Raw genomic sequence first — 41,830 nt, forward strand, 5'->3', positions numbered from 1 at the left:
TTCAACCGCCCCAACCTCGCGCAACAAAAACGCCCGCCCGCCAAGCCCCAGACTTTCTGGGTCAAGCGGCTTGTCAGACAGCAGTTTGCTGGCCGCCTGCATTTGCCAGCACAGCCTGTAGGCATCCAGCAGCGCCGTCTGATCCGAATGCGACAGTTTACCAAGCGTTCCGCCAGTGATCTGGCCACCCGCCGCGATCTGGCGCTCCACTCCGCGCGCGGGGCTGGCAGCTTGCAGGGCCACGGTTTGCGCCAGCAGTTCAATGTCCATCATCCGACCGGGGCCGAATTTGGCATCCCAACCGCCCGCGCCCGGTTTCGCCTCGGCCAGCCGTGCGCGCATGTCGGCCACGTCTTTGAGCACCGTTGCGCCCTGCCCCTTGATCGCAATGGTTTCGCGACGGAACGCCTCAACCTCGGCGGCCAGCGTGGCCTCTCCGGCCAGCACCCGCGCGCGGGTCAGCGCAAGATGTTCCCATGTCCAGGCCTCATGGGTCTGATAATTGCGGAACGATTCAATCGAGGTCGCCACCGGCCCCTGCCGCCCCGAAGGCCGCAGCCGCACGTCGACCTCGTAAAGCCGCCCTTCCGACATCTGCGCCGACAGTGCCGTCACCATCGCTTGCGTCAGGCGCGCGTAGTAGGGCCGCGCGGCCAAGGGGCGCTTACCGTCAGAATTCTCTACCCCGGCGGCATCGTAGATCATGATCAGGTCAAGGTCAGAGCTCGCATTCAGCCGCCCTGCCCCCATGCTGCCCATGCCCAGCACCACCGCCCCCCGGCCCGGCGCAGCGCCATGTTTCGCGGCAAAATCCGTGCAAACCACCGGCCACAGCGCCGCAATCACCGCCTCGGCCAGATCGGCGTATTGCTTGCCCGCTTCAAAGCCATCAATCAGCCCGCGCAGATGATGCACGCCGATGCGGAAGTGCCATTCCTTCATCCAGCGCCGTGCGGCGTCGAGTTTGCGTTCATAATCAGGGATATCTTCCAAGCGTCTGGAAAGCTCTGCCCGCAGCGCCGCCACCCCCGGCCAAGCCGCAAAGAACGAACCGCCAATCACGCCATCGAGCACAGAGGCATTGCGCGCAAGATAGCGTGCCAAGGCGGGCGAGGTGCCTGCAATGTCAATGATCAGATCCACCAGCGAGGGATTGGCCTCGAACAGCGAAAAGATCTGCACCCCCGAAGGCAGCCCCGCCAGAAATCCATCCAGCGCCACCAACGCCTCATCCGGGTTGGCCGCGCGCGACAAACGTTTAAGCAAAACCGGACGCAGTCGCAGGAATATCGCCTGCGCGCGGTCAGAGCGCAGCGCGGCATAGCTGCTCCAGCCTTTGACGATGGCTGCGGCGTGGCTGGACAACTCGGGGCCGTCTTCGACAGCACTCGGCGCGAAAAACCCCTCGGTCAACCGATCGGTGCGCCCCAAACGGTCCAGCAGACCCGCGCGGAACGCGGCTTCATCCTGCCCACAGAAGGCGGCGATGCGCGCCACGCCTTCCGGGGTGCCGGGCATGGTGTGGGTCTGCTCGTCGTTCACCATCTGGATGCGGTGTTCCAAGTCGCGGTGCTGAATGTAAAGCTGCGACAATTCCTGAGCCACCTCTGGCGGCAGCCAGTCTTTGCTGGCCAGCGCCGCAAGACCGCCCAACGTGCCACGGTCGCGCAACGTCACATCGCGGCCGCCGGCGATCAGTTGTCGGGTCTGGGTGAAAAATTCGATCTCACGGATGCCGCCCTGCCCCAGCTTCATGTTATGGCCTTCAACCGTCACTGCCCCATTCAACCCGCGATGCTCGCGGATACGCAGGCGCATGTCGTGGGCGTCCTGGATCGCGGCGAAGTCGAGGTGTTTGCGCCAGACAAAGGGGATCAGGGCCTTCAGGAAGCGGTTTCCGGCGGTAATATCACCACCACAGGGCCGGGCTTTGATATAGGCGGCGCGCTCCCATGTGCGGCCTTGCGCTTCATAGTAAGCCTCTGCAGCGGCCATCGACAAGCAGACTGGCATGACAGAGGCATCCGGGCGCAGGCGCAGATCGGTGCGGAACACATAGCCTTCCGCCGTGACTTCCGACAGCATCGCCGCCATCTTGCGGGTGACTCGGATAAAGGCCGCACGGGCGTCTTGCCAATCATCACCGTAGCGGTCTTGATCGAACAGACAGATCAGGTCGATGTCAGAGGAGTAGTTCAGCTCTCCTGCGCCCATCTTGCCCATCGCAAGGCTGACCATGCCGCCCGCCGTGGCCGCATCATCGGGGGTGGCACCGGGCAGCTTGCCGCGACGGATTTCGTCAGCCACCAGCCGCTTCATCGCCAGATCAACCGCCCGGTCGGCCAGATCGGTCAAAGCCCCCGTCACCTGCATCAGCGACCACACCCCGCCCAGATCGGCCAAAGCCGTCAGCAAAGCCGCGCGGCGTTTGGCTTGGCGCAAGGCGTTGGGCAGCGCATCAAGATTGACCTCATTCAGCGCCACCATCACCCCGGCAAAGGCGGTCTCTGGCGCAAGCGTTAACGCCACCCGCAGCCAATCGGCCTCACGCTGCATCAGGGCTTTGAGATAGGGGCTACACCCGGCGGTGTTGGCCAAAAGGCCGCGCAGATCGGGCGCGATGTCCGTAAAACTGGTGGCAACATCGGCGGCCTGATCGCGATCATAGGCGATGGGCTGGCGGGTCATTCGGGCGGCGAAATTCTGGCTCATGCCCGCAATTTGCGGTGCCGCGCGCGCCGGGTCAACGGCAAGACTTGCTTGGCACCGGGGCTTTGTCGATAAAGCCGGAAAACGGAGGCGATGATGAGCAAGAGTTTGGCGCGGGTCGTGGCGGCCATGCAGGCACATGGGGTCGCAGGTGCGCCGCTGGAAATGCCGGGAGAAACCCGCACCGCCGCGCAAGCTGCTGCGGCTGCGGGCTGCGCGCTGGATCAGATCGTGAAGTCGATCCTGTTTGGCGGTCCGCGCGGGCTGTATCTGTTTCTGACTGCAGGCGGCAATCAGGTGGATGCCGCCCGCGCCAGCGCGCTGGCGGGTGAGCCCTTGGGCCGTGCTGATGCCGCGCAAGTGCGCGCGGTGACAGGCTTTGCGATCGGCGGCGTTTCACCCTTGGGCCATCTGACCGCATCGCCGCTGTGGATGGACCCGACGCTGCTGACCTATCCCACCGTTTGGGCCGCAGCCGGAACGCCCCGGCATATCTTTGCGATCCCCCCGGCGCAGTTGCAGCGGATCACCGGGGCCATGCTGGCAGATTTCACAGTCTAGGCAGGTTTTCGCGCGTTTCCGCCGCCGGGCACGCGTTGATGTAAATATCTTTCACATAGCTCTTGAAAGCTGAGGCAACACAGCGCATCTTGGCTCATGTGAAAGACATTCACATACACCGAAACACGGGAGTCCGCCGATGAATACCAGTTCGACCACCGCCCCCTCTTCCGGCGGAATCTTCTCCTTCCTGCGCCGCGCCGAGGCTTGGCTGGATGATCGGGGCAGATTTGCCTGGATCGCCGCCATGGTGCTTGGTTTCATTTTCGTCTGGCCGGTTGGCCTAGCCCTGCTGGGCTATATGATCTGGAGCAAACGTATGTTCAGCCGTTCGTCCTGCGCGGAGCGCCGCGCCCGTCACTTTGACCGTCACACACATTGGGGTGGCCACTCGGCGATGCGCCCCTCGGGCAATGCCGCGTTTGATGCCTACAAGACCGACATGCTGCGCCGTCTGGAAGATGAGCAGACTGCGTTTGAATCCTTCCTGCAACGCCTGCGCGAAGCTAAGGACAAGTCGGAATTCGACAGCTTCATGGAAGACCGCGCCCGTGCCGCCTCTGCCCCTGCTGCGCCGACTGAAGTGGCACGTCCCGGCGAATACTGATCCTCGGGTGATCGTCTGACCCCAAAGCCCCCCGGTTTGCGCCGGGGGGCTTTTGTTTGCTCAAGCTTTGCATCGGGTTGCGCGCGCCGTTGGACGTTTCGGATTGCGCTTGGCGGCAGCGCTTGGCCTTGCTAGGGTGTTGCATCCCTAACTTTGCAGCCCGAGATAATGCGCCACACCCTTCCGATTGCGCCCCAATTCTATGTGACGGCACCGCAGCCCTGCCCGTATCTTGACGGGCGGATGGAGCGTAAACTGTTCACAGCGTTGCAGGGCGATCAGGCGCAACGTCTGAATGACTCGCTGTCGAAACAAGGGTTTCGGCGCTCGCAGAACGTGCTCTATCGTCCGTCCTGTGCGGAATGTTCGGCTTGTTTGTCGGCGCGGATCCGGGTGGCTGATTTCAAACCCAGCCGCACCCAGCGCAAGATCATGAAGAACGCAAGCCATCTGCGCCGCAATGCGACCAGCCCTTGGGCGACCGAGGATCAGTTCAGCCTGTTCCGCCGCTACTTGGATGCCCGCCATGCCGATGGTGGCATGGCGGATATGGATGTGTTCGAATTTGCCGCGATGATCGAGGAAACCCCGATCAAAAGCCGGGTGATCGAATATACCCGCGCGGCTGGGCCGGGAGAGCGCGGGCGGCCTTTGGCATGTGTTGCCTTGACCGACGTGTTCGATGACGGGCTGTCAATGGTTTACAGCTTTTATGACCCGGATATGATTGATCTGTCTTTGGGGACGTTTGCCATTCTGGATCATATCGCCATCGCGCGCGAAGCCGGGCTGCCTTATGTTTACTTGGGCTATTGGGTGCCGGGCAGCCGCAAGATGGGCTACAAGGCGGGCTTCAACGCGCTGGAGATTTTCAAGCACGGCGCGTGGCAGGATATTGGCGACCCTGCCGATCATCGCGCCGAATTGCATCCGCTGTCGGTCGATCCGATTGCCGAGCAAGTCGCCCGCATCAGCCTGCCCGAAGCCCGCAGCGTGCCGCGGGAGTGATCGGGGCGTTTGCGCTTTTGGTGCCGGACTATGATCAGGCGATCCGGTTCTTCTGTGACGGGCTGGGATTCAAGCTGACAGCCGATATTGATCAGGGTCACAAAAGATGGGTGACGGTGCAGCCTGCGGCGGGTGGGGTGCAGCTGGTGTTGGCGCAGGCCAAGGATGCGCGCGAGATGGCGGCGGTGGGGGATCAGGCGGGTGGGCGGGTCTGGCTGTTCCTGCACACCGATGATTTCGCCCGCGATGCCGCGCGGATTGTCGCGGCGGGTGGGGTGTTTGAGGAGACCCCGCGCATTGAGGACTATGGCACGGTGGCGGTCTGGCGCGATGTTTGGGGCAATCGCTGGGATCTGCTGCAACCTATCTAGCGCGCCACGCGTGGACAGATTTCGGCCCCAGCAAAATCAACGGCTTGCCTACCCCGATTCAGACATTGTTCATCTTTGCGCGGTTTGAAACCTCGACCACGATTTTTCCGCCAAAAATCGGCTTCTTGGCACAGGTGGCGCCGACTCAGGGGCGTGAACGGGCGGTGGGCGGAGTAAAAGTTGCGAAAATTACCGATTGATCCGGTAATTTGTAATTAAAGTTCAAAAAACCCACCTCTGGCGACATATTTCTTGTCGATTTGCAGTTGACGCCCCTGCCCCGCCGCCATAGTTTCGCCGTCGAAGCTCAAGGGGTCTGCAATGCTTAGCATTCTAGTCGTCGTAAGGATAAAGCGCATGGGCCGGTAACGGTTGACCATCAGGTTTCCCATGCGCCCCCGAGACACCTCCGGGGGCTTTTTGTTGACCAAAAGGGCCTGTGGCCCAAACGTAGGAAAAGATCATGACGCGTCAGATGACCGGAGCACGAATGGTGGTTCAAGCCCTGAAGGATCAGGGTGTTGAAGTCGTATTTGGCTATCCGGGTGGCGCTGTCCTACCAATTTACGATGAGATTTTCCAGCAAAACGACATCCGCCACATTCTGGTGCGCCACGAACAGGGTGCCATTCATATGGCCGAAGGTTATGCGCGCTCCACCGGCAAGGTGGGCGTGGCTTTGGTGACCTCGGGTCCGGGGGCCACCAATGCGGTGACTGGGCTGACTGATGCGCTGTTGGACAGCATTCCGCTGGTGGTGTTGTCGGGCCAAGTGCCGACCTTCATGATCGGCACCGATGCGTTCCAAGAGGCGGATACCATTGGCATCACCCGGCCCTGCACCAAGCATAACTGGCTGGTGAAGGACACCGAGAAGCTGTCGGAAACCATCCATCAGGCGTTTCATGTGGCTTCGCATGGCCGCCCCGGCCCGGTGCTGATCGACATTCCGAAAGACGTGCAGTTCGCCACCGGCACCTATACGCCGATGGAGAAAACCCGCGTGTCGCATTACCAGCCGCGGGTGAAGGGCGATATCGACGCTATCACCGCGATGGTCGAGATGATGGAAACCGCCGCGCGTCCGGTGTTCTATACCGGCGGCGGCGTGGTGAACTCGGGCCCTGCGGCAAGCCAGCTTTTGCGCGAGTTTGTGGAGGCCACCGGCTTTCCGATCACCTCGACCCTGATGGGTCTGGGGGCCTATCCGGCCTCTGGTCCGGCGTGGCTGGGGATGCTGGGGATGCACGGGCTGTATGAAGCCAACTTGGCGATGCATGGCTGCGATCTGATGATCAACATCGGCGCGCGGTTTGACGACCGTATCACCGGACGGATCCCCGATTTCAGCCCGCATTCGAAGAAGGTCCATGTCGATATTGACCCGTCCTCGATCAACAAGGTGATCCGGGTCGATGTGGGCATCGTGGGTGACGTCGGCCATGTGCTGGAAGACGCGCTGAAGATCTGGAAAGCCCGTGGCCGCAAGGTGAATAAAGACGGGCTGGCGAAGTGGTGGAAGCAGATTGCCGAGTGGCGGGCAGTGAAATGCCTTGGCTACAAGGGATCTAGCAAAGTCATCAAGCCGCAATATGCGTTGGAACGGCTGGAAGCGCTGACGAAGGGCATGGACCGCTATATCACCACCGAAGTCGGCCAGCATCAGATGTGGGCGGCGCAGTATCTGGGTTTTGAGGCTCCGAACCGTTGGATGACTTCCGGTGGCTTGGGCACGATGGGTTACGGCCTGCCCGCGAGCATTGGCGTGCAGATCGCGCATCCTGACAGTCTGGTGATCAACGTCGCTGGCGAGGCGTCGTGGCTGATGAATATGCAGGAAATGGGCACCGCGATGCAGTTCCGCGCGCCGGTGAAGCAGTTCATCCTGAACAACGAGCGTTTGGGCATGGTGCGGCAGTGGCAGGAATTGCTGCATGGCGAGCGCTATTCGCAAAGCTGGTCGGAAAGCCTGCCCGATTTCGTCAAGCTGGCGGAGGCGTTCGGCTGCAAGGGGATTCAGGTGTCGGACCCGAAAGACCTCGACGATGCGATCATGGAAATGATCCGCTATGACGGGCCGTTCATCTTCGATTGCCGGGTGGAGAAGCACGAGAATTGCTTCCCGATGATCCCCTCAGGCAAGCCGCATAACGAGATGCTGTTGGGGGATGCGGATACCCAAGGTGTGATCGGTGCCAAGGGCGCGGTTTTGGTTTGAGATGTCGAACCGGGGGGCTCGCCCCCCGGACCCCTGAGGATATTTTTACACAGAGGATGACCAAAGATGTCTCCGCTAAACATCAAGAAAAGCGCGTCCAGCCATTCGGCTTATGAGTTGCGCGACCCGAATGCGCCGGTGATTGAGACGCATACTCTGGCGGTGATCGTCGAGAATGAGCCGGGGGTTTTGGCACGGGTGATCGGCTTGTTCACCGCGCGCGGCTATAACATCGACAGTCTGACGGTGGCCGAAGTGGATCATACCAGCCACCGCAGCCGGATTACCGTGGTGACGACGGGCACGCCCGAAGTGATCGTGCAGATCAAAGCGCAACTGGCGCGCATGGTGCCGGTCTATGAGGTGCATGATCTGACGGTGGAAGGCCCCGCTGTGCAACGTGAACTCGCGTTGCTGAAAGTGGCGGGCAAGGGCGAGGCGCGGATTGAGGCGCTGCGGTTGGCCGAGATTTTCCGCGCGCATGTGGTGGATTCGACGCTGGAGTCCTTCGTGTTCGAGATGACCGGCACACCGGAAAAGATTGACAGCTTTGCCGAGCTGATGCGGCCTTTGGGCCTGCGCGAGATGGCGCGGACCGGGGTGGCGGCGCTGTCGCGCGGGGTGTGAGGGTAACGCCTGCGCGACACGTTCGCGCAGGCCATTTCCGACCAGCCCGATCTGGCCTATACCGAAAGCAATCGGGAGGCCGCGATGATCATTGAATTCGGACATTTCACCTTGGTGCTGGCCTTCATGGTGGCGCTGGTGCAATCCAGTCTGCCGCTCTGGGGCGCGTATCGGCGCGATGCGCGGTTGATGGCGGTGGGCGATCCGGCGGCGGTTATCCAGTTTCTGCTGGTGGCAACCAGCTTTGCGGCGCTGACCTATGGCTTTGTCACGTCAGACTTTTCGCTGAAACTGGTGGTCGAGAATTCGCATACCGACAAGCCGATGCTGTATAAAGTGGCGGGGGTTTGGGGCAACCATGAGGGCAGCCTGTTGCTCTGGGTGCTGATTTTGGCGGGGTTTGGCGCCTGCGCTGCGTGGTTTGGCGGTAATCTGCCCAGCAGCCTGAAGGCGCGGGTGTTGGCGGTGCAGGGCGCGATTGGCGTGGCGTTCATGGCGTTCATGCTGCTGACCTCAAACCCCTTTGTGCGGCTGGCCAGCCCGCCGATGAACGGCAATGATCTTAACCCGCTGCTGCAAGACCCCGGTTTGGCGTTTCATCCGCCGTTTTTGTATCTGGGCTATGTCGGGCTTTCGATGAGCTTTTCTTTCGCCATCGCCGCCCTGCTGGAAGGCCGGGTGGATGCGGCTTGGGGGCGCTGGGTGCGGCCCTGGACGCTGGCGGCGTGGATTTTCCTGACCATTGGCATCGCGATGGGCTCGTGGTGGGCCTATTATGAACTTGGCTGGGGCGGGTTCTGGTTTTGGGATCCGGTGGAGAACGCCAGCTTCATGCCGTGGCTGATCGCGGCGGCGCTGTTGCACTCGGCCATCGTGGTGGAAAAGCGCGAGAGCCTGAAAGCCTGGACGATCTTGCTGGCGATCCTGGCGTTTGGATTCAGCCTGACGGGGACGTTTATTGTCCGATCGGGCGTGATCACCTCGGTGCATGCCTTTGCCAATGATCCGGCGCGGGGGGTGTTCATCCTTGGCATTCTGGGCTTCTTCATGGGCGGGGCGCTGACGCTGTTTGCGTTTCGCGCCAGCGTGTTAGAGGCGAAGGGCGTGTTTGGGGTGATCAGCCGGGAAACCGCGCTGGTGGCCAACAACCTGCTGCTGGCGGTTTCGGCTTTGGTGGTGTTTGTCGGCACGATCTGGCCCTTGATTGCGGAACTGGTGTTCGCGCGCAAACTATCCGTCGGCCCGCCGTTCTTTGACGCGGCATTTTCCCCCTTCATGGTGATCCTTGCCATCATCCTTCCAGTAGGGGCGATGCTGCCGTGGAAACGGGCTGAAATTCGGCGGACATTGCGGCCATTGCGCGGGGCTTTGGCGCTGGCTTTGGCGCTGGGGCTGCTGATTTATGCCATGCAATCGGGCAAAAGCGCGCTGGGTCCGGTGGGGGCCTCGCTTGGGGCCTGGGTGGTGCTGGGCGCGCTGGTGGATCTGGGACAGCGGCTGGGGCGCGGCAGCCTTGGCGCGCGACTGGGGCGGCTGACCCGCCTGCCCCGCGCCGATCTGGGCAAGATGCTGGCACATGCGGGCATGGGTGTCACGATCTTTGCGGTGGCGGCAATGACGGCCTGGACCACCGAGGATATCCGCACCGTGAAGATCGGCGAAAGCTTTGCTTTGGGCGAATATGAGGTGACATTGCAGGCGGTCAATGATGTGGCGGGGCCGAATTACACGTCGATTATGGCGGATTTGCTGGTGCGCAAGGCCGGGGTCACCGTGGCAAGCTTGCATCCTGAAAAGCGGGTCTATCCGGTGGCCGGGATGCCCACGACCGAGGCCGCGATTGATCTGGGGGTGTTCCGTGACCTGTATCTGGTGATCGGGGACGCGCAAAATGATGGTGGCTATGCGGTGCGCAGCTATATCAAACCCTTCGCCAACTGGATTTGGGGCGGCGCTTTGCTGATGGCGCTGGGTGGGTTCTTCAGCCTGTCAGACCGGCGCTTCCGGGTGGCGGCGGGTGCGCGGGCCCCCGTGGCCGTGGCGGCGGAGTAGGTGATGCGCAGCTGGATCCTTGCTTTGGTGCTGATCGCTTCCCCGGCTTTCGCGGTGCAACCCGATGAAATCCTGCCCGATGTGGCGCTGGAAGCGCGGGCGCGGGCGATCTCCGAAAACCTGCGCTGCCCGGTCTGTCAGGGCGAAACCATCGACGATTCCAACGCACCGATCAGCCGCGATCTGCGGCTGGCGGTGCGCGAGCGTCTGGTGGCGGGCGACAGCGATGATCAGGTGGTCGATTACATCGTGGCGCGGTTTGGCGAATTTGTGCTGTATAAGCCGCGCGCCCAAGGATCGAGCCTGATCCTGTGGCTGGCGGGTCCGGCCATGCTGCTGGCGGGCGCGGGGATCGCTTTGGCGATGTCGCGCAAACGCGCGGCGGCCCCCGAGGCGGAAAGCCTGAGCGAAGCCGATAAGGCACGACTGGCCGAACTGCTGAAAAAGTGACGCTGGGTTTCACTGGCCCGGCTTCCCTGCCCTGATAAGCTAGTGCGGATCAGGGGGGCTTTAATGTTTCAGACCATTACATATCAGCTGAGCGCGGGCGTGGCGGTGATCACGCTCAATCGACCCGAGGTGATGAACGCGCTTTCGACCGTGCTGCGGACGGAAATGCGCGAGGCGGTGCTGCGCGCCAGCGATGCGGGGCGCGTGCTGGTGATCACCGGGGCGGGCCGCGCGTTCTGCTCGGGTCAGGATCTGGGTGATGCGGCGGCGATTGGCGCGCTGGATCTGGAGCGGATTCTGAATGAAGAATATGTGCCGCTGCTGAAGGCGATCACCGATTGCCCGATACCTACGATTTCAGCGGTGCAAGGGGCTGCGGCGGGGGCTGGGGCCAATCTGGCGCTGGCGGCGGATGTGGTGATCGCTTGCGAAAGTGCCAGCTTTATTCAGGCCTTCACCCGGATTGGTTTGGTGCCGGATGCTGGCGGCAGCTATTGGTTGCCGCGCCAGATCGGGCTTGCACGGGCGATGGGCTCGATCCTGTTTGCCGACAAGGTGACGGCGCGGCAGGCGGCGGATTGGGGCATGATCTATGAATGCGTGCCAGATCAAGGCTTTGCCGCACATTGGCAGGCGCGCGCCCTTGCCCTGGCGAACGGGCCGACCCTGGCCTATCGCGGTGTGAAAACCGCGCTGCGGGCGTCGTTTGGCAATGATCTGGATCAGCAACTGGCGCTGGAGGCGCGGTTGCAGGGGGAATGCGGCGCTACGGAAGATTTCCGTGAAGGTGTCGCGGCATTTCTGGAAAAGCGCGCCGCAAAATTTCGCGGCGTGTGAGGGCGGCTTAACGCCGCCCGGCCTTGCGGGTTGACAGCAGCAGGTTGGTTTCCGAGGTCAGCACGCCATCAATATTGCGGATGCGGTTGATCACCTCATCCAGTTCGATCAGGGTCTGGGCGGAAATCTCGGCGATCAGGCTCCATTTGCCGTTGGTTGAATGCACCGCCATCACCGCAGGAATCCCTGCCAGCCGCGCCATCACCTTCTCGCCGCCCTTGCCCTCGATGATGATCATCATCAGCCCGCGCACCGGGGCTTCGGCGACATCTGACCGCGTCAGCACAGTAAAACCCGCGATTTCGCCCTTGGCAGTCAACCGCTCCATCCGCGTGCGGACGGTGGCGCGGGACAGGCCAAGGCGTTCGGAAAGGTCGGACAAAGCCGCACGACCGTCGCGGCGCAACTCGGCAATCAGGCGCGTATCGGTTTCGTCCAACATGGTCAACTTTCCTGCCATTATGCGAGGTGGATTATGCAGATCGCCATAAATATCTGTATGATTCGACGCAAGATGGAAAGAGTATCGCGCCAAAGGAGAATCCCATGCCCAACACCATTCTGATCGGTGCGCCGATTGACGAAGGCCAGCGCCGCCCCGGTTGCGTGATGGGGCCAACCGCCTATCGCGTGGCAGGGTTGGCGCAAGCCATCCGCGAATTGGGGCATGGGGTTGAAGATTGGGGCGATATGGCGCTGCCCGCGTTGCAGGTGGTGAACTGCCCGAATCCGGCGGTGCATAGCTTGGCGGAAGTGCTGGGCTGGACCGAAGTGTTGGCCGACAAGGTGGATGATGCCTTAAGCCAAGGCGGTTTGCCGATTGTTCTGGGCGGCGATCATTCGCTGGCTTTGGGCTCGGTTGCCGGGGCCGCAAGCTATGCCGCGCGGGTGGATCGCCCGCTGTTCCTGTTGTGGCTGGATGCGCATTCGGATTTCCACACTCCGATGACCACCCAAAGCGGCAATCTGCACGGAACACCGGTGGCCTATATTGCGGGCCGTGAGGGATTTGAGGCTTTTCCTCCCTTCCCCAAACCGATCCCGGCGGCGCGGATTTGTCTTTATGGTATCCGTTCGGTGGACCCTGCCGAACATGCGGCGCTGTTGAAACATGACATTGCGATCAATGACATGCGGGTGCTGGATGAGCGTGGCATCGTCGCCCCGTTGCGGGAGTTTCTGGATATGGTGCGGGATGCGGGCGGCATGCTGCATGTGTCGTTGGATGTGGATTTTCTGGATCCGTCGATTGCGCCGGCGGTCGGCACCACGGTTCCGGGCGGCACGACCTTCCGTGAGGCGCATCTGGTGATGGAACTGCTGCACGAATCCGCTCTGGTGACCTCGCTGGATTTGGTCGAGTTGAACCCGTTTCTCGATGAGCGCGGCCGCACCGCCAAACTGATGGTCGAATTGGTAGGCTCGCTGATGGGCCGCAAGGTCTTCGACCGCCCCACCCGCAGCTTCTAACCTTTCACCCAAGGAAACCCGATGAACACGCCGTCGCGTCAGGCCTATGTGCCCTTCGTCTCTGTCGATCACATGCTGAAACTGGTGCTGCATCTGGGGGTGGAGCAGGTGTTGATTGACCTTGCCGCCGAGATTGAGGCGGATTTTCACCGCTGGCCCTTGTTCGACAAAACGCCTCGGGTGGCTTCGCATTCCGATGTTGGCGTGATCGAGTTGATGCCGACTTCGGACGGTGAGACCTATGGTTTCAAATACGTCAACGGCCACCCCAGCAACATGAAGAAAGGCTTGCAAACCGTTACAGCCTTTGGACTTTTGGCAGATGTGGCGACGGGTTATCCGGTGCTGCTCTCAGAGATGACCATCCTGACCGCGCTGCGGACGGCGGCTACGTCAGCGATGGCGGCGAAGTGGTTGGCGCCTGCGGGATCGACCACGATGGCGCTGATCGGCAATGGTGCGCAGGCGGAATTTCAGGCGCTTGGCTTCAAGGCGATCTGCGGGATTTCCGACGTGCGGCTTTACGATATTGACCCTGCGGCGACGGCGAAATGTGCGGCGAACTTGGCGGGCCGGGGCCTGAAGGTGGTGTCTTGTGACACGCCTGAAGAAGCCATTCTGGGCGCGCAGATCATCACCACCGTCACGGCGGACAAGCAGTATGCCACGATCCTGACCGATAACATGGTCGGCTCTGGCGTGCATATCAACGCGGTCGGCGGCGATTGCCCCGGCAAGACCGAGCTGCATAAGGACATCCTGCTGCGGTCGTCGATCTTCGTTGAATACCCCGAGCAGACCCGGATTGAGGGCGAAATTCAACAGTTAGACGCCGATCATCCGGTGATCGAATTGTGGCAAGTTATCAACGGCCAAGCCAAGGGCCGGACGGATCTGCGCGAGATCACCTTGTTTGATTCTGTGGGTTTTGCCGTCGAGGATTTCAGCGCCTTGCGCTATGTGCGCAGCAAGCTGGAGGAAACCGGGCTGTTCACCCAGTTGGATATGATCGCCGATCCCGATGATCCGCGCGATTTGTTCGGGATGATCTTGCGGGCAGGTTAAGCCGGATCGCGGTAGCTGTGCCGCCTGCCCTGCCAGTCGGTGATTTGATAGGCATCGCCTTGGGCTTCGACATAGCCCGGCCCAATTGGCACTTTGCCAAATCCACCTGGAATATCCAGCACATAGGTGGGAACGCCGATACCTGACAGCCTGCCCCGCAACTGCGCCATGATCGCCTGACCCGCGGCGATTGTGGTGCGAAAATGGCTGGTGCCGCGGGCAAGGTCGCAATGGTGCAGGTAATACGGCGTCACGCGGTGGCGCAGCAGGGTGCGGAACAGGGTTTCCAACGTGGCGGCATCGTCGTTGATGCCGCGCAGCAAAACGGTTTGCGACAGCAGCGGAATACCGGCATCGGCGAGGCGTTTCAGCGCAGCCTGTGCGGCGGGGGTGATTTCCTGCGCATGGTTGGTGTGCAGCACAAGGTAAGTGGTGGGCCGCGCGCGCAACGCTGCGATCATTTCATCGGTGATCCGCGCCGGGGCGACCACGGGGACGCGGGTGTGAAAGCGCACGATCTCGACATGCGGGATCGCCGACAACCGCTGCATCAGCGCGGACAGACGGCGCGGTGACAGCACCAAGGGATCGCCGCCGGTCAGGATCACCTCCCATATCGCGGGGGTCGCGGCGATATAGGCAAGGGCCGCCTCCAGATCCGCTTCGGGCAAAGCGCCGTCTTCGCCCACCGCCTCACGCCGGAAGCAGAAGCGGCAATAGACCTCGCAGGTGTGGGTGGCGGCAAGGATGACGCGGTCGGGGTAGCGGTGGGTCACGCCGGGGGTGGGGCTGTAGGTGGTGTCACCGATGGGGTCGTGCAGTTCTTCCGGGCGGATGGTGAGCTCGGCGGCATCAGGCAGGAACTGGCGAGCAATCGGATCATCACGATCGGTCAGCGCCGCCTGCATCTCGGGCGAAAGCCGGATGCGGAAGGCTTCGGCCACCTGCTGCAATGCATTGGCTTGCTCGGCGGGGGCCAACCCCGCCGCAACCAGATCCTCAACCCGCGTCAGCGCGCGCTGTGGCAGAATTGTCATATCGACCGCCTTCAAAACTCCAGCGGTGCTTATCCGCGCGCCGGGTTGAAATGGCAAGCGGCCCTAATGCAGCCGAAATTCGCCCACTACGTTGCGCCATTCCCCCGGCGCGATCAGCTTGCGATGGGTGAATCGCACCGAATGCAACGGGCCTTCGATCTGGCTTTGCCAAAACTCGATAAAGCCGAAAAGCTGCGGATAATCCGGGGCAAGATCATAGTCTTGCCAGGTGAAGCTATTGAGAACATTGCGATAATCCGGCATCCGGTAGTATAGCTCTGCCGTTGTCAGCCCGTAGCCTTTCAGCATCAGTTCGGTCTCGGATGTGCGCATGGGTTGCCTGCCTTTCCAAAGCCCACAAGTACATCCTGCGCTTCGCATATTAATTTTCAATAAAAACAGTGTGTTATCACTCACATGCGCCTGCTGCCAAAGCCATTTGCGCACCTGCCTTGCACCCCAAATGCGGGATAGTGTAAGGTGCCGCTAACAATATCTAGACCCTATACAGGAAGGCGCGGCCCCAGTGACCGACACTCCGGAAACCCCTGAAACGGCTGACGAAAAACCGATCCGCATGCACCATGACGGGCCGCAGATCGACATCGCCGCCGAGATGAAGACCGCCTATCTCGATTACGCGATGAGCGTGATCGTTTCGCGGGCGATCCCCGACCTGCGCGACGGTTTGAAGCCGGTGCATCGGCGCATCCTGTTTGCGATGCACGAGACCAACAACAGCCACGACAAACCTTACCGCAAATCGGCGCGCCCGGTGGGCGATACGATGGGGAAATACCACCCGCATGGCGATAGCGCGATCTATGACGCGCTGGTGCGGATGGCGCAGCCGTTCTCGATGAGCCTGCCTTTGCTGGACGGCCAAGGCAATTTCGGCTCGATGGACGGCGATGCGGCGGCGGCGATGCGCTATACCGAAGTGCGGATGGACAAGCCTGCGGCGTTCCTGCTGGCGGATATCGACAAGGAAACCGTTGATTTCCAAGACAACTATGACGGAAAAGACCGCGAGCCCACCGTGTTGCCCGCGCGTTTTCCGAACATGCTGGTCAATGGTGCGGGCGGTATTGCCGTGGGCATGGCCACCAACATCCCGCCGCATAACCTGGGCGAAGTGATCGACGGCACATTGGCGATGATCGACAATCCCGACATCAGCATTGAAGCGTTGATGGAGATTATCCCTGCCCCGGATTTCCCGACCGGGGCGACCATTCTGGGCCGTGCGGGCGCGCGCAAGGCTTATCTTGAGGGCCGAGGTTCGGTGATCATCCGTGCCAAGACCCGTATCGAGGAAATCCGTAAAGACCGCTGGGCGATCATCATTGATGAGGTGCCGTATCAGGTCAACAAAGCCCGGATGATCGAAATTATCGCCGAACAAGTGCGCGAGAAAAAGATCGAAGGCATCGCCCATGTGCAGGACGAATCCGACCGGATCGGCGTGCGGGTGGTGATCGAGTTGAAGCGCGATGCCACGGCGGATGTGGTTCTGAACCAGCTTTATCGCTTCACACCGATGCAAACCTCGTTCGGCTGCAACATGCTGGCGCTGAATGGTGGGCGGCCAGAGCAGTTGACGCTTGCCGATTTTCTGCGTCATTTCATCACCTTCCGCGAAGAAGTTGTCGCTCGCCGCACCGCTTACGAGCTGCGCCGCGCGCGGGAACGCAGCCATATCCTGTGCGGTCTGGCGGTGGCGGTTTCCAATGTCGATGAGGTGGTGGCAACCATCCGCTCCTCGGCCGATCCGGCCGAAGCGCGCGAACGGCTGATGACGCGGCGCTGGCCTGCTGGCGAAATCATCCCCTATATCAGGCTGATCGACGATCCGACCCATCCGGTCAACGAGGATGGCACCTATAACCTGTCGGAACTGCAAGCCCGCGCGATCTTGGATCTGCGGCTGCAACGCCTGACCGCGATGGGTGTGAAGGAAATCACCGACGAGCTGCAAGAGCTGGCCGGCAAGATCAAGGATTACCTTGAGATTCTGGGCTCGCGCGATCGCATCATGGCGATCATCTCGGACGAGCTGCGCGAAGTGAAAACCGCATTCGCCGTGCCGCGCCGCACCGAGATCGTCGACTGGGCCGGCGATATGGAAGACGAAGACCTGATCGAGCGCGAGGATATGGTCGTCACCATCACCTCGGGCGGTTATATCAAACGCACGCCTTTGATCGAATTCCGCAGCCAGAACCGCGGCGGCAAGGGATTGTCGTCGATGGCGACGAAAGAAGATGATGTGGTGACGACGTTGTTTGTCGCCAACACCCACACTAACCTCTTGTTCTTCACCACCGATGGCATGGTCTACAAGCTGAAAACCTGGCGGCTGCCCTTGGCGGGGCGGACGGCGAAGGGCAAGGCGATGGTGAACATTCTGCCGATTACGCAAGGGGTTAGCATTGCAGCGCTGATGCCGGTGGATGCACCCGAGGCTGAATGGGAAGACCTGCAAATCGTCTTCGCCACCTCGGACGGCGATGTGCGGCAGAACGATCTGTCGGATTTCACCAATGTGATGCGCAACGGCAAGATCGCGATGAAGCTGCCGGAAGGCGTGTTCCTGGTGAACGCCGCAATTGCCGATGAGAACGACGATATCATGCTGGTCACGGCAGGCGGGCGGGCTATTCGCTTCTCGACGCAGGAAATCCGGGTGTTCAAATCGCGCGGCTCGACTGGCGTGCGGGGCGTGCGTCTGGGCAAAGACGACAAAGTGGTGTCGATGTCGATCATCCGGCATTTTGAGGCCGAACCCGATGAACGCGCGGCATACCTCAAACAGCGTCGCCTGATGGCGGGGGCGGTTGAGGACGAAGCGGAAGCCGATGACGATGAAGAAGCCGTCAGCGTGGGTCAGCTTTCCACCGAACGCTATGCCGAAATGTCGGCGGCCGAGGATCTGATCTTGACCATCACCACCTCGGGTTCCGGCAAGCTTAGCTCCAGCCACGATTATCCGGTGCGTGGACGTGGCGGCATGGGCGTGAAGGCGATGGACGGCGCGATGCGCGGCGGTCCGCTTGTGGCGTCTTTCCCGGTCGATATGAGCGATCAGATCATGCTGGCAACCTCCACAGGGCAATCCATCCGGGTGCCCGTTGAACAAATTTCCTTCCGCTCGCGCTCGGCAGGCGGGGTAAAGGTATTCAACACCGGAAAAGGTGAAGAAGTGGTTTCCGTCGCCCGTGTGGCTGAACAGGGCGATGAATGAACTTGAGGCGCGGCTGGCCCAACTGGCCGCGCTTCAGCAGACGATCACCTATGGCCAACTGGCGCGCGATTTGGCCATTCCCGGACCCGGCGCTATTGCAAGACTGACGCAAGCGCTTGAAACTCTGATGGAAATCGATGCTTTGGCGGCCCAACCCCTGCGGGCCGCCTTGTGCGCGGGCCGGTTGGCGCAGGGCCTGCCTGCCCCCGGCTTCTTCACAAAAGCAGCGCATTTGGGTTACATTTTAGGCGATAACCCCGAAGAATTTGTGCTGCACCACCGCCAAGCGCTTTGGGCCGCCGCAAAATCGTAACCGATTTATGTGCGCCTGTGCAGATTACACGCGCGCTGACACCTATTTCATGCATATCTGATGCAAGTTAAACAGAGTCTGATGCCAACCCGTCTTGGTGCTGGGCACTCTCACACCGCTAACAGGATTAATCATGGATAAACTCTCTCCCTACGCCCCGCTGGTCGCCCGGATCTTTATCGGCGCGCTGTTCTTGATCGCGGGCTTCGGCAAACTTGGCGATGTGGCTGGTTTTGCGGGCTATATGGCTTCGGCTGGCCTGCCGACCTTCCTGGCTTGGCCTGCGGTAATCTTTGAGCTGGCCTTGGGTGCGTCGATGATTCTCGGCTTCCAGACCCGGATCATGGCGCTGCTGGGCGCGGGCTTCTGCATCGTGGCCGCTGTGCTGTACCACAACCCGTCTGATCCGGCGCAGATGACCAACTTCCTGAAAAACTTCGCGATTGCAGGCGGTTTCCTGATGTTGTTCGCACATGGCGCGGGCAAACCGGCGCTCGACAAGCGCTGAATTCAGCGCAAATTTCGAATCGGGCCGGGGGAAACTCCGGCCCTTTTTCATGCCCGGTTAACAGCTTGGCAAGATATTGCTGCTTTCCTGATACCGATCGGAGGCGGCATGAACATCTATCATTGCATGATTGAGCTGAAAGACGGCGCACGGGCATTGGCCTTTGCCGCTGCGGTAGAGGCTTGGATGAGCTATCTCAAAGCCCAGGGTCTGATCGTCGATTGGCGGCTGATGCGACGGAAGTTTCGTCTCGCCTCGGGCGCGCATACCGATTTTCTGCTGGAAATCGACATCGGCGGGCTGGCCGATCTGGATGCTGCCTTTTCGGCACTTTCTACCCCGGATGAGGCGGCAGAGCGACGATATGATCAGATGCACCAGATGATCGGGCAGATGGAGGTGGGCCTTTACCGCCGGTTCCCGGACGCGGCATTGCGTGAACGCATTGCCTTGATCTAAGCCGCGTGCAGGGCTACATCGCCCCCATGACACAAGAATTGCACATCATCGGCGGCGGTATGGCCGGATCGGAAGCGGCTTGGCAGGCGGCGGAACAAGGCGTGCGCGTGGTGATCCACGAGATGCGGCCCAAGATCGGCACCTTCGCGCATCGCACCGGCAATTTTGCCGAAATGGTCTGCTCCAACTCGTTCCGCTCGGACGATGACGAGCGCAATGCGGTGGGGTTGCTGCACTGGGAGATGCGCGCCGCGAATGGCTTGATCATGGCGATGGCCGAGGGGCATCGCTTGCCCGCAGGCGGTGCACTTGCGGTTGACCGAGATCCATTCTCTGAGGCGGTGACGGCAAAGCTGAACGCACATCCGCTAATTTCTGCCTCTTTTGAGGAAGTGACCGAACTGCCCGATCAGGGCAACTGGATCATCGCCACCGGGCCGCTGACCTCGGGTGCCTTGGCGACCAGCATCCGCGCGGCCACCGGGGCAGATGCCTTGGCATTTTTCGACGCCATAGCGCCGATTGTATATGCGGAATCGGTGGATATGTCGCTGGCCTGGATGCAAAGCCGCTACGACAAGGGTGAGACTGTTGAGGAACAAACCGCCTATATGAACTGCCCGATGACCAAGGACGAATACTATGCCTTCATCGACGCGCTGCTGGCGGCTGAGAAAACCGAGTTCCACGAAGGCGAAACTGCGGGCTATTTTGACGGGTGTTTGCCGATTGAAGTGATGGCAGAACGCGGGCGCGAGACCTTGCGCTTTGGCCCGATGAAGCCTGTGGGGTTGACGAACCCGCATAATCCGATGAAACCCTATGCCGTCGTGCAATTGCGCCGCGACAACAAACTTGGCACGCTCTATAATATCGTCGGCTTTCAGACCAAGATGAAGTATGGCGCGCAAACCGCTGTTTTCAAAATGATTCCCGCGCTGCACAATGCCAATTTTGCCCGGTTGGGTGGCATTCATCGCAACACCTTCATCAACTCACCCACCTTGCTGGATGAGCAGATGCGGCTGAAATCGCGCCCGAATATCCGCTTTGCCGGTCAGATCACCGGGGTGGAAGGCTATGTCGAATCCTCGGCGATGGGCCTGCTGGCAGGCCGGATGGCCGCTGCCGAACTGCAGGGCCGCACATTGCCGCCACCACCGCCCGACACCGCTATGGGTGCGCTGATCACCCATATCACTGGTGGGGCCGAGGCAAAAACCTTCCAGCCGATGAACGTGAACTTCGGTCTGTTCCCCCCGATTGATGCCCGCGGCGGGCGCAAGGGGCGCAAAGACCGCTACAAGGCTTATACCGACCGGGCGAAGGAATCGTTCACGGAATGGCTTTCGTAACCCGCTTCGCCCCCTCACCCACAGGCCCCTTGCATCTGGGCCATGCCTATTCGGCGCTTCTAGCGCATGACATGGCGGTGACTGAGGACGGCAGCTTTCTGTTGCGGATTGAAGATATTGACACTCAGCGCTGCCGCCCAGAGTGGGAGGCGCAGATTTATCAGGATCTGCAATGGCTTGGCCTTGACTGGCCAGCACCGGTCCTGCGGCAATCCAGCCGACTGCCGCACTATCAAGCCGCACTGGATGATTTGTGGGCGCGCGGATTGCTCTACCGCTGCACCTGCACACGGCGCGATATTGAGCAGGCACTGAGTGCTCCGCAGGAAGGCGTGCCCACGGCTTTCGGCCCGGATGGTCTGATTTATCCCGGCAGCTGTCGCGGTCTGGCGCAACCTTCCCAGCGTACGCGCGATGCGGTGTTGCGGCTGAACATGCGTCTGGCGGTGCAGGATATTCCCCAACTGCCCTTTGTTGAGACCGGGGCTGCGCATCGCGGCCCCGTCGTCACCTCAGCCGAAGCCTATGAAACCGAGATCGGCGATATTGTTCTGGCCCGCCAAGGCATGGGCACATCTTATCACCTGTCGGTGGTGCTAGATGATGCTGCGCAAGGGGTGACGCAGGTGGTGCGCGGCGCCGATTTGTTCGACGCCACGCGCATTCATGTTCTTTTACAACGGCTTCTGGGCCTGCCCACCCCGATCTATCACCACCACCGCCTGATCCGGGATGATCAGGGCAAGCGGTTGGCCAAGCGCGACGATGCTCGTGCCTTGTCGAAATTCCGTGCTGAGGGTGCCACGCCCGCCGATATTCGCCGCATGGTGGGGCTATAGCGGCTCGGAAATCACCACTTCGACGCCACCCTGCACCGCCGTATAGAAGCAGCTGCGCCGGTTGGTGTGGCAGGCCGGCCCCTCTTGCGTAACCAGTGCCAGCAGGCAATCCCTGTCGCAATCGACGCGCAGTTCGACCAGCCGCTGCACATGCCCCGAGCTTTCGCCCTTCGCCCAAAAGCTGGCACGCGAGCGCGACCAATAGGTCATCGACCCGGTTTCCAGCGTGCGCGCAAGGCTTTCGGCGCTCATCCAGGCCATCATCAGCACTTCGCCCGAGGCATGATCCTGCGCGATACAGGGAATCAGGCCATTGGCATCATAAGTCAGGCGCGCGGGGTCGAATTGCATCGGCTACTCCTTGGCGACGGCGTTTGGTCGGCTTATCTTGCAGAAAAGAAAAGGGGAAGTCATGAGCGACAGCGATCTTGTCAAACTCTACTCGGGTCGGATTCTGGCGCTGGCCGCAGATATTCCGCATCTGGGCCGCCTGCCCGCCCCCACCGGTACGTCGCGCAAACGCTCTCCGCTTTGCGGCTCAACGGTGACGGTGGATCTGGTGTTGAAAGACGGTCGTGTTGCCGAATTCGCGCAAGATGTGAAGGCCTGCGCCTTGGGTCAAGCCTCGGCCGCGATCTTGGGTGGGGTGATTCTGGGCCGCAGCCCTGCCGAGCTGGAGGCCGCGCGTGAGAAGCTGCGGGCCATGCTGAAAGACAACGGCCCGGTGCCCACCGCACCGTTTGAGGGTTACGAAGTTCTCATTCCGGCGCGCGCGTACAAGAATCGGCATGCGTCGATTTTGCTGGCGCTGGATGCCGCCTGCGAAGCCGCGTCGCTCTCAGCATAAAAAAACCGCCGCACATCCACAGGGATGGCGGCGGAAAGTGGCGTTCTTGAACCGAGGTGAGTGGCAGGGCAGCCACGCGGCGCATCCCTTGGGGACAGATGCGCGAGCCCGGTTCGACAAGACCGCAGGCAGAACCTTCAAAGCGTGCCAGATATTCCCAATCCGGCGAAAAGCAGAGCAAACAGCGACACGACGCCCGCGGCATCAGCGACAAGGCTGGTGTTTGAGCGTTTCAGGATCTCGGTAATCTCAGTGAACATTGCGACCTCCGTTTGCTTGTTGCCCTATTGTTCTCATATTCCTAACCACCTGTAAAGAACTTTATGAGAACATTTGAGAACAAAGAAGAACGTCAGCCGACAGAGATCAGTTTAATCGCCCGATCCTGATCAAGCAGCCACAGCAACACCCGGCTTGCTTTGCCACGCGGCGAGGTGAGATCGGGGTCCAGCACCAGCAAAGCACGGGCATCCGATTGCGCGACGGCCATCAACCCGGCCTGACGTTCCAGATCAGCCACCCGAAAGCGTGGCAAGCCAGATTGCGCGGTGCCGATCAGATCCCCTGCGCCGCGCATGGACAGATCTTCTTCGGAAATCCGAAAGCCATCCTCGGTATCGCGGATCACTTTCAGCCGCCGTTCGCCACTTTCAGAAAGCGGCGCTTGATAGACCAGCAAGCAGGTAGACTCGACGCTGCCACGCCCGACCCTGCCCCGCAACTGGTGCAACTGCGCGAGGCCAAAGATCTCTGCCCGCTCGATCACCATGATCGAGGCGTTCGGCACGTTCACACCGACTTCGATCACCGTGGTCGCCACCAGAACCTTGGTCACGCCCGCCACAAACCGCGCCATCGCCGCGTCTTTCTCGGCGGCAGGCATCTGGCCATGCACCATTCCCACCACATCACCCAAAGCCGCCCGCAGGCTGGCGAAGCGTTCTTCGGCGCTGGCATAATCGACAAGCTCGGACTCATCGACCAAAGGGCACACCCAATAGGCTTGCCGCCCCTCGGCCACCGCGCGGGCAAGATGGCCGACCACCTCATCCATCCGCGCGCCCGAGATCATGACGGTCTTGATCGGCTTGCGGCCCGCAGGTTTTTCATCCAGCACCGAGATATCCATATCGCCATAGCTGGCCAGTGCCAGACTGCGCGGAATTGGCGTCGCCGTCATCACCAGCACATCCGCCGCTTGGCCTTTTGCACCAAGCTCCATGCGTTGCGAGACGCCAAAGCGGTGTTGTTCATCAACAACGGCAAGGCGAAGATCTTGAAACTGCACATCTTTCTGAAACACCGCATGGGTGCCCAGCAGGATGTGAATCCGCCCCTCTCGCAAGGCGGTCAGTTTCGCTTCACGCTCGGCGCCCTTGTCACGCCCGGTCAAAATCTCCAGTCTGATGCCTGCCGCCTCGGCCAAGGGGATCAGGCCTTCGCGATGCTGGCGGGCGAGAATCTCTGTCGGGGCCATCATCACCCCCTGCCCGTCGGCCTCCACCGCAATCAGCAGTGCAAGGAACGCCACCAAAGTCTTGCCCGAGCCCACATCGCCTTGCAGCAATCGGTTCATCCGCAGCGGCTGCGCCATATCCTGCGCAATCTCGGCCACCGCGCGAATTTGTGCGGAGGTAGGCGCATAGGGCAGCGAGGCCAAAACCTTGGTCTGAAGCAGACCCGTCGTCTGGCTTGCGACGCCTTTGCCCCGGCGCAAGCTGGCGCGCGCCAGGGAAAGCGTCAGCTGATGCGCAAAAAGTTCATCATAAGCAAGGCGTTGGCGGGCGGGATGCGTAAAGCTCAGCGCCGCTTGATCCGCTGGCGTATGCACGGATTGCAAAGCGGTCAGCCAATCTGGCCAGCCCTCCCGCGCCTTCAAACCGGGATCAATCCATTCCGGCACCTGCGGCGCACGGGCCAAAGCCGAGGCCGCAGCCTTGGCCACCTGGCGTTGCGTGACCCCAGCGGTCAACGGATAAACCGGCTCAAACTGCGGCAAGCTGCCCGCCTCTTCGGGGCGCAGCACATGGTCTGGGTGCACCATTTGTGCGATGCTATCAAACAGTTCCACCTTCCCGGACACCAGACGGCGCTGACCGGTCGGAAGCAGGCCCTGCAAATAGTCGCCGCGTGCATGGAAGAACACCAGCTGAAACTCCAGCCCGGCATCGCGCACCATCACCCGATAGGGGCGACCCTTCTGACGCGGCGGAAAATGCGCACCGACCTCAACCTCGACCGTCACGGTGCAGGGCGGCACCACATCGCGGATAGAGGCCTTACGGCTGCGGTCCACCCCGGAATGCGGCAACAAAAACAGCAGGTCCTTCGGCTTTTCAACACCAAGTGCCTCGAACGCCTTGGCGGTTTTCGGGCCGATACCGTCCAGCGTTTCCAACCCGGCAAACAACGGAAACAGAATTTCCGGGCGGCTCATGCCTGACCTATCAGGGCAAGCCAGCCGTCTTCATCGATTACCGTAACCCCATGCTTTTCCGCATCTTTCGCCTTGGATCCCGCCCCCGGCCCGGCAACCAGCAGATCGGTTTTCGCCGAGACCGAGCCTGCAACCTTGGCCCCCAGCGCCTCGGCGCGGGCTTTGGCTTCCGCGCGGGTCATCTTCTCCAGCGTCCCGGTGAAGACCACGGTCTTACCCGCAACCGGGCTGTTCACCGGGGCGCGCGCCAACACCGGCTGCACCGACAGCTCTGCCACCAGCGCATCTATCGCCGCGCGTTCCGAGCCATTCTGAAACGCCGCCACCAGCGAACCCGCGAGAACTGCGCCGACGCCGTCAATCGAGATCAGCTCTGCCCATTCCGGCGTCTCGGGCAGGGCATGGGTGATGGCGGCCTCAAACGCCTGCCATGTCGAGTAATGCCGCGCAAGCAGGCTGGCTGCCGCCTCGCCGACATGACGGATGCCAAGGCCGAAAATCAACCTATCCAGCGGGATGCTGCGTTTCGCTTCAATTGCAGCGAACAGTTTCTTTGCCGAGGTTTCGCCAAATCCATCACGATTCTTTAGCCTTTTCAGACCATTGGCTTCGTCGCGCGCGGCCAGTGTGAAAATATCCGCCGGGGTTTTTACCGGCAGATCGGCATCATGAAAAAACATTTCAACCTGTTTTGCACCCAGACCTTCGATGTCAAACGCCCCGCGCGAGACGAAATGTTTCAGCCGCTCTACTGCCTGTGCCGGACAGATCAGCCCGCCGGTGCAGCGGCGCACCGCATCGCCCGGTTCGCGATGCGCAACCGAGCCACATTCCGGGCAAATCTGTGGAAAAACAAAAGGCTGCGCAAATTCTGGCCGCCGCTGCAGGTCAACATCGGCAATTTTCGGGATCACGTCGCCAGCGCGGTAAATCTGCACCCAATCGCCGATGCGAATATCGCGACCTTCGCGGATCGGATTGCCCTTGGCGCCGCGGCCCGCGATGTAATCTTCATTGTGCAGCGTCGCGTTCGACACCACCACCCCGCCCACCGTCACCGGGATCAGCCGCGCAACAGGCGACAGTGCGCCGGTGCGGCCAACCTGAATGTCGATCGCCTCCAGCCGGGTCCAGGCCAGCTCGGCGGGGAATTTATGCGCAATCGCCCAGCGGGGGGTGGCCGAGCGAAACCCCAGACGGGCTTGCAGGGCCAGATCATTCACCTTGTAGACCACACCGTCGATGTCATAGCCCAGATTGGCGCGGTCTGCTTCGATATCGGCGTAATGGCTCAGCATTTCAGCCGGACCGGTGCAGAGCACGGTCAGAGGATTTGTCTGAAACCCCATATGCTTAAGCCGCGCAATCGCGTCAAACTGCGTGGCGGCCAAAGGTGCCGACAAAGCCCCCCAGGCATAGGCGAAGAATCGCAGCGGACGTGCGGCAGTGATGCCGGCATCCAGTTGGCGCAGGCTGCCCGCAGCGGCGTTGCGCGGATTGGCGAAGACTTTTTCGCCTTTTGCCGCCTGCCGTTGGTTCAATGCGGCAAAATCGGCGTGGCTCATGTAGACTTCACCCCGCACCTCCAGAAGATCTGGCGCATCGGTCAACAGCTGCGGAATATCGCCAATGGTGCGGGCATTTTCGGTGACATTTTCGCCCACCTCGCCGTCGCCGCGCGTCGCCGCCTGCACCAGAACGCCGCGCTCATAGCGCAAAGACAGCGACAACCCGTCAATCTTGGGCTCTGCCGTAAAGGCCACCCCGGCTTTCAGACCCAGATATTTGCGCACCCTTTCTTCAAAATCAGTGATATCGCTGTCGTCAAACGCGTTTTCCAGGGACAGCATCCGCACGGCATGCGCCACCTTGCCAAAGCCATCTGCCAGCGCCGCGCCGACGTGATCCGAGGGGCTGTCCGCCAGCTTTAGCGCTGGAAACCGCGTCTCAATCGCCAGATTCCGCCGTTTTAACGCGTCAAATTCGGCATCCGATATCTCTGGCGTATCCAGCGTGTGATAGGCGCGATTGGCCGCCGCAATCAGCTCGGCCAGTCGGGCGAGTTCTGCTCGGGCCTCGGCCTCGGTCAATTGCTCTAGCTCCGCCGTCATTGCCGCCCCCATTCCCGTTTGCCACAAGTTAAGCGGCGCACCGGGAATGGGCAAGCACGGCCAAGCAGCGGATCAAGCGCTGGCGGCCAGCCGGGGCGTGACCGTAGCGATGCCGGGTTCGCGCAACACATAGCCACGGCCCCAGACGGTTTCGATATAGTTTTGCCCGCCCGTCGCCTCAGCCAGTTTCTTGCGCAACTTGCAGATGAACACATCGATGATTTTCAGCTCTGGTTCATCCATGCCGCCGTAGAGGTGATTGAGAAACATCTCTTTGGTCAGGGTTGTGCCTTTGCGCAACGATAGCAGCTCCAGCATCTGATATTCCTTGCCGGTCAGATGCACCATGTTGCCGCCGACATCGACCGTCTTGGCATCAAGGTTCACATTGACGCTGCCGGTCTTGATCATCGACTGGCTGTGCCCCTTCGAGCGACGGATGATGGCATGGATCCGCGCCACCAGTTCTTCGCGGTGGAACGGCTTGGTCAGATAGTCATCTGCGCCAAAGCCAAAACCTTTGATCTTGTTCTCGGCATCGTCCGAGCCCGAGAGAATCAGAATCGGCGTTTCGATCCGGGCGAGGCGCAACTGCCGCAACACCTCGTGCCCCGACATATCCGGCAGATTGAGATCCAGCAGAATCAGATCGTAATCATAAAGTTTCGCCAAATCGATGCCATCCTCACCAAGATCGGTGCAATAGACATTCAAATTCGCGTGGGTCAGCATCAATTCGATACTACGGGAAGTGGTAGGATCGTCCTCAACCAGTAAAATTCGCATTCCGGGGCTCCGTCACAGGCTCTTGTTCGTTAATGACTTTGGCTGGCAATGGTTAACTACACGTTACTGTGACGGAAGGATTTGCGAAAACAATCTAAAGTTGTCGGTACTTTTGAAGTGTTGTGACTCGTAGGGCTTTTTCGCCATGGGTTTCAACCGCTTGTCGCCAGAGCACGAACTCTTCCTCTGACAAAGCATAGCGCTCCAAAGCTTCCACCTCGGAAATCAGACCGTAAAGCACCGCTTTGACCACCACAGCCTTGCGGCTGGCCACCCAGCGGCGGGTGTCTACTGGCGGCAGATCGGCGCGCGACAGGATCGAGCCATCTGGCAGAGTGACCTGCCTTGGGCCATCAACTTTCTTGAGATACATGCTAAGCTCCTCGCTCATACCGAAGGCAGCTTGGCGGAACGAGCTTAAACAAGCGTAAAGCCGGGGGTTGAGACTATACTGCATTTTCCTATATTGCGAACGAATGGCCTTGCTGCCGCCCTATCCCCGGAATTTTCGATGTTTGATCAGCCGCTGAACTCGCTTGGTTTTGCCAAGCCCCCCTCTGAAACCCGCGTGGTCGTCGCCATGTCGGGCGGTGTTGACAGCTCGGTCGTGGCCGCACAGCTGGCCGAGGAAGGCTATGATGTGGTGGGCGTCACCTTGCAGCTGTATGATCATGGTGCTGCGCTGGCGAAAAAGGGCGCGTGCTGCGCGGGGCGCGACATTCACGATGCGGCGCGGGTGGCGGAAGTGATGGGGTTTCCGCATTACGTGCTGGATTATGAAAACACCTTTCGCGAGGCGGTGATTGAGGAATTTGCCGATGCGTATCTCGCGGGGGCTACTCCGGTGCCGTGTATTCGCTGCAATGAGCGGGTGAAGTTCAAGGATTTGCTGGCGACAGCCAAGGATCTGAATGCGGATTGTATGGCGACCGGGCATTATATACAGCGCAAGGTCGGTGATGGGCCAGAGCTGCATATGGCGACGGATGCGAACCGGGATCAGAGTTATTTCCTATTCTCGACCACAGCAGAGCAACTGGCTTACCTGCGGTTTCCATTGGGGCATCTGGGATCGAAAGCCGAGACGCGGGCTTTGGCTGCGAAATACGGGCTGTCGGTGGCGGATAAGCCGGACAGTCAGGATATTTGCTTCGTTCCGAACGGCAATTATGCGGCGGTGATTGAAAAGCTGCGACCGGGGTCTGCTGATCCGGGGGATATTGTCGATCAGGCCGGGAATGTGCTGGGGCAGCATCGCGGGGTCATTCATTACACGATCGGGCAGCGCAAGGGGCTGGGGATCGGGGGGTTGGGTGATCCGCTTTATGTGGTGAAGCTGGACCCGGCTTTGCGGCAGGTGATTGTCGGGCCGAAGGAGGCTTTGTCGACCCGGACGATTCCGCTCCGCGAGATCAACTGGTTGGGCGATGAGGCGTTTGAGAGCCGCGCGGAGTGGCATTTGAATGTGAAGGTCCGCTCGACCCGGCCACCGCGGCCTGCGGTGGTGCGGCCGATTTCCAGCACCGAGGCTATGGTGGAACTGTTGGACCCTGAGGATGGGGTGTCGCCGGGGCAGGCTTGTGTTTTCTATGCCCCTGAAGGCAGCCGGGTGTTTGGTGGCGGCTGGATTTGGCGGGGAAAGTGACGGTCCCAACTCGGGACCATTGATAATATTGGGTTATTTTGAGCGTGTCGCGTCTTGGTTAACCAGATGTGTCGTTTGGGGCTGGCCTTAACCGGGGGTTTCACACCCCCGGACCCCTGTGGGATATTTGAGCGCAGAGGATGACAATTTTAGATAAAGTTTAGCGAGTTTGGCCCGGCAGGGCGGCGAGGACGGATTTGGCCGCGCGCAGGCCGGGGGGCTCGAAGCCTTGCCCCAATCGTTGCATGGTGAGGTGCATGGCTTGGTCTTGGCTATGCGGGTTTTCCAGCAGGTTTAGCAGTGCCGCGGCGATCAGGTCAGGCTTGCAGCGCTCTCCGATAAATTCCGGCACCACGCGGGTTTCCGAGACGAGGTTGACCAAGGTTACGGTGTCAATCAGCGCGGCGCGGCGCATCAGCCAGAGGGTGAGTGGGTGCATGTCATAGGCGATCACCATCGGGCAGTTGTTCGCGGCGAGTTCCAAGGACACGGTGCCAGAGGCGGCAAGCGCCACGTCAGCCGCAGCGAAGGCGGCGCGTTTCAGGACGGGATCGGTGATGATTTGCGGTTGGATTGGCCATGTGGCGGAGAGATCGCGCACCAGTGCCTCGACGCCGCGCACGGTGGGCAGGGCGACGCGGGCGCTGGGGTGTTGGGCTTTGATCAGGGCAAGCGTTTCACTGATCACTGGGGCGAGGCGGCTGACTTCGCCTTTGCGCGATCCGGGAAGCGTCAGGATCAGTGGGCCCTGCCCTGCGAATTGCGCGGCCTCTTCGGGGGTCGCAAGCGGTTCTGACACCACCGGATGGCCGACGAAATCGCAGGTCATTCCGGCGGCGGTCATGTAGGGCGGCTCGAACGGCAACAGGGCGAGGACGTGGTCGATGACTTTCGCCATTTTGGCGGCACGACCGGGTCGCCATGCCCAGACCGAGGGCGCGACGTAGTGGATGGTGCGCAGGTCCGGGTTGGCGGCTTTGACAATTTTGGCAACGCGCAGGCAGAAGTCGGGGGAGTCTATGGTGATCATCGCGGCAGGGCTGGCGGCAAGGGCTGCGGCGGCGGTTTCGCGGATGCGGCGTTTCAGGTGGAAGTATTTCGGCAGCACTTCCGCAATGCCCATGATCGAGAGTTCTTCCATCGGGAACAGGCTGTTCAGCCCTTCGGCCTGCATCATGGGGCCGCCGACGCCCTGAAAGCTTACCTCGGGGTGCAGGGTTTTCAGACCCGCCATCAGGGCAGCACCAAGGCGATCACCAGAGGGTTCTCCGGCGATCAGGAACAGGCTTAGCGCGCCCATAGCAGCAGGCCGTTCGCCTGCGCCGCCGTGATCATTTGCGGCACATCAAGGCAGATCACCGAGCCTGCTTGGAAGGCAATGCCGGACAGACCCGCCTCGGCGGCAAGACGGATGGTCTCAACCCCGATGGTGGGCAGGTCGATGCGGCGGTCTTGGCCGGGTTTGGCGGCTTTGTAGTAGAGGCCGCCTTTCGGGCGCAGGCTGGCGGGGATTTGGCTCAGGCTGGTGAGCATGGCGTCGGTGCCGGGCAGAGCCTCAACCGCGAGGCAGAGGCCTTGGGCCACGACGCAGCCTTGGCCGACATCGACCGCGCCGAGCGCGGCGGTGATGGTTTCGGCGCGGGCGGCGTCGGATTCGTGCTGGGGGGTGAGGGTTCCAGTCAGCACGGCTGCGGCGGGCAGCAGATCGGGGGCGACGGATTCGACGCCGACCACCTCAAAGCCCGCTTCCTCGAAGATTGCGATGACGGCGCGCAGGGTGGCGTCATCGCCCGCCTGCATCGCGGCGAGCAGGCGCGGCACCATTTGCGCGGTTTGAGGATCGAACAGCGAGGGGTCAAGGCGGGGACGTTGCGCAGCACCTGCAAAGATCACTTGGCTGATGCCTTGGTCTTCGAGCAGGCGCAGGAACAGGGCAAGCCGTTCAACGCGGAAGATTTGATCGACGTCCAGCCCTTCGGGCGCAAAGCCATCAAGCGCGCAGATCATCGGGCGATCCGGCAGCGCTGCGACCAAGGCCGCAGGCAGAGCGCCCCGCCCTGCAATGATCGCAAGCTTGCTCATTTTGGCGTCAGGAACGAGCGGTCGGTGGCGGACAGGATGAAATCGGTCATCTCACGCACATAATCGCTGTCGGTATCCTCGGCCAGACGGCGGGCGCGATCCTGGAAGCTGCCGTCACCTTGCGCCAACGCCTGATAGGCCGCGCGCATGGCGGAGATGTCGCTACGCTCGACGCCTTTGCGTTTCAGGCCGACGAGGTTCAAGCCATCCAAAACGCCACGCGGGCCTTGCACAAGGCCGTAGGGCAGCACGTCATTGGTGACCATCGTCACAGCGCCGATGATGGCACCACGGCCGATACGCACCCATTGGTGGATGCCCGAGAGGCCGCCAATGATCACGTCGTCCCCGATATGGCAGTGGCCGGCAATGGCGACCTGATTGGCGAGAACGATGCGGTTTCCGAGCTGCGCGTCGTGGCCGATATGCGCGCCCGTCATCAGCAGGCAATCATCGCCGATGCGGGTGACACCGCCGCCGCCTTCCGTGCCAGTATTCAGCGTGGCACCCTCGCGGATTTTGCAGCGTTGGCCTACGATCAGCCGGGTGCGTTCGCCCTTGAATTTCAGGTCTTGCGGCACCTCCCCGACGCAGGCGAAGGGGAAGATTGTGGTGTCTTCACCGATCTCGGTCCAGCCCGTCACCACGGCATGCGATTTCACGGTGACGCCTTTGGCCAGTGTCACCTCGGCTCCGATCAGCGCGAACGGGCCGATGAAGCAATCCGGGCCAATCGTGGCACCTTCCTCGACAAAGGCCGACGGGTGGACAAGGGCGGTTCCGTGGATGGACATGCTCAGGCTTTCTTCGGCACGTCGAACATCGCCATGAATTCGGCTTCGCAGGCGAGTTCACCGTCAACCATGGCGCGACCGGCAAATTTCCAGACCCGACCACCACCGCGCAGGGCGGTGACGTGAAGTTCCAGCACATCGCCGGGCACGACTTTGCGGCGGAACTTCACCGCATCGACGCCCATGAAGAACACGGTGGCGTTTTTATCGACGAGATCCATCGACAGGCCGACGAGGATGCCAGAGGTCTGCGCCATCGCCTCGATGATCATCACCCCCGGAAAGATCGGCATGCCGGGAAAATGGCCCTGAAACTGCGGCTCGTTGAAGGTGATGTTCTTGATGCCAACGCAGGATTTGTTGATGTAGATGTCGCGCACCTTATCGACCAGCAGGAAGGGATAGCGGTGCGGAATGATGCGCTGGATCAGCGACAGGTCGGCAGACAGCGGGGCTGCGGGTTGGTCGGTCATGGGTTCTCCGAGTGTGCAGCCCTCTTGGCGGGGCATATGATCTGACTAGCGAAAACCGCCGCCTGAGACAAGTCATTGGCGGTGGGCGGGTTTATGGCGCCGGTGCCGGGGGGGTAGTGCCGTCGCCAAGCCGCGCGTCGATGCGGGCGATCACCTCTTTGGTGATGTCGATGGAGCCAAGGCTGACCACGATGGCCGATTTATCAAGAATGGCGACAGCGCCGCGTTCGACCATGTAATCGCCCAGAATCGGAGCCACGGCCTGAAAGAAGGCTTGCCGATCACTATCGCGCAGCTTGGCCAGATCGCTGGATTTGATCTCTTGTGCGGCGCGCAACTCATTGGCTTTGTTGTCGAAAGCCTCAGCCAAAGGGCGGAAGGCTTGTGCGGTCATCGTCGCGCGTTTGTCGGTCAGCGTGCGCTCTTCCGCCTCAAGTGCTGCGTCGATCTTGCGGTTTTCGGCCAGCAGGGTGGCGGACTCGGCCTCGAACCTGGTTTGCAGAGCGCGGCCATATTGCGTGCCGAGATACAACTGATCCTGATCCAGCGTCACGATGGCGGTCTTTTGCACCACGCTTTGTGCCAACCCCGCTTGCGTCGAAACCGCAAGCAGCAGCGCCAAAACCAGCCCTGCCGCCTGCCGCTTCATCAGAATTTCGTCGCGATGGTCAGATCGAAGCTTTGCTCTTTGTCATAGCTTTCTTTCTTGACCGCGTTCGAGAAGTTGAACCGCAGCGGACCGATTGGCGTGGTCCACAGGATCGAGAGCCCGACCGCAGCGCGCAGATGGGCGTCGTCGTCGATGAATCCGCCCGTATTATCCAAGCCCCAGACCGTACCCATGTCGTAGAAGACACCGCCAGTAATGCCATATTCTTCTGGCAGACCGAGCGGAAACTCGGCTTCGAATTTTGCGGTGGCGTAGAAGTTGCCGCCCAAAGCGTCGCCGGTCCCGGTATGACCGTCCACGTCCACGTCACGCGGACCGATGCCGTTGGTATCAAAGCCCCGGATCTTGCCGTTGCCGAAGTAACGATCCGTCACGCGGGTGCTGTAGCCGCCAAAGCTGTTGATCGCACCACCTTCAAAGATCGCGCGCAGGGTCACATCTTCATTGAAGATCTTGGTTTCCGCCACAGCCAGAGCGCTGGTTTGAACATATTTCGCATCACCGCCCAGACCGACGAAATCCTGACCAAAACGGAACAGCAGGCTGCTATTCGGATTGAGACCCGTGACGCGGTTGTCAAAGCTGTAGGTATAGCCCAGACCAGAGCCGAATTCGGACCCCCGCTCTTCTTCTTCGAACAATAGAGTGGAGGCGTCTTCATCTACGTTGCTGATCGTATCCTGAAACGCCTTGTAGCGCAGTTCAAACCGCGACTGCTCGGCAATCGGGAACTCCAGACCAGCGCTGATCGCAACCTTGCGGGTGTCATAGAGCGCGCTGGCATTGTCGGTTTCATTGTAGCTTGCGCCGAGTTTCAATTTGAGATCACGGCCCAGCAAGGCCGGTTCCACAAAGGAAATACCGCTGTCTTTGGTGTCAGAAGCCGTCGCGATGTTGACAGCGAACGACTGCCCTCGCCCCAGGAAGTTGGTTTCCGCGAAACCGACATTCAGCCCCAGACCAGATGATGTGCCAAAGCTTGCGCCAAGGCTGATCGAACCTGTGGGTTGCTCTTCGACATCGACGTTGAGCACGACTTCATCCGGGTTGCTGCCGGGCTTGGCATCAACTTTGGCATCGGTGAAGAATCCCAAAGCGCGGATACGTTCCGCCGCTTGACGGATTTCGCGCGGGTTGAAGGGGTCGCCTTCTACGGTGCGGAACTGACGGCGCACAACCTGATCGAGCGTCGTGGTATTGCCTTCAATATCAATGCGTTCGACGAAGACCTTGTCACCGCGCTTGATGACATATTCCACGTCCAGCACCTGACCGCGATCATTGCGCACCAGACGCGGCTCGATGCGCACAAAGTTCAGACCCTTGCGCAAAGCCAGATTTTCCATCCGGGCGATGTTGTTTTCGATAATCGCGGGCGAATAGGTCACGCCCGAGCGCATCTTTTGCACGGCGGCAAATTCGGCGGCATTGACGCCCTCAACTTCCGAAACCGTGCTGACCTTGCCGATCTTCCAGCTTTGGCCTTCTTTGACGGTATAGGTCACAAAGGTTGCATCGCGTTCGCGCGACAGCTGGCCGGTGGCATCCACCACTTGCACGTCAATATAGCCGCGCGACATATAGAAATCGCGCAGCATTTGCTTGTCTACTTCCAGCCGTTCCGGCACGAAGGTATCGGCCTTGATCAACTGACGCAGGAACCCTGCCTGTTTGGTTTCCAGCACTTGTTTCAAGCGGCGGTCGCTGAACGCGCGGTTACCGACAAAGGAAATGCCTTCGTTTTCAACCACCTTGCCTTCGGTGATTTCAAACACCAGATCAACGCGGTTGTCCGAGCGACGGATGATCTTGGGATCAACGGTTGCGGCCAAACGGCTTTGCACCCGGTATGCCTCGGCGATTTGCGCGGCATCCGCCTCGGCTTGCGCCGGATTATAGACCAGCCGCGATTTGGATTTGACCAGTTCGCTCAGCTTTTCGTCTTTGACCAGCTTGTTGCCCTGAAAATCGACAATGTTCAGCATCGGCAATTCTTTGACACGGATCAGCAGGGTGCCGCCCTGTGGCAGAAGATCAACAGTTTCAAACAGGCCCGACGCGAAAATCCGCTGATAAGCGTCGTTCAACTGTCCGGCGGCCACGCTCTCTCCACGAGCGATTCCCGCGTATTTCAGGATCGTGGCGGCATCGACACGTTCGTTGCCCTCAATCGTCACATTGCTGAAACTGTAGGTTTGCGCCTGTGCGCTAGAGAGGAACGGCTCGGAAACCATTGCGCTGGAAAGCAGAATTGCAACGAGCGTGGGGCGCATGACGCGCCGGAACATACCCTTGCGCGAAATGGTTGCGCTTGCTGTTTCCCGCATGAGCCGCTCCTGAATGCACTAAATCCTGTGCATCTGACTACCTGCAACCGCAAGCAATGTCAAAAGGATGGCCGAAAAAATCGTCAGCAAAACGCGGATATTCTGAGCGAAGGCTTTGCGCCCGGATCACGGCTGAACCAGCGCGGTGCCAAGGAACGCGCCAGCCAGAAGACCGACGACAACCGTGCCCACGGTGAACAGGCGATCCCAGTTCAACCAGACCAGAAGTGACAAGCCTTTGTAGCTTTTCATGACTGCCTGCATGGATCGGCCCTTTCCGCATCAAACGATGGGAAAAATCTACGGTTTGAATGTGGCAGTTCTATGGCCGCAGGGGTTTCGTCCGCTATTTGCAGGTGAAATCATTGCCCAAAGCGAAGAACATGAAGCTGAGCACGGCCATCAGTCCGATCAGCATCAGCACGTTCATCACCGCAGGCGCTGGTGGGCGGCGGAACACCGCCTCATAGGCGTAAAACACCAGATGGCCGCCATCGAGCACCGGAATCGGGAACAGATTGAGCAGGCCAATGCCCAGCGACATCATGCCAAGATAGCCCATAAACTCGAAGAGACCCTGGCTGGCGGCATCGCCCATCACCTCGGCCATGCCGACGGGGCCAGAGAGGTTGCAAGAGCTGATCTGGCCGGTGACGATGTGCCACAGCGCAGAAAGCGAGGATTGCGCGGTGAACCAGGCCTGATCGACCGCAAGCGTCACGGTTTCCCACGGGCCGGGTTGCCGGGTTTGCGGCTCAAACAACATGCCGCCCGACAGGCCGATCATCCAGCGGGTCTCGAAGCCACCGCCGTCTTTCGGCAGATCGCGACGGTTGGGCGACAAAGTGAGGTCGATGATTTCGCCGTTGCGCCAGATTTTCAACGCGATCGGCTGGCCCTGCGTGGCTTCGACCAAAGCCGGCAGTTGGGTGAAAGCCGCCACTTCGATGCCGCCCGCCTGCACGATCACATCGCCGACCTTAATCCCCGCATCACCGCCCGCATTGCGTGGCATCACCGCCCCGACCAGCGGCAGGAACGGATGCGCGCCTTGCACGTCGAGCGTTTTGCCATCGCGTTCAATGCTGTAGCTGATGGTGGTCGTGGCGGGCAGTTTTCTGGCAACATCGGCAAACGTGGCAATATCGGGCGTGGCGGTGCCGTTCAGCGCCAGAATCCGGTCGCCGGGTTGGATGGTTTCACCGACGAAGGGCGAGGCATTGACGCGGCCCACCACGGGCGCATCGGTGGCAACCCCGGTGTAGCTGATCAGGCCGATATAGACGATCAGGGCGAGGATGAAGTTGAAGATCGGCCCGGCGGCCACGGTGGCGGCGCGGGCCCAAAGCGGTGCGCCCGTCATGGTGTGGCGGCGTTCCTCCGCCGAAAGCCCGCTCAGGACCGCTTGGTCGGGGGCAGAGGCTGCGTCTTTGTCGCCCAAGAATTTCACATAGCCGCCGATGGGCAAGGCTGCGATCTGCCATTGGGTGCCGCGTTTGTCGACGCGGGAATAGATCACCGGGCCGAAGCCCAACGAGAACACCTCGGCATGGATGCCCGACCAGCGGCCGACGATGTAATGACCGTATTCATGCACCGCGACGATCACCGCCACCGCGACGATGAAGAACAAGCCCGACCAAACCGCACCGCCAAATGACGCCACAAAGCTGCTGAAATCCACGCTAGCTGCCCTTTACCATTTGCACCGCTTCGGCGGCTCTTACCCGTGCCAGATGATCCATTTGCAGCACATCCTCAAGGGCAAGGGCGGCATTTCCAAGGCTGCAATCGGACGAAACACGGTTAAGTGTAGCCTCGACCACCGCCGCCATCTGCATGAAGCCAAGGCCGCCCGCGATGAAATGATCCAAAGCCACCTCTTTGGCGGCGTTGAACGCGGCCCCGGCGAGGCCACGGGTGGCCATCACCTCGCGCGCCAGACGCAGGGCGGGGAAGCGGATCTCATCGGGGGCGCGGAAGCTCAGACCGCCAAGGGCCGCCAGATCCAGCCGGGCCACCGGCAGGCTTTGGCGGTGCGGCCAGTGCAACGCATAGCCGATCGGGTGGCGCATATCGGGCGCGCCCAGATGCGCCATCACCGCGCCATCGCGGAAGCCCACCAGCGCATGAATGATCGATTCGGGGTGGATGATCACCTCGATCTGCTCAGGCTCGACCCCGAAAAACTCGCGGGTTTCAATGACTTCCAAGGCCTTGTTGAACATCGAGGCCGAGTCGATGGTGATGCGGGCGCCCATGCTCCAGTTCGGATGCGCCAAGGCTTCGGTCACGCTGGCATCGGCCAGACGCTCGAACGGCCAATCGCGCAACGCCCCACCTGAGGCGGTGAGGATGATGCGTTCGACCGCCGCCATATCTTCGCCCACCAAGGCCTGAAAGATCGCGGAATGCTCGGAGTCGACCGGCAGCACCGTGGCTTCATTGGCAGCGGCGGTGGCCATCAGCAATTGCCCTGCGGTGACAAGGCTTTCCTTATTCGCTAGCGCCAGCTTGCCGCCGTGGCGCAAAGCCCGCATCCCCGGCACCAGCCCTGCTGCGCCGACTATCGCGCTCATCACCCAATCGGCGGGGCGGTCTGCGGCCTCGGTGATGGCTTGGCTGCCTGCGGCTGCGGCAATGCCGCTGCCTGCCAAAGCGTCGCGCAGCGCGGGCAGGCAATCGTCAAAGGCGGTCACGGCAAGTTCTGCCCGCAAGGCAATCGCCATTTCCGCCAATCGCGCCACATTGCGCCCGCCCGTCAAGGCAACGGTACGGTAAGCCTCGGCCCCGCCCTCGCGCATCAGCAGATCATATGTGCTTTCGCCCACCGATCCGGTGGCACCAAAAACCGAAATCGAGCGCATCTAGCCCCCAAGCGGCAGGTCAAACAGCCATGCCAGCAGCATCACCAGCACCATCGCCCCCGTCAGCGCGTCAAAACGGTCCAGCACGCCGCCATGTCCGGGGATCAGGTTCGAGCTGTCTTTCGCGCCCAACCGGCGTTTCAGCCAGCTTTCAACGATATCGCCCATCTGACCGGCGAAAGCCACAAACGGCGACAGCACGATCAGCCAGCCGTTGCCATGACCGCAAAGCGCGAAAGCAGCGCCCACCACGGCAGCGCCAATCCAGCCCGCAACGGTGCCCGACCAGGTTTTCTTCGGGCTGATCGCGGGCCAGAATTTTGGACCGCCCAAGATGCGGCCGGCAAAATAGCCCATCACATCTGAGATGATGACCACGCTGATCAGCCACAGAAAGGCAATCGTGCCCTCTTCATCGCGCAGCACGAACAAGCCGTGGCCCGAGATCAGCACCGCCATCGAGATGATCGCCACCGCCTTTTGTTGGCGGCGCGGCGTGGCCATGAAGGCCAAGGGCACCAGCGGAAACACGATCCACGCCGAAACCGAGGGCCAGCCCTCATCCACGAGCATACACAGCGCGGCAAGCGCGGCAATCGCCAAGGCGTGTTGCGGCTGGTTGGGCTGCGACAGCCGGGCGAGTTCCCAGATCATCACGGCGGTCAGCAGCGTGATCAGGATCAGAAACCACCAGCCGCCCAGCCAGACCTCTATCGCGCCCACCACCAGCATCACCGCCGCCGAAGCCACCCGCGGCTTCAGATCGTTCCATCGATCAACGGCCGGACTCATGCCGAAACCACGCCGCCAAAACGGCGGTCCCGGTGGCCGAAACGTTCCAGAATGGCGACAAGCTCTTCTATGGTGAAATCGGGCCAGAGCGTCTGGGTGAACTCGTATTCGGCATAGGCCGCCTGCCACGGCAGGAAATTCGAGGTGCGGGTCTCGCCAGAGGTGCGGATCACCAGATCGGGATCGGGGATATTGGCGGTATCGAGATGCTGGCTGATCATCGCATCGGTGATCTGGGCGGGATCAAGACGGCCCGCTGCGGCCTCGGCGGCCAATGTGCGAATGGTGCGGGTGATCTCATCGCGGCCACCATAATTGATCGCCACGGTCAGGTTCAGCCGGGTGAGATTGGCGGTGCGGGCCTCAATCCCGGCCATCAGGCGCTGCAATTTGGCATCAAGCTTGCTGCGGTCCCCAATGAAGCGCATCCGCACGCCATCAGCGGCCAGACGATCAGCCTCACGTTCGATGTAGCGCGCGAAGATCGACATCAGGCCGAGGACTTCTTCGGTCGAGCGTTTCCAGTTTTCGGTGGAGAACGCATAGATCGTCAGCCACTGGATGCCGATCTCGGGGGCGGCGCGGACGATCTGTTTGACGCGCTCGGCACCCTTGCGGTGGCCGACCAGCCGCGGCCAGCCGCGATTGGTGGCCCAGCGGCCATTGCCATCCATGATGATGGCGACATGCGCTGCCTCGCGGGTCTTTGTGTCGGTTTTATCGCCCAAGGACCGCGCCCTACCTGATGAACTTGCCCAAAGCTGTGGGCTGGAAAACGTAGCGAAACTTTGGCGCGCGGGATGGGCCGCGCGCCCGGTGGCGAGGTCTTAGACCTGCATGATCTCGGCTTGTTTGTGTTCCAGCGCGCGGTCAACGGCAAGGATCGCCTTGTCAGTCAGCTCTTGCACTTCGTCCGACCACATCTTTTGGTCATCTTCGCCCATACCGGCGGTTTTGGCCTTCTTGATCTGGTCCATGCCGTCGCGGCGCACGTTGCGGATCGCGACTTTGGTGTTCTCGGCATAGCCTGCCGCCACCTTGGTCAACTGCTTGCGACGCTCTTCGTTCAGCTCGGGGATCGGCAGGCGGATCAGCGGGCCATCGGTGACCGGGTTGATGCCGATGCCGCTTTCGCGAATGGCTTTCTCGACCTTGGCGATCATCGCCTTATCCCAGACGTTGATCACCACCATACGGGGTTCCGGCACGTTGACGGTGCCGAGCTGGTTGATCGGGGTCATCTGGCCGTAGGCGTCAACCATGATCGGCTCGACAATCGAGGCCGAGGCGCGGCCGGTGCGCAGGCTGGCGAATTCCACTTTCAGCGCATTCATCGCGCCGTCCATCCGGCGCTGGATGGCGTCGAGGTCAATTTCAAGATCGTCCGACATGGGGTCTTCCTTCGTGTCTTCGGCCCGTTCGCATGGGCTTTTGCCGTTCTATAACAGCAAGTGGTTTGGCAGGTATAGGGGTTTGGCTTGGCGGTGGTGGGTTTCCCCGCCTTAGCCATGCACCCGCGTATAGGTGCCCTGCCCTGCGAGGATGCCTTTGAAGCCGCCGGGCTCATCCAAGGAGAACACGATGATCGGCAGGTCGTTGTCGCGTGCGAGGGCGATGGCAGAGGCATCCATCACGCCGAGGTGCTTTTGCAGCACTTCGTCGTAGGTCACGTTGTCATAGCGCTTGGCGTCGGGATATTTCTTCGGGTCTTTGTCGTAGACGCCATCCACCTTGGTGCCTTTGAAGATCGCTTGGCAGGCCATTTCGTTGGCGCGCAAGGTGGCGGCGGTGTCGGTGGTGAAATAGGGGTTGCCGGTGCCAGCCGCGAAGATGCAGACCCGCTTTTTCTCAAGGTGGCGGACGGCGCGGCGGCGGATGTAGGGTTCGCAGACCTGATCCATCGGGATGGCGCTGATCACGCGGGTGAAGACGCCGATGGATTCGAGGGCCGACTGCATCGCAAGCGCGTTCATCACGGTGGCAAGCATGCCCATGTAATCGGCGGTGGTGCGCTCCATGCCTTGCGCCGAGCCTGCCAGACCGCGGAAAATATTGCCGCCGCCGATCACCATGCAGATCTCAACCCCCAGATCGCGCACCGATTTGACCTCTTCGGCGATGCGCTGCACGGTGGGCGGGTGCAGGCCATAGCCTTGATCGCCCATCAGCGCCTCACCGGAGATTTTCAGCATGACCCGGTTATAGGTCACTTTTGGCTCGCCCGGTTGCGACCTGGGATATCCTTAGGTTTAATGGCATGGATAGACTG

43 protein-coding genes (1 of these 43 cut by a window edge) are annotated in these 41,830 nt (G+C 60.9%); 19 read left to right on the top strand and 24 right to left on the bottom strand.

Annotated features, from left to right (window positions below; genetic code table 11):
- A protein-coding gene (locus U1A24_RS20315; protein ID WP_322323804.1) for a glutamine-synthetase adenylyltransferase crosses the window boundary here: on the bottom strand, window positions 1-2,712 show its 5' portion. It extends 90 nt beyond the left edge of the window; 2,712 of the gene's 2,802 nt are visible here — the first part of the coding sequence; its start codon is at window positions 2,710-2,712; its stop codon lies off the left edge, out of view.
- 93 nt (window positions 2,713-2,805) lie between these two features.
- On the opposite strand from U1A24_RS20315, the gene U1A24_RS20320 reads away from it, so the two are divergent.
- The 4 genes from U1A24_RS20320 to U1A24_RS20335 all read left to right on the top strand — a co-directional run bounded on the left by U1A24_RS20320 (window position 2,806) and on the right by U1A24_RS20335 (window position 5,256).
- A complete protein-coding gene (locus U1A24_RS20320) occupies window positions 2,806-3,270 on the top strand; it encodes a YbaK/EbsC family protein (protein ID WP_322323805.1) in 465 nt (154 codons plus the stop codon).
- 139 nt (window positions 3,271-3,409) lie between these two features.
- The gene (locus U1A24_RS20325; protein WP_322323806.1) at window positions 3,410-3,877 is read left to right on the top strand and encodes a DUF2852 domain-containing protein; all 468 of its coding nucleotides are present in this window, start codon (window positions 3,410-3,412) and stop codon (window positions 3,875-3,877) included.
- A 168-nt stretch (window positions 3,878-4,045) separates the two neighbouring features.
- Window positions 4,046-4,885, top strand: a complete 840-nt coding sequence (locus tag U1A24_RS20330; protein ID WP_322323807.1) for an arginyltransferase — start codon at window positions 4,046-4,048, stop codon at window positions 4,883-4,885.
- Window positions 4,882-5,256, top strand: a complete 375-nt coding sequence (locus U1A24_RS20335; protein WP_322323808.1) for a VOC family protein — start codon at window positions 4,882-4,884, stop codon at window positions 5,254-5,256. Before U1A24_RS20330 ends, U1A24_RS20335 begins: the two co-directional genes overlap by 4 nt.
- Before the next feature lie 215 nt (window positions 5,257-5,471).
- Here the strand turns inward: U1A24_RS20335 and U1A24_RS20340 are convergent, their stop codons facing one another.
- Window positions 5,472-5,648, bottom strand: a complete 177-nt coding sequence (locus U1A24_RS20340) for a hypothetical protein (protein WP_322323809.1) — start codon at window positions 5,646-5,648, stop codon at window positions 5,472-5,474.
- A gap of 71 nt (window positions 5,649-5,719) precedes the next feature.
- Between U1A24_RS20340 and U1A24_RS20345 the strand changes: the two genes are divergently transcribed.
- From U1A24_RS20345 to U1A24_RS20365, 5 genes are all read left to right on the top strand, one after another.
- Window positions 5,720-7,474, top strand: a complete 1,755-nt coding sequence (locus U1A24_RS20345; RefSeq protein WP_322323810.1) for an acetolactate synthase 3 large subunit — start codon at window positions 5,720-5,722, stop codon at window positions 7,472-7,474.
- Window positions 7,475-7,540: 66 nt separating this feature from the next.
- Window positions 7,541-8,101, top strand: coding sequence for an acetolactate synthase small subunit (gene ilvN / locus U1A24_RS20350; RefSeq protein ID WP_054004557.1), 561 nt, complete (start codon window positions 7,541-7,543; stop codon window positions 8,099-8,101).
- A gap of 84 nt (window positions 8,102-8,185) precedes the next feature.
- Entirely contained in the window at window positions 8,186-10,153 is a 1,968-nt protein-coding gene (locus U1A24_RS20355; RefSeq protein WP_322323811.1) for a heme lyase CcmF/NrfE family subunit, read from the top strand.
- Between the two features lie 3 nt (window positions 10,154-10,156).
- Window positions 10,157-10,603 carry a cytochrome c-type biogenesis protein gene (locus U1A24_RS20360; RefSeq protein WP_322323812.1) on the top strand — a complete coding sequence of 149 codons (447 nt, stop codon included), beginning with the start codon at window positions 10,157-10,159 and terminating at the stop codon, window positions 10,601-10,603.
- 63 nt (window positions 10,604-10,666) lie between these two features.
- On the top strand, window positions 10,667-11,440 hold the full coding sequence (locus U1A24_RS20365) for an enoyl-CoA hydratase-related protein (protein WP_322323813.1): 774 nt from the start codon (window positions 10,667-10,669) through the stop codon (window positions 11,438-11,440).
- A 7-nt stretch (window positions 11,441-11,447) separates the two neighbouring features.
- Here U1A24_RS20365 and U1A24_RS20370 read toward each other — a convergent pair whose 3' ends face one another.
- Window positions 11,448-11,879, bottom strand: coding sequence for an Lrp/AsnC family transcriptional regulator (locus U1A24_RS20370; protein ID WP_322323847.1), 432 nt, complete (start codon window positions 11,877-11,879; stop codon window positions 11,448-11,450).
- A 107-nt stretch (window positions 11,880-11,986) separates the two neighbouring features.
- Between U1A24_RS20370 and rocF the strand changes: the two genes are divergently transcribed.
- Both rocF and U1A24_RS20380 read left to right on the top strand, forming a co-directional pair.
- On the top strand, window positions 11,987-12,910 hold the full coding sequence (gene rocF / locus U1A24_RS20375; RefSeq protein ID WP_322323814.1) for an arginase: 924 nt from the start codon (window positions 11,987-11,989) through the stop codon (window positions 12,908-12,910).
- Window positions 12,911-12,931: 21 nt separating this feature from the next.
- The gene (locus U1A24_RS20380) at window positions 12,932-13,975 is read left to right on the top strand and encodes an ornithine cyclodeaminase (RefSeq protein ID WP_322323815.1); all 1,044 of its coding nucleotides are present in this window, start codon (window positions 12,932-12,934) and stop codon (window positions 13,973-13,975) included.
- Here U1A24_RS20380 and U1A24_RS20385 read toward each other — a convergent pair.
- Both U1A24_RS20385 and U1A24_RS20390 read right to left on the bottom strand, forming a co-directional pair.
- On the bottom strand, window positions 13,972-15,012 hold the full coding sequence (locus U1A24_RS20385) for a lysine-2,3-aminomutase-like protein (protein WP_322323816.1): 1,041 nt from the start codon (window positions 15,010-15,012) through the stop codon (window positions 13,972-13,974). The genes U1A24_RS20380 and U1A24_RS20385 overlap by 4 nt on opposite strands.
- 63 nt (window positions 15,013-15,075) lie before the next feature.
- Window positions 15,076-15,345, bottom strand: coding sequence for an usg protein (locus U1A24_RS20390; RefSeq protein ID WP_322323817.1), 270 nt, complete (start codon window positions 15,343-15,345; stop codon window positions 15,076-15,078).
- Between the two features lie 193 nt (window positions 15,346-15,538).
- On the opposite strand from U1A24_RS20390, the gene gyrA reads away from it, so the two are divergent.
- The 6 genes from gyrA (at window position 15,539) to gluQRS (ending at window position 21,730) form a co-directional block, all read left to right on the top strand.
- Window positions 15,539-18,256: a DNA gyrase subunit A gene (gyrA, locus tag U1A24_RS20395; RefSeq protein ID WP_322323818.1), complete on the top strand. Its 2,718-nt coding sequence runs from the start codon at window positions 15,539-15,541 to the stop codon at window positions 18,254-18,256.
- The gene (locus U1A24_RS20400) at window positions 18,249-18,569 is read left to right on the top strand and encodes a hypothetical protein (RefSeq protein ID WP_322323819.1); all 321 of its coding nucleotides are present in this window, start codon (window positions 18,249-18,251) and stop codon (window positions 18,567-18,569) included. Before gyrA ends, U1A24_RS20400 begins: the two co-directional genes overlap by 8 nt.
- A 133-nt stretch (window positions 18,570-18,702) precedes the next feature.
- On the top strand, window positions 18,703-19,077 hold the full coding sequence (locus U1A24_RS20405; RefSeq protein WP_322323820.1) for a DoxX family protein: 375 nt from the start codon (window positions 18,703-18,705) through the stop codon (window positions 19,075-19,077).
- 108 nt (window positions 19,078-19,185) lie between these two features.
- Window positions 19,186-19,536 carry a DUF6614 family protein gene (locus tag U1A24_RS20410; protein WP_322323821.1) on the top strand — a complete coding sequence of 117 codons (351 nt, stop codon included), beginning with the start codon at window positions 19,186-19,188 and terminating at the stop codon, window positions 19,534-19,536.
- 26 nt (window positions 19,537-19,562) lie between these two features.
- On the top strand, window positions 19,563-20,891 hold the full coding sequence (trmFO, locus tag U1A24_RS20415; RefSeq protein WP_322323822.1) for a methylenetetrahydrofolate--tRNA-(uracil(54)-C(5))-methyltransferase (FADH(2)-oxidizing) TrmFO: 1,329 nt from the start codon (window positions 19,563-19,565) through the stop codon (window positions 20,889-20,891).
- Window positions 20,879-21,730: a tRNA glutamyl-Q(34) synthetase GluQRS gene (gluQRS, locus tag U1A24_RS20420; RefSeq protein ID WP_322323823.1), complete on the top strand. Its 852-nt coding sequence runs from the start codon at window positions 20,879-20,881 to the stop codon at window positions 21,728-21,730. The genes trmFO and gluQRS overlap by 13 nt, the downstream gene beginning before the upstream one ends.
- Here gluQRS and hisI read toward each other — a convergent pair.
- Window positions 21,725-22,081, bottom strand: coding sequence for a phosphoribosyl-AMP cyclohydrolase (gene hisI / locus U1A24_RS20425; protein WP_322323824.1), 357 nt, complete (start codon window positions 22,079-22,081; stop codon window positions 21,725-21,727). The genes gluQRS and hisI overlap by 6 nt on opposite strands.
- Window positions 22,082-22,142: 61 nt before the next feature.
- Between hisI and U1A24_RS20430 the strand changes: the two genes are divergently transcribed.
- The gene (locus U1A24_RS20430; protein WP_322323825.1) at window positions 22,143-22,577 is read left to right on the top strand and encodes an iron-sulfur cluster assembly scaffold protein; all 435 of its coding nucleotides are present in this window, start codon (window positions 22,143-22,145) and stop codon (window positions 22,575-22,577) included.
- A 137-nt stretch (window positions 22,578-22,714) separates the two neighbouring features.
- On the opposite strand, the gene U1A24_RS20435 is transcribed toward U1A24_RS20430, so the two are convergent.
- From U1A24_RS20435 to U1A24_RS20455, 5 genes are all read right to left on the bottom strand, one after another.
- The gene (locus tag U1A24_RS20435; RefSeq protein ID WP_322323826.1) at window positions 22,715-22,837 is read right to left on the bottom strand and encodes a hypothetical protein; all 123 of its coding nucleotides are present in this window, start codon (window positions 22,835-22,837) and stop codon (window positions 22,715-22,717) included.
- 92 nt (window positions 22,838-22,929) lie between these two features.
- Entirely contained in the window at window positions 22,930-25,014 is a 2,085-nt protein-coding gene (gene recG, locus U1A24_RS20440; RefSeq protein WP_322323827.1) for an ATP-dependent DNA helicase RecG, read from the bottom strand.
- Window positions 25,011-27,125: an NAD-dependent DNA ligase LigA gene (gene ligA / locus U1A24_RS20445; protein ID WP_322323828.1), complete on the bottom strand. Its 2,115-nt coding sequence runs from the start codon at window positions 27,123-27,125 to the stop codon at window positions 25,011-25,013. Before ligA ends, recG begins: the two co-directional genes overlap by 4 nt.
- 72 nt (window positions 27,126-27,197) lie before the next feature.
- Window positions 27,198-27,911, bottom strand: coding sequence for a response regulator transcription factor CtrA (gene ctrA / locus U1A24_RS20450; RefSeq protein ID WP_322323829.1), 714 nt, complete (start codon window positions 27,909-27,911; stop codon window positions 27,198-27,200).
- A 94-nt stretch (window positions 27,912-28,005) separates the two neighbouring features.
- Window positions 28,006-28,284 carry a DUF1153 domain-containing protein gene (locus U1A24_RS20455; RefSeq protein WP_322323830.1) on the bottom strand — a complete coding sequence of 93 codons (279 nt, stop codon included), beginning with the start codon at window positions 28,282-28,284 and terminating at the stop codon, window positions 28,006-28,008.
- Between the two features lie 138 nt (window positions 28,285-28,422).
- On the opposite strand from U1A24_RS20455, the gene mnmA reads away from it, so the two are divergent.
- Window positions 28,423-29,556 (top strand): tRNA 2-thiouridine(34) synthase MnmA, encoded by a 1,134-nt coding sequence (mnmA, locus tag U1A24_RS20460; protein ID WP_322323831.1) that lies wholly within the window; start codon window positions 28,423-28,425, stop codon window positions 29,554-29,556.
- A 160-nt stretch (window positions 29,557-29,716) separates the two neighbouring features.
- Here mnmA and lpxB read toward each other — a convergent pair whose 3' ends face one another.
- The 13 genes from lpxB to pyrH all read right to left on the bottom strand — a co-directional run bounded on the left by lpxB (window position 29,717) and on the right by pyrH (window position 41,753).
- Window positions 29,717-30,856 carry a lipid-A-disaccharide synthase gene (gene lpxB, locus U1A24_RS20465; protein ID WP_322323832.1) on the bottom strand — a complete coding sequence of 380 codons (1,140 nt, stop codon included), beginning with the start codon at window positions 30,854-30,856 and terminating at the stop codon, window positions 29,717-29,719.
- On the bottom strand, window positions 30,844-31,638 hold the full coding sequence (locus U1A24_RS20470; RefSeq protein WP_322323833.1) for an LpxI family protein: 795 nt from the start codon (window positions 31,636-31,638) through the stop codon (window positions 30,844-30,846). Before U1A24_RS20470 ends, lpxB begins: the two co-directional genes overlap by 13 nt.
- Window positions 31,635-32,432: an acyl-ACP--UDP-N-acetylglucosamine O-acyltransferase gene (lpxA, locus tag U1A24_RS20475; protein ID WP_322323834.1), complete on the bottom strand. Its 798-nt coding sequence runs from the start codon at window positions 32,430-32,432 to the stop codon at window positions 31,635-31,637. The genes U1A24_RS20470 and lpxA overlap by 4 nt, the downstream gene beginning before the upstream one ends.
- 2 nt (window positions 32,433-32,434) lie before the next feature.
- Window positions 32,435-32,905, bottom strand: coding sequence for a 3-hydroxyacyl-ACP dehydratase FabZ (fabZ, locus tag U1A24_RS20480; RefSeq protein ID WP_322323835.1), 471 nt, complete (start codon window positions 32,903-32,905; stop codon window positions 32,435-32,437).
- 91 nt (window positions 32,906-32,996) lie between these two features.
- Complete coding sequence (locus tag U1A24_RS20485) at window positions 32,997-33,554, bottom strand: OmpH family outer membrane protein (RefSeq protein ID WP_322323836.1); 558 nt, start codon at window positions 33,552-33,554, stop codon at window positions 32,997-32,999.
- Window positions 33,554-35,902, bottom strand: coding sequence for an outer membrane protein assembly factor BamA (bamA, locus tag U1A24_RS20490; protein WP_322323837.1), 2,349 nt, complete (start codon window positions 35,900-35,902; stop codon window positions 33,554-33,556). Before bamA ends, U1A24_RS20485 begins: the two co-directional genes overlap by 1 nt.
- A gap of 126 nt (window positions 35,903-36,028) precedes the next feature.
- Window positions 36,029-36,166, bottom strand: coding sequence for a hypothetical protein (locus tag U1A24_RS20495; protein ID WP_322323838.1), 138 nt, complete (start codon window positions 36,164-36,166; stop codon window positions 36,029-36,031).
- Between the two features lie 82 nt (window positions 36,167-36,248).
- Window positions 36,249-37,586 (bottom strand): RIP metalloprotease RseP, encoded by a 1,338-nt coding sequence (gene rseP / locus U1A24_RS20500; RefSeq protein ID WP_322323839.1) that lies wholly within the window; start codon window positions 37,584-37,586, stop codon window positions 36,249-36,251.
- A 1-nt stretch (window position 37,587) separates the two neighbouring features.
- Window positions 37,588-38,769 (bottom strand): 1-deoxy-D-xylulose-5-phosphate reductoisomerase, encoded by a 1,182-nt coding sequence (gene dxr, locus U1A24_RS20505; RefSeq protein WP_322323840.1) that lies wholly within the window; start codon window positions 38,767-38,769, stop codon window positions 37,588-37,590.
- A complete protein-coding gene (locus U1A24_RS20510; protein WP_322323841.1) occupies window positions 38,770-39,561 on the bottom strand; it encodes a phosphatidate cytidylyltransferase in 792 nt (263 codons plus the stop codon).
- Window positions 39,558-40,235, bottom strand: a complete 678-nt coding sequence (gene uppS, locus U1A24_RS20515; RefSeq protein WP_416173511.1) for a polyprenyl diphosphate synthase — start codon at window positions 40,233-40,235, stop codon at window positions 39,558-39,560. The genes U1A24_RS20510 and uppS overlap by 4 nt, the downstream gene beginning before the upstream one ends.
- Before the next feature lie 153 nt (window positions 40,236-40,388).
- Window positions 40,389-40,952 (bottom strand): ribosome recycling factor, encoded by a 564-nt coding sequence (gene frr, locus U1A24_RS20520; RefSeq protein WP_322323843.1) that lies wholly within the window; start codon window positions 40,950-40,952, stop codon window positions 40,389-40,391.
- Window positions 40,953-41,063: 111 nt separating this feature from the next.
- On the bottom strand, window positions 41,064-41,753 hold the full coding sequence (gene pyrH, locus U1A24_RS20525; RefSeq protein WP_322323848.1) for a UMP kinase: 690 nt from the start codon (window positions 41,751-41,753) through the stop codon (window positions 41,064-41,066).
- Window positions 41,754-41,830: the final 77 nt, after the last annotated feature.

Origin of the sequence: Cypionkella sp., from assembly GCF_034376685.1 — a bacterium.
GTDB lineage: Bacteria > Pseudomonadota > Alphaproteobacteria > Rhodobacterales > Rhodobacteraceae > Cypionkella.

Coding starts and splice junctions, on each gene's coding strand:
- U1A24_RS20495 (WP_322323838.1), bottom strand. CDS start 36,166: ATGCAGGCAGTCATGAAAAGCTACAAAGGCTTGTCACTTCTGGTCTGG.
- ctrA (WP_322323829.1), bottom strand. CDS start 27,911: ATGCGAATTTTACTGGTTGAGGACGATCCTACCACTTCCCGTAGTATC.
- U1A24_RS20380 (WP_322323815.1), top strand. CDS start 12,932: ATGAACACGCCGTCGCGTCAGGCCTATGTGCCCTTCGTCTCTGTCGAT.
- U1A24_RS20400 (WP_322323819.1), top strand. CDS start 18,249: ATGAATGAACTTGAGGCGCGGCTGGCCCAACTGGCCGCGCTTCAGCAG.
- uppS (WP_416173511.1), bottom strand. CDS start 40,235: ATGGATGGCAATGGCCGCTGGGCCACCAATCGCGGCTGGCCGCGGCTG.
- dxr (WP_322323840.1), bottom strand. CDS start 38,769: ATGCGCTCGATTTCGGTTTTTGGTGCCACCGGATCGGTGGGCGAAAGC.
- U1A24_RS20455 (WP_322323830.1), bottom strand. CDS start 28,284: ATGTATCTCAAGAAAGTTGATGGCCCAAGGCAGGTCACTCTGCCAGAT.
- ilvN (WP_054004557.1), top strand. CDS start 7,541: ATGTCTCCGCTAAACATCAAGAAAAGCGCGTCCAGCCATTCGGCTTAT.
- U1A24_RS20330 (WP_322323807.1), top strand. CDS start 4,046: ATGCGCCACACCCTTCCGATTGCGCCCCAATTCTATGTGACGGCACCG.
- U1A24_RS20405 (WP_322323820.1), top strand. CDS start 18,703: ATGGATAAACTCTCTCCCTACGCCCCGCTGGTCGCCCGGATCTTTATC.
- lpxB (WP_322323832.1), bottom strand. CDS start 30,856: ATGGGCGCGCTAAGCCTGTTCCTGATCGCCGGAGAACCCTCTGGTGAT.
- lpxA (WP_322323834.1), bottom strand. CDS start 32,432: ATGTCCATCCACGGAACCGCCCTTGTCCACCCGTCGGCCTTTGTCGAG.
- gluQRS (WP_322323823.1), top strand. CDS start 20,879: ATGGCTTTCGTAACCCGCTTCGCCCCCTCACCCACAGGCCCCTTGCAT.
- ligA (WP_322323828.1), bottom strand. CDS start 27,125: ATGACGGCGGAGCTAGAGCAATTGACCGAGGCCGAGGCCCGAGCAGAA.
- U1A24_RS20435 (WP_322323826.1), bottom strand. CDS start 22,837: ATGTTCACTGAGATTACCGAGATCCTGAAACGCTCAAACACCAGCCTT.
- U1A24_RS20360 (WP_322323812.1), top strand. CDS start 10,157: ATGCGCAGCTGGATCCTTGCTTTGGTGCTGATCGCTTCCCCGGCTTTC.
- U1A24_RS20385 (WP_322323816.1), bottom strand. CDS start 15,012: ATGACAATTCTGCCACAGCGCGCGCTGACGCGGGTTGAGGATCTGGTT.
- U1A24_RS20410 (WP_322323821.1), top strand. CDS start 19,186: ATGAACATCTATCATTGCATGATTGAGCTGAAAGACGGCGCACGGGCA.
- pyrH (WP_322323848.1), bottom strand. CDS start 41,753: ATGCTGAAAATCTCCGGTGAGGCGCTGATGGGCGATCAAGGCTATGGC.
- recG (WP_322323827.1), bottom strand. CDS start 25,014: ATGAGCCGCCCGGAAATTCTGTTTCCGTTGTTTGCCGGGTTGGAAACG.
- U1A24_RS20340 (WP_322323809.1), bottom strand. CDS start 5,648: ATGGGAAACCTGATGGTCAACCGTTACCGGCCCATGCGCTTTATCCTT.
- U1A24_RS20510 (WP_322323841.1), bottom strand. CDS start 39,561: ATGAGTCCGGCCGTTGATCGATGGAACGATCTGAAGCCGCGGGTGGCT.
- bamA (WP_322323837.1), bottom strand. CDS start 35,902: ATGCGGGAAACAGCAAGCGCAACCATTTCGCGCAAGGGTATGTTCCGG.
- U1A24_RS20430 (WP_322323825.1), top strand. CDS start 22,143: ATGAGCGACAGCGATCTTGTCAAACTCTACTCGGGTCGGATTCTGGCG.
- U1A24_RS20390 (WP_322323817.1), bottom strand. CDS start 15,345: ATGCGCACATCCGAGACCGAACTGATGCTGAAAGGCTACGGGCTGACA.
- U1A24_RS20325 (WP_322323806.1), top strand. CDS start 3,410: ATGAATACCAGTTCGACCACCGCCCCCTCTTCCGGCGGAATCTTCTCC.
- trmFO (WP_322323822.1), top strand. CDS start 19,563: ATGACACAAGAATTGCACATCATCGGCGGCGGTATGGCCGGATCGGAA.
- U1A24_RS20365 (WP_322323813.1), top strand. CDS start 10,667: ATGTTTCAGACCATTACATATCAGCTGAGCGCGGGCGTGGCGGTGATC.
- U1A24_RS20485 (WP_322323836.1), bottom strand. CDS start 33,554: ATGAAGCGGCAGGCGGCAGGGCTGGTTTTGGCGCTGCTGCTTGCGGTT.
- fabZ (WP_322323835.1), bottom strand. CDS start 32,905: ATGACCGACCAACCCGCAGCCCCGCTGTCTGCCGACCTGTCGCTGATC.
- U1A24_RS20345 (WP_322323810.1), top strand. CDS start 5,720: ATGACGCGTCAGATGACCGGAGCACGAATGGTGGTTCAAGCCCTGAAG.
- rocF (WP_322323814.1), top strand. CDS start 11,987: ATGCCCAACACCATTCTGATCGGTGCGCCGATTGACGAAGGCCAGCGC.
- frr (WP_322323843.1), bottom strand. CDS start 40,952: ATGTCGGACGATCTTGAAATTGACCTCGACGCCATCCAGCGCCGGATG.
- U1A24_RS20470 (WP_322323833.1), bottom strand. CDS start 31,638: ATGAGCAAGCTTGCGATCATTGCAGGGCGGGGCGCTCTGCCTGCGGCC.
- U1A24_RS20355 (WP_322323811.1), top strand. CDS start 8,186: ATGATCATTGAATTCGGACATTTCACCTTGGTGCTGGCCTTCATGGTG.
- hisI (WP_322323824.1), bottom strand. CDS start 22,081: ATGCAATTCGACCCCGCGCGCCTGACTTATGATGCCAATGGCCTGATT.
- mnmA (WP_322323831.1), top strand. CDS start 28,423: ATGTTTGATCAGCCGCTGAACTCGCTTGGTTTTGCCAAGCCCCCCTCT.
- U1A24_RS20320 (WP_322323805.1), top strand. CDS start 2,806: ATGAGCAAGAGTTTGGCGCGGGTCGTGGCGGCCATGCAGGCACATGGG.